General features: G+C 60.1%; 51 protein-coding genes (2 of these 51 cut by a window edge). 33 read left to right on the top strand and 18 right to left on the bottom strand.

Annotation, left to right across the window (positions count from 1 at the left end; translation table 11 throughout):
- Nucleotides 1-536: the beginning of a response regulator transcription factor gene (locus tag ACQZ5K_RS05285; protein WP_448739789.1), read on the bottom strand. 1,816 nt of this gene lie to the left of the window's left edge; 536 of the gene's 2,352 nt are visible here — the first part of the coding sequence; its start codon is at nt 534-536; its stop codon lies off the left edge, out of view.
- 135 nt (nt 537-671) lie between these two features.
- Between ACQZ5K_RS05285 and ACQZ5K_RS05280 the strand changes: the two genes are divergently transcribed.
- From ACQZ5K_RS05280 to ACQZ5K_RS05190, 19 genes are all read left to right on the top strand, one after another.
- Entirely contained in the window at nt 672-1,700 is a 1,029-nt protein-coding gene (locus ACQZ5K_RS05280; RefSeq protein WP_448739788.1) for an ABC transporter permease, read from the top strand.
- The gene (locus ACQZ5K_RS05275; protein ID WP_020813268.1) at nt 1,700-2,581 is read left to right on the top strand and encodes an ABC transporter permease; all 882 of its coding nucleotides are present in this window, start codon (nt 1,700-1,702) and stop codon (nt 2,579-2,581) included. Before ACQZ5K_RS05280 ends, ACQZ5K_RS05275 begins: the two co-directional genes overlap by 1 nt.
- 4 nt (nt 2,582-2,585) lie before the next feature.
- Nucleotides 2,586-4,235, top strand: a complete 1,650-nt coding sequence (gene nikE, locus ACQZ5K_RS05270; protein WP_448739787.1) for a nickel ABC transporter ATP-binding protein NikE — start codon at nt 2,586-2,588, stop codon at nt 4,233-4,235.
- 14 nt (nt 4,236-4,249) lie between these two features.
- Nucleotides 4,250-5,806: a hydantoinase/oxoprolinase N-terminal domain-containing protein gene (locus tag ACQZ5K_RS05265; protein WP_448739786.1), complete on the top strand. Its 1,557-nt coding sequence runs from the start codon at nt 4,250-4,252 to the stop codon at nt 5,804-5,806.
- Complete coding sequence (locus ACQZ5K_RS05260; RefSeq protein ID WP_004438394.1) at nt 5,799-6,932, top strand: DUF917 domain-containing protein; 1,134 nt, start codon at nt 5,799-5,801, stop codon at nt 6,930-6,932. Before ACQZ5K_RS05265 ends, ACQZ5K_RS05260 begins: the two co-directional genes overlap by 8 nt.
- A 43-nt stretch (nt 6,933-6,975) precedes the next feature.
- Nucleotides 6,976-8,571, top strand: coding sequence for an ABC transporter substrate-binding protein (locus tag ACQZ5K_RS05255; protein WP_448739785.1), 1,596 nt, complete (start codon nt 6,976-6,978; stop codon nt 8,569-8,571).
- 116 nt (nt 8,572-8,687) lie between these two features.
- Complete coding sequence (locus ACQZ5K_RS05250; protein WP_448739784.1) at nt 8,688-9,764, top strand: DUF917 domain-containing protein; 1,077 nt, start codon at nt 8,688-8,690, stop codon at nt 9,762-9,764.
- On the top strand, nt 9,761-11,299 hold the full coding sequence (locus ACQZ5K_RS05245; RefSeq protein ID WP_448739783.1) for a hydantoinase/oxoprolinase N-terminal domain-containing protein: 1,539 nt from the start codon (nt 9,761-9,763) through the stop codon (nt 11,297-11,299). The genes ACQZ5K_RS05250 and ACQZ5K_RS05245 overlap by 4 nt, the downstream gene beginning before the upstream one ends.
- Nucleotides 11,300-11,343: 44 nt before the next feature.
- Entirely contained in the window at nt 11,344-12,288 is a 945-nt protein-coding gene (locus ACQZ5K_RS05240) for an isoaspartyl peptidase/L-asparaginase family protein (RefSeq protein ID WP_448739782.1), read from the top strand.
- A gap of 104 nt (nt 12,289-12,392) precedes the next feature.
- On the top strand, nt 12,393-13,298 hold the full coding sequence (locus ACQZ5K_RS05235; protein ID WP_004438405.1) for a LysR family transcriptional regulator: 906 nt from the start codon (nt 12,393-12,395) through the stop codon (nt 13,296-13,298).
- 179 nt (nt 13,299-13,477) lie between these two features.
- Entirely contained in the window at nt 13,478-14,422 is a 945-nt protein-coding gene (locus tag ACQZ5K_RS05230) for an ABC transporter permease (RefSeq protein WP_004438407.1), read from the top strand.
- A complete protein-coding gene (locus ACQZ5K_RS05225; protein WP_003524591.1) occupies nt 14,419-15,237 on the top strand; it encodes an ABC transporter permease in 819 nt (272 codons plus the stop codon). The genes ACQZ5K_RS05230 and ACQZ5K_RS05225 overlap by 4 nt, the downstream gene beginning before the upstream one ends.
- On the top strand, nt 15,234-16,868 hold the full coding sequence (locus ACQZ5K_RS05220) for an ABC transporter ATP-binding protein (RefSeq protein ID WP_448739781.1): 1,635 nt from the start codon (nt 15,234-15,236) through the stop codon (nt 16,866-16,868). Before ACQZ5K_RS05225 ends, ACQZ5K_RS05220 begins: the two co-directional genes overlap by 4 nt.
- Nucleotides 16,869-16,881: 13 nt before the next feature.
- A complete protein-coding gene (locus ACQZ5K_RS05215; protein WP_448739780.1) occupies nt 16,882-17,718 on the top strand; it encodes a serine hydrolase in 837 nt (278 codons plus the stop codon).
- Nucleotides 17,719-17,856: 138 nt separating this feature from the next.
- Nucleotides 17,857-19,401 carry an ABC transporter substrate-binding protein gene (locus ACQZ5K_RS05210; protein WP_448739779.1) on the top strand — a complete coding sequence of 515 codons (1,545 nt, stop codon included), beginning with the start codon at nt 17,857-17,859 and terminating at the stop codon, nt 19,399-19,401.
- A 128-nt stretch (nt 19,402-19,529) separates the two neighbouring features.
- Nucleotides 19,530-20,972, top strand: coding sequence for a M20 family metallopeptidase (locus ACQZ5K_RS05205; RefSeq protein ID WP_448739778.1), 1,443 nt, complete (start codon nt 19,530-19,532; stop codon nt 20,970-20,972).
- A 518-nt stretch (nt 20,973-21,490) separates the two neighbouring features.
- A complete protein-coding gene (locus ACQZ5K_RS05200; RefSeq protein ID WP_003524584.1) occupies nt 21,491-22,420 on the top strand; it encodes a sugar ABC transporter substrate-binding protein in 930 nt (309 codons plus the stop codon).
- Between the two features lie 240 nt (nt 22,421-22,660).
- On the top strand, nt 22,661-24,202 hold the full coding sequence (locus ACQZ5K_RS05195) for a sugar ABC transporter ATP-binding protein (RefSeq protein ID WP_080857299.1): 1,542 nt from the start codon (nt 22,661-22,663) through the stop codon (nt 24,200-24,202).
- Between the two features lie 32 nt (nt 24,203-24,234).
- Complete coding sequence (locus tag ACQZ5K_RS05190) at nt 24,235-25,266, top strand: ABC transporter permease (RefSeq protein ID WP_003524582.1); 1,032 nt, start codon at nt 24,235-24,237, stop codon at nt 25,264-25,266.
- 81 nt (nt 25,267-25,347) lie between these two features.
- On the opposite strand, the gene ACQZ5K_RS05185 is transcribed toward ACQZ5K_RS05190, so the two are convergent.
- A complete protein-coding gene (locus ACQZ5K_RS05185; RefSeq protein ID WP_137004745.1) occupies nt 25,348-26,103 on the bottom strand; it encodes a gamma-glutamyl-gamma-aminobutyrate hydrolase family protein in 756 nt (251 codons plus the stop codon).
- 304 nt (nt 26,104-26,407) lie between these two features.
- Between ACQZ5K_RS05185 and ACQZ5K_RS05180 the strand changes: the two genes are divergently transcribed.
- A complete protein-coding gene (locus tag ACQZ5K_RS05180; protein WP_137004744.1) occupies nt 26,408-27,505 on the top strand; it encodes a TRAP transporter substrate-binding protein in 1,098 nt (365 codons plus the stop codon).
- A 131-nt stretch (nt 27,506-27,636) separates the two neighbouring features.
- Here the strand turns inward: ACQZ5K_RS05180 and ACQZ5K_RS05175 are convergent, their stop codons facing one another.
- Together ACQZ5K_RS05175 and ACQZ5K_RS05170 are read right to left on the bottom strand one after the other, a co-directional pair.
- Nucleotides 27,637-29,493, bottom strand: a complete 1,857-nt coding sequence (locus ACQZ5K_RS05175) for a TRAP transporter large permease (RefSeq protein ID WP_137004743.1) — start codon at nt 29,491-29,493, stop codon at nt 27,637-27,639.
- Between the two features lies 1 nt (nt 29,494).
- Nucleotides 29,495-30,001 (bottom strand): TRAP transporter small permease subunit, encoded by a 507-nt coding sequence (locus tag ACQZ5K_RS05170; protein WP_137005902.1) that lies wholly within the window; start codon nt 29,999-30,001, stop codon nt 29,495-29,497.
- 476 nt (nt 30,002-30,477) lie between these two features.
- Here ACQZ5K_RS05170 and ACQZ5K_RS05165 point away from each other — a divergent pair, with 476 nt between their 5' ends.
- Nucleotides 30,478-30,702, top strand: a complete 225-nt coding sequence (locus tag ACQZ5K_RS05165) for an aa3-type cytochrome c oxidase subunit IV (protein ID WP_003524572.1) — start codon at nt 30,478-30,480, stop codon at nt 30,700-30,702.
- Between the two features lie 69 nt (nt 30,703-30,771).
- Entirely contained in the window at nt 30,772-31,305 is a 534-nt protein-coding gene (locus ACQZ5K_RS05160; protein ID WP_175422133.1) for a hypothetical protein, read from the top strand.
- 16 nt (nt 31,306-31,321) lie between these two features.
- Here ACQZ5K_RS05160 and ACQZ5K_RS05155 read toward each other — a convergent pair whose 3' ends face one another.
- The gene (locus ACQZ5K_RS05155) at nt 31,322-32,575 is read right to left on the bottom strand and encodes an NAD(P)/FAD-dependent oxidoreductase (protein ID WP_448739777.1); all 1,254 of its coding nucleotides are present in this window, start codon (nt 32,573-32,575) and stop codon (nt 31,322-31,324) included.
- Nucleotides 32,576-32,893: 318 nt separating this feature from the next.
- Between ACQZ5K_RS05155 and ACQZ5K_RS05150 the strand changes: the two genes are divergently transcribed.
- A complete protein-coding gene (locus ACQZ5K_RS05150; RefSeq protein WP_448739776.1) occupies nt 32,894-34,630 on the top strand; it encodes a methyl-accepting chemotaxis protein in 1,737 nt (578 codons plus the stop codon).
- An 83-nt stretch (nt 34,631-34,713) separates the two neighbouring features.
- Here the strand turns inward: ACQZ5K_RS05150 and ACQZ5K_RS05145 are convergent, their stop codons facing one another.
- The 7 genes from ACQZ5K_RS05145 to ACQZ5K_RS05115 all read right to left on the bottom strand — a co-directional run bounded on the left by ACQZ5K_RS05145 (nt 34,714) and on the right by ACQZ5K_RS05115 (nt 43,463).
- On the bottom strand, nt 34,714-36,030 hold the full coding sequence (locus ACQZ5K_RS05145; protein ID WP_425646347.1) for an LLM class flavin-dependent oxidoreductase: 1,317 nt from the start codon (nt 36,028-36,030) through the stop codon (nt 34,714-34,716).
- Between the two features lie 18 nt (nt 36,031-36,048).
- Nucleotides 36,049-37,395, bottom strand: a complete 1,347-nt coding sequence (locus ACQZ5K_RS05140) for an MmgE/PrpD family protein (RefSeq protein WP_448739775.1) — start codon at nt 37,393-37,395, stop codon at nt 36,049-36,051.
- Between the two features lie 4 nt (nt 37,396-37,399).
- Nucleotides 37,400-38,200, bottom strand: coding sequence for an amino acid ABC transporter ATP-binding protein (locus tag ACQZ5K_RS05135; protein WP_448739774.1), 801 nt, complete (start codon nt 38,198-38,200; stop codon nt 37,400-37,402).
- Between the two features lie 12 nt (nt 38,201-38,212).
- Nucleotides 38,213-38,995, bottom strand: a complete 783-nt coding sequence (locus ACQZ5K_RS05130; protein ID WP_448739773.1) for an amino acid ABC transporter permease — start codon at nt 38,993-38,995, stop codon at nt 38,213-38,215.
- Entirely contained in the window at nt 38,992-39,735 is a 744-nt protein-coding gene (locus ACQZ5K_RS05125; protein WP_137004736.1) for an amino acid ABC transporter permease, read from the bottom strand. The genes ACQZ5K_RS05130 and ACQZ5K_RS05125 overlap by 4 nt, the downstream gene beginning before the upstream one ends.
- Before the next feature lie 298 nt (nt 39,736-40,033).
- Nucleotides 40,034-40,870 (bottom strand): transporter substrate-binding domain-containing protein, encoded by an 837-nt coding sequence (locus ACQZ5K_RS05120; RefSeq protein WP_448739772.1) that lies wholly within the window; start codon nt 40,868-40,870, stop codon nt 40,034-40,036.
- 304 nt (nt 40,871-41,174) lie between these two features.
- On the bottom strand, nt 41,175-43,463 hold the full coding sequence (locus ACQZ5K_RS05115) for an NADP-dependent malic enzyme (protein ID WP_448739771.1): 2,289 nt from the start codon (nt 43,461-43,463) through the stop codon (nt 41,175-41,177).
- A 465-nt stretch (nt 43,464-43,928) separates the two neighbouring features.
- Between ACQZ5K_RS05115 and ACQZ5K_RS05110 the strand changes: the two genes are divergently transcribed.
- Entirely contained in the window at nt 43,929-45,359 is a 1,431-nt protein-coding gene (locus ACQZ5K_RS05110; RefSeq protein ID WP_448739770.1) for a mannose-1-phosphate guanylyltransferase/mannose-6-phosphate isomerase, read from the top strand.
- Between the two features lie 66 nt (nt 45,360-45,425).
- Here ACQZ5K_RS05110 and ACQZ5K_RS05105 read toward each other — a convergent pair whose 3' ends face one another.
- Nucleotides 45,426-46,148: a CPBP family intramembrane glutamic endopeptidase gene (locus tag ACQZ5K_RS05105; protein WP_448739769.1), complete on the bottom strand. Its 723-nt coding sequence runs from the start codon at nt 46,146-46,148 to the stop codon at nt 45,426-45,428.
- A gap of 221 nt (nt 46,149-46,369) precedes the next feature.
- Here ACQZ5K_RS05105 and ACQZ5K_RS05100 point away from each other — a divergent pair, with 221 nt between their 5' ends.
- The 6 genes from ACQZ5K_RS05100 (at nt 46,370) to ACQZ5K_RS05075 (ending at nt 52,658) form a co-directional block, all read left to right on the top strand.
- Nucleotides 46,370-47,602 carry an ABC transporter substrate-binding protein gene (locus tag ACQZ5K_RS05100; protein WP_003525113.1) on the top strand — a complete coding sequence of 411 codons (1,233 nt, stop codon included), beginning with the start codon at nt 46,370-46,372 and terminating at the stop codon, nt 47,600-47,602.
- Between the two features lie 143 nt (nt 47,603-47,745).
- Nucleotides 47,746-48,648 (top strand): carbohydrate ABC transporter permease, encoded by a 903-nt coding sequence (locus tag ACQZ5K_RS05095; RefSeq protein WP_448739768.1) that lies wholly within the window; start codon nt 47,746-47,748, stop codon nt 48,646-48,648.
- The gene (locus ACQZ5K_RS05090) at nt 48,641-49,582 is read left to right on the top strand and encodes a carbohydrate ABC transporter permease (RefSeq protein ID WP_400156498.1); all 942 of its coding nucleotides are present in this window, start codon (nt 48,641-48,643) and stop codon (nt 49,580-49,582) included. The genes ACQZ5K_RS05095 and ACQZ5K_RS05090 overlap by 8 nt, the downstream gene beginning before the upstream one ends.
- A gap of 5 nt (nt 49,583-49,587) precedes the next feature.
- A complete protein-coding gene (locus tag ACQZ5K_RS05085) occupies nt 49,588-50,676 on the top strand; it encodes an ABC transporter ATP-binding protein (protein WP_080820951.1) in 1,089 nt (362 codons plus the stop codon).
- A gap of 59 nt (nt 50,677-50,735) precedes the next feature.
- Nucleotides 50,736-51,500 carry a sugar phosphate isomerase/epimerase family protein gene (locus ACQZ5K_RS05080; protein ID WP_448739767.1) on the top strand — a complete coding sequence of 255 codons (765 nt, stop codon included), beginning with the start codon at nt 50,736-50,738 and terminating at the stop codon, nt 51,498-51,500.
- Nucleotides 51,501-51,524: 24 nt separating this feature from the next.
- Complete coding sequence (locus ACQZ5K_RS05075; protein WP_448739766.1) at nt 51,525-52,658, top strand: Gfo/Idh/MocA family protein; 1,134 nt, start codon at nt 51,525-51,527, stop codon at nt 52,656-52,658.
- A gap of 97 nt (nt 52,659-52,755) precedes the next feature.
- Here ACQZ5K_RS05075 and ACQZ5K_RS05070 read toward each other — a convergent pair whose 3' ends face one another.
- Together ACQZ5K_RS05070 and ACQZ5K_RS05065 are read right to left on the bottom strand one after the other, a co-directional pair.
- Nucleotides 52,756-52,926, bottom strand: a complete 171-nt coding sequence (locus ACQZ5K_RS05070; RefSeq protein WP_448739765.1) for a hypothetical protein — start codon at nt 52,924-52,926, stop codon at nt 52,756-52,758.
- A complete protein-coding gene (locus tag ACQZ5K_RS05065; RefSeq protein ID WP_425646356.1) occupies nt 52,919-53,056 on the bottom strand; it encodes a hypothetical protein in 138 nt (45 codons plus the stop codon). Before ACQZ5K_RS05065 ends, ACQZ5K_RS05070 begins: the two co-directional genes overlap by 8 nt.
- Nucleotides 53,057-53,280: 224 nt before the next feature.
- On the opposite strand from ACQZ5K_RS05065, the gene queC reads away from it, so the two are divergent.
- Genes queC through queE form a run of 3 tightly spaced genes read left to right on the top strand, consistent with a single transcriptional unit; the run spans nt 53,281 to nt 55,099 of the window.
- Nucleotides 53,281-53,991, top strand: a complete 711-nt coding sequence (gene queC / locus ACQZ5K_RS05060; protein ID WP_448739764.1) for a 7-cyano-7-deazaguanine synthase QueC — start codon at nt 53,281-53,283, stop codon at nt 53,989-53,991.
- Nucleotides 53,991-54,347: a 6-carboxytetrahydropterin synthase QueD gene (gene queD, locus ACQZ5K_RS05055; RefSeq protein ID WP_448739763.1), complete on the top strand. Its 357-nt coding sequence runs from the start codon at nt 53,991-53,993 to the stop codon at nt 54,345-54,347. The genes queC and queD overlap by 1 nt, the downstream gene beginning before the upstream one ends.
- On the top strand, nt 54,344-55,099 hold the full coding sequence (gene queE / locus ACQZ5K_RS05050; protein WP_448739762.1) for a 7-carboxy-7-deazaguanine synthase QueE: 756 nt from the start codon (nt 54,344-54,346) through the stop codon (nt 55,097-55,099). Before queD ends, queE begins: the two co-directional genes overlap by 4 nt.
- A gap of 195 nt (nt 55,100-55,294) precedes the next feature.
- Here the strand turns inward: queE and ACQZ5K_RS05045 are convergent, their stop codons facing one another.
- The 3 genes in view from ACQZ5K_RS05045 to ACQZ5K_RS05035 are tightly spaced (at most 57 nt apart) and all read right to left on the bottom strand, a layout consistent with a single transcriptional unit that may run on beyond the window.
- Nucleotides 55,295-56,344, bottom strand: coding sequence for a Gfo/Idh/MocA family protein (locus ACQZ5K_RS05045; protein WP_448739761.1), 1,050 nt, complete (start codon nt 56,342-56,344; stop codon nt 55,295-55,297).
- A gap of 6 nt (nt 56,345-56,350) precedes the next feature.
- A complete protein-coding gene (locus ACQZ5K_RS05040; RefSeq protein ID WP_046801358.1) occupies nt 56,351-57,136 on the bottom strand; it encodes a ThuA domain-containing protein in 786 nt (261 codons plus the stop codon).
- 57 nt (nt 57,137-57,193) lie between these two features.
- A protein-coding gene (locus tag ACQZ5K_RS05035) for an ABC transporter ATP-binding protein (protein WP_448739760.1) crosses the window boundary here: on the bottom strand, nt 57,194-57,671 show its 3' portion. The gene runs 551 nt beyond the window's last position; the window shows 478 of its 1,029 coding nt (coding positions 552-1,029); the start codon falls outside the window, past its right edge; it ends in the stop codon at nt 57,194-57,196.

Here is a 57,671-nt window from a genome sequence, read left to right as displayed (position 1 = left end):
CAGAACGAAAGCTCAACCGTCTGGGCGGGAGAAAGATGCGGCAGGTAGTTTTCCCGCAGATAGTCGACACACAGCGTTTCATTCGGAAAACGCGCCAGTGAGAGAAAAGCCGGCCAACCCGCATAGTCGTGGAGTGCGAGACGTTTCTGCTCAGGTGGCAGGTCTTTCACCTCGTCCTCACCAAGAAGCAGTTCATTCGGTCCGATGGTAAGCGAACCGCGATGCAGGATTTGCCGGGCCAGTCCGCTGATCCGCTGATCCGGCCGGCAGGCGATGACCACCAGACGCACCGCCTCCAGAATGGCGGCGGGCATGCGGGCTGCCCGCGCGAAAACCGGCACATCCCACAGGAGACAGCCATTCGTGGCCTCGTCACTTCGCGGCTGGTGCGTGCGGCACACCTCGCTTCCTAGCTCTTTTGCGAGCATTTCCAGCAACACGCTTTTTCCCGCACCCGCAGGTGCGCGCAGAAAGACCACGCCGGCGGTTTCGCTGGCAATGCGGCGGCAGAGGTGGGTGCGGGGAAGGAGCGTCATTCGCAAAGGGATAGGGGATTTAATCTTAAAAACCTATACTCATCTTTTAAAAAACTATACCTTTTCCAGATTGTTCAAACGGACATGTGGTGAAAACTTGTGCTCACGCAACCGAGCACAAGGAACGTTCCACCGATGCAGCAACATCCGCTGGTCGCGATTTTGAACAGGCTCGGCACCTTCGTGCTGGTCATGATCGCCCTGTCCATCATGATTTTCGTGCTGGCCCGCGTGGTGCCGGGCGATCCCGCCCGCATGGCGCTCGGCCCTGCGGCAACGCAGGAGCAGGTGGATGCGCTGCGCGGCGAGATGGGCCTCGATAAGCCGCTCGCCGTCCAATATCTCGACTATATCGGCAATGCCCTGCACGGCGATCTTGGTTTCTCGCTGGTGTCGCAACGCCCGGTGACTACCGATCTGGCGCAGACCGTTCCGGCTACCGTGGAGCTGGTACTTGTCTCGGTCATCTTCATGTTTGCCGTTGCCATCCCGCTCGGCGTCATCACGGCGCATTACCGCGACCGGCCGCTTGACCATATCGGCCGCATCCTCTCGCTCACCGGGGTCACGATCCCGAGCTTTCTTTTCGCCATCACGCTGCAATTGCTGGCCGCCCGGTTTCTCTCCGGCTGGCCGATCATCGGCAGGCTCGATCACGGGCTTGGCTGGCAGGGCGGTCCGACGGGCTTCATCCTCATTGACGGCATGCTGGCGGGACGTTTCGACGTCGTGCTCGATGCGCTGAAGCATCTCGCGCTGCCCGCCTTCGCACTTTCCATGGCCGGCATCGGCCAGATCACCCGCATCACGCGCTCCTCGATGATCGAGAACCAGCGCAAGGACCATGTGCTCACCCTGCAAAGCTTCGGCGTGCCGGAGCGGGTCATCATCTTCCGTTACCTGCTGAAGCTCTCTTCCATCGCGCCGCTGACGATCATGGGTCTCGAATTCGCGTCGCTGATCGGCAATGCCTTCGTGATCGAGATGGTCTTCGCCTGGGGCGGGTTCGCTTCTTACGGGCTGAACGCCATCCTGCAGAAAGACCTCAATGCCGTGACCGCCGTGGTGCTGGTGGCCGGCCTGTTCTTCATCGTTGCGAACCTGATCGTGGATGTCCTGATCTCGATCATCGACCCGCGCCTGCGCCGCAAGGAGGCTCGCTGATGGCTGATATGAAAATGCTCGAACCCACCGATCGGGGCTTAAGCGCCGGTTACATGATGTGGTATCGCTTCAGCCGCAATCCGGCGGCGGTCATCGGCTCGCTGATCCTGCTGTCGGTGCTGGTGCTGGCGGTCTTCGCGCCATGGCTCACGCCCTATCCCAAACATATCGGCGCGGTCGTCGATTTCCGCGCCCGCCATATGCCGCCGGATCTGGAGCACTGGTTCGGCACCGACAAGGCCGGGCGCGATATCTTTTCCCGCACCATCTTCGGGCTCCGCGTCTCTCTGCTTCTCGTCATCGGCGTGCTCGGTATTTCGGTTCCCGTCGGCACGGTGCTTGGCCTGATCGCCGGTTATTTCGGCGGATGGACCGAAAAACTCATCAGCGGCCTGACGAATGTGATGCTGGCCATGCCGCCGCTCGTCATGGCGCTGGCGGTCTCCAACCTTCTGGAGCCGACGCTGATGAACGCCATGATCGCGATCACCCTTCTGTGGTGGACCTGGCATGCACGGCTGATCTATTCGGTGTCGAAGTCCATTGCGTCCGAAGACTACATCGAGGCGGCGCGTCTTGCCGGCGCCGGGCCGTTGCACATCCTCTTTCGCGAAATCCTGCCCAATTGCGTATCGGTCATATCGGTCAAGACCACGCTCGATGCCGCCTTCGTCATTCTGTTCGGCGCGACGCTCAGCTTCCTCGGTTTCGGCGTCAAGCCGCCGACCCCTGATCTTGGATCGATGGTCGCCGACGGGCGCCAGTTCATGCCGGATTTCTGGTGGGAAGTGCTCTGCCCCGGCGCGGCCGTGCTTTACGTGACGCTGGGTTTCAATCTGCTGGGCGACGGCCTGCGCGACATGTTCGACGTGGAAAGCTAAGGCCATGACTGAACCGCTTCTCAAGGTCGGAAATCTCAACGTCACCTTCACCAATTACGGCCGCACCCGGCAGGTGCTGCGCGATGTCGCCTTCACGGTTGCCGCCGGTGAGCGTGTGGCGCTGATCGGCGAAACCGGATCGGGCAAATCGGTCACGGCCAAGGCGATTATCGGCACCCTGCCGAAGAATGCCGCGATCACCTCCGGCGCCATTATCATCGATGGCCGCGACGTGCTTGCCCTGCCGCGCAGAGAACGTGAGGCGCTGAAGGGAACGGCGTTTTCGCTGATCATGCAGGACCCGCTATCGTCCTTCAATCCGGTCTTCAAGATCGGCACCCATCTCGATGATGTCATGCGCTTTGCCGACAAACGCGATGGTATCAACTCGTCCAAGGCGGAGCGCCGCAACCGCATCGCAGCCGTTTTGCGCCGGGTGCAGCTTGCTGACACCGAGCGGGTGATGAACGCCTATCCGTCCGAACTTTCGGGCGGCATGCGCCAGCGCGTGTTGATCGGGCTTGCCCTGCTGCATCAGCCGAAGCTCCTGATCGCGGACGAACCGGGCACGGCACTTGATGTGACGACGCAGGATGAAATCCTCAATCTCATCAACCAGCTGGTCGCCGAAGAAAACATGGCGCTCTTGATGATCACCCACAATCTCGGTGTCGTGCGCAAGGTAGCGGATCGGGTCGTGGTCATGCACCACGGCGATATCGTCGAGACCGGACCCTGCGCGCAAATCCTCCATAGCCCCGCAGAGGATTACACGCGCTCGCTTCTGGATGCAGTGCCGCCGCTTTATGGCCCGCGCGTGACCGATCTGGCGCAGAGCACGCGTTCGCCCATCGTCACCATCAAAGGGCTGAACAAGATTTATGGTCGGCGCAACGGTTATCACGCCGTGCGGGATGTGAATCTGACGCTGAAGGAAGGCGAGGTATTCGGCCTGGCGGGTGAATCCGGCTCCGGCAAAACTTCCGTCGCCCGTATGATCATGGGCCTTTCACGCCCGACCTCCGGCAATCTTGTCATTGACGCTCCCGCGCCTGCGCGCGGCAAGCGATTGACGCAGATCGTCTATCAAAACCCGGGCACCTCGCTTAATCCGAAGCGCACGGTGAAACAGACGCTTGCCTTGCCGCTGAAATCCATCGGCATGGATGGGCAGGCGCGTGAAAACCGCATGCAGGAACTGATGGGGCTGGTGCGGCTGCCGCAATCCTATCTCGGCAAATATCCGCATGAGCTGTCCGGCGGCCAGAAGCAGCGTGTGGCGATTGCCCGGGCGTTGGCGGCCGAGCCGAAAATTCTCATCCTCGATGAGCCAACGGCCGCACTCGATGTGTCCGTGCAGAAGACGGTTATCGACCTTCTGCTGCAGCTGCGTGAGGAGCTTGGGCTGACCTATCTGATGATCTCGCACGACCTGTCGCTGATGCGCAATTTCTGTTCGCGCATCGCGATCATGCTGCGGGGCGAGATTGTCGAAGAGGGCGTGACGTCGGCGGTCTTCGCCGAACCGGCCCATCCCTATACCCGCGCCCTGATCGCGGCCATCCCCGTCGTCACTGACGAGGAAGAACGTCTCAAACCCACGGTGACCGAGGAGGAGCGCATGCGCTTCCTCGTTAAATCGACCGATTTATGAAAGAGGAGCCTGACGTGTATCGCGTTGGAATTGACGTCGGCGGCACGAATACAGATGCCGTTGTGTTGCAGGATAAAACCGTTCTGGCGGGGGTGAAGGCCTCCACGACAGAGGATGTGACGTCAGGCGTCATCGAAGCCCTTGAAAAGGTCATCGAGGCATCGGGCATAGACAGGGCGCGCATCGGTGCCGTGATGATCGGCACCACACATTTCACCAATGCGGTGATCGAGCGTCGGCATATGGACGAGGTTGCAGCCATCCGGCTCGGCCTGCCGTCCGGCGCCGGCCTGCCGCCCATGGTCGACTGGCCGGATGACCTCCGGGAAATCGTCGGCAATCACGGTTATCAGGTGCGCGGCGGTTATGAATTCGACGGCCGCGAAATTTCGCCGCTCGATGAGGACGAGATTGTCCGCATCGCCGCCGATATCCGCGCCAAGGGCCTGAAGGCCGCTGCCGTCACCTGCGTTTTCAGCGGCATCAACGAAGCGATGGAGCTGCGGGCGAAGGAAATCCTGCAGGAACGCTGCCCCGGTCTGCCGGTGGTGATGTCCAAGGATATTGGCCGTCACGGTCTGCTTGCACGGGAAAGTGCGGCGATCATGAATGCCAGCCTGCTGTCGCTTGCCGACCGCACGGTTGCGGCTTTCGGCGAGGCGCTGAAGGCTGCGGGCATCACCTGCCCTTTCTATATCACCCAGAACGACGGTACACTGATGGCCGCTGATGTGGTGCGCGGTTTCCCCGTGCTCACCTTTGCTTCCGGTCCGACGAACTCCATGCGCGGTGCGGCCTTCCTCACCGGTCTCAAGGATGCCGTCGTCGTGGATGTGGGCGGCACCACGTCGGACGTCGGCTCGCTTTCGCACGGCTTCCCGCGACAGGCCTCGACCACGGTGGATATTGGCGGCGTGCGGACCAATTTCCGCATGCCCGACGTCTTTTCCATCGGTCTCGGCGGCGGTTCCCTCGTGGTCAATGGCGACCATGGCCTGACTGTCGGGCCGAAATCCGTCGGTTACCGCGTTCGCCGCGAAGCGCTCTGCTTCGGTGGCTCGACCCTGACGGCGACCGATATCGCGGTTGCCTCAGGCAAGGCCGATGTTGGCGAGAAAAGGCTGGTCTCCAGCCTTGATAAAAAGCTCGTGGATGCTGCCGTCAACAAGATCAACGACATGCTTGAAGCCTGCGTGGAGCGCAGCCGCATCTCATCGTCACCGGTGCCGGTTATCGCCGTTGGCGGCGGTTCCATCCTGATGCCGGATCGCATCGGTGATCTTGAGGTTATCCGGCCTGAGAATTTCGCGGTGGCCAATGCCGTTGGCGCGGCCATTGCGCAGATCAGCGGTGAGACCGACCGGGTCTTCTCACTCGTCGATGGACGCACGCGCGAGAGCGCACTGGCTGAGGCAGAAGCGGAGGCCCGCGAAAAGGCGGTTGCCGCCGGCGCGATTGCCGCGACGCTCGAAGTGATCGAGCGCGAGGATATGCCGCTGGCTTACCTGCCCGGCAACGCCACCCGCATTCATGTGAAAGTTGTTGGAGAAATGGGAGCCAATCATGGCTGAGACACGCAAGCTGAAATATGACGAAGCGGCATTGCGGACGCTGACCCGTGAGGACCTGGACGCATTGGAAATCGGCGCCGGCATTCTCGGCACGGGCGGCGGCGGCAATCCGTATCTCGGCAAGCTTCTGGCGCTGGAGGCCATGAAGGCCGGCTACGAGATGAAGATTCTCGCAACCGACGCCATCGAGCCGGACGCGCTCTGCATGTCCATCGGCGGTATCGGCGCGCCTGTCGTCGGCGTCGAGCGCATTCGCGAAGGCCGTGAAGGCCTGCGTTGCCTGCGGGCGATGGAAGAGCTGATCCGCACGCCAGTTGACGCCATCGTCTGCGAGGAAATCGGCGGTTCCAATTCCATGAACCCGCTGGTGACGGCGGCGCTGGGCGGCCTGCCGATCCTCGATTGCGATGGCATGGGCCGGGCTTTCCCGGAAATGCAGATGACCACCTTCTCCATCTATGGCCATAGTTCCACGCCCTCGGTGATGTGCGATCTGCACGGTAATGCCGTCATCTTCAGCCATGCCGTTTCCGAGGTCTGGCACGAGCGTATGGCACGCGCTTGCGTCGTCTCGCAGGGCGGTGGCGCGATGCTGGCGACCGCGCCGATGCAGGCGCACTACGTGCACCAGTATGGCATTCCGAAAACCTACACCAAGGCCATTGCCATCGGTGAGGCGGTGATCCGTGCCCGCAAGCAGCAGGAAGACCCTATTGCTGCAGTCTGCGCGCTCGAAGGCGGGCGGCGCATCTTCAACGGCAAGATCACCGATCTGAAGCGCCATCTGCGCGGCGGTTTCGCGGTCGGCGATCTCACGCTGTCCGGTTTCGACGACTGCGCCGGCCAGACGGCGGGCGTCGCCATCCAGAACGAATTTCTGCTGTTTTCCCGTGACGGCAAGGTGGAAGTGACGGTGCCCGATCTGATCGTTCTGCTCGATGTCGACACGGGTTATCCGATCACCACCGAAGTGCTGCGCTACGGCCAGCGCGTGGCCGTCATCGCCATTCCCTGTCACGACCTGCTGCGCAGCGCCCGCGCGCTTGAGGTCGTCGGGCCGGCGGCCTTCGGCTATCCGGACATTCCTTTCTCACCGCTGCCCGTTCCGGTCAGCAAGGCTGCCTAACCATAAGCGGGCCCGATGACCCGCAATAAAGAGGAGAACGATAATGAAAATGCCTGTAGTTTCTTCCCGTCTCGCCGCGCTGGCACTCGGCACGGCGCTTGCGTTGCCGATTTTTTCTTCTGCAGTCCTTGCGGAAGACAAGGTGTCGGTCGCGGTCAACACCATGCAGATATTCAGCTCGCTCGACCCTGCGAAAGTGACTGACTATACCGGCTACATGGCCATCGTGAACATGTATGACGGTCTGACCACGGTAAACGCCAAGGGCGAAATCGTGCCGCATCTCGCGAAATCCTGGGAGATTTCCGAAGACGGCCTGACCTACACTTTCCACCTGCGCGACGATGCGAAATTCCAGGACGGTACGGCAGTGAAGGCTGCCGATCTTGCCTGGTCGATCCAGCGCCTGCTCGGCATCAACAAGGGCCCGTCGAACCTCATCGTCGGCGTGCTGAAGCCCGAAAACGTTACCGCGCCTGACGATGCCACGCTGGTCATGAAGATCGAGCGCCAGTTCTCGCCCTTCATGGCGGCAACGCCGCTGATGATGGCGATGAACAAAACGCTGATCGAAGCCAATGCCAAGCCCGAAGACAAATGGGGTGAGGCTTATGTCGGGGAACACTCCGCCGGTTCCGGCCCCTACAAGCTGGTCAGCTACAACCGTTCTGCCGACATGGTGATCGCCCGCAATGCCGATTATTTCCTCGGCTGGAACAAGGGCAAGCCGATCGATGAGGTGCGCTTCGTGCAGACCAGCGACGACGCCACCGTCAAGGCGCTGGCGGAAAAGGGCGAGCTCGGCCTTTCCTCGCACGGGCTTGGCAACGACACCTATGAATCTATCGGCCGGATGAAGGGTTACAAGCTGATCCAGACCCGCACCGCCGGCGGCTTCGTCATCAAGCTCAACACCAAGGTCTATCCGACCGACGACGTCCACGTCCGCCGCGCGATCGCTTATGCGACCGACTACAAGACGATCCAGGAAGTAATCTATCCGGGCTTCGATATGAAAGGCCCGCTTTCCGACGCGTTCAAGGACGCGCATGATGGCGATATCCAGCCCGGTGTCTACGATCTGGAAAAAGCCAAGGAAGAGCTGGCGAAGTCGAAATATGCCGGCCAGAAGATCACGCTCGTCAACAGCTACGTCGCGTCGCTCGCCTTCGAGGCGGAAGTGGCGCTGCTGTTGCAATCCAGCCTCGAGCAGATCGGCATCATGCTCGATATCAAGCCCGAGCCGTGGAACCGTATCGTCGAGCTTTCTTCCAAGCCCGAAACAACGCCGGCATCGACCCAGGTGAATATCTCGCCGACCTATCCGTCGCCGGATTCGATGTTCTACAACCAGTATCATTCCAAGGCATCCGGCACCTGGATGTCGATGGAATGGCTGCAGAACGCGGAAATCGACGGCTTGATCGACAAGGTTCGCTCCACCACTGATGTGAACGAGCAGAACGCCACCTACAAGGAACTGCAGACGAAGATCGTCGATCTTCAGCCTGACGTCTGGGCGGTTGCGCCGAACCGCCGTTATGCGGCGAACAAGTGCCTTCAGGGTTACGAATTCATTCCCATGCAGAGCTGGGACCTGAACTTCTCCAACTTCCATTGGGACTGCAAGGCCGAGTGATCTTTACCTCATGAAAACCGACCCCGCCCAGATGGCGGGGTTGGCAGACTTGGAACTTCAAAGGGAAGGAGCATCGCCTGCGGCCGGAAAGGCTGCGGCATGCCCGAGGATGACGCATGATCCAGGAATTTTCCGAAGACGATATCGAACCTCTGGCCACCGGCGCCTGGATTCTGGGAACGGGTGGCGGCGGCAACCCCTATATCTCGACGCTCAATCTGCGGCGTCTCTATGCCGAGGGGCGGCGGGTAAAGGTCATGGATCCCATGGCGCTTGCCGATGATGACATGGTTGCCGTCGTCTCCAAGATGGGGGCGCCGCTTGTCGGTCAGGAACGGCTGGGAGATCCCGTACATCTCGCCCGCGCTGTCGAGGTCATGGAGGATTATCTCGGCAAGCCATTCCGGGCGATCATGAGTGTGGAGATCGGCGGCTCCAACGCGCTCTCGTCTTTCCTCGCCGCCGCCGTGCTCGACCGGCCGGTCGTTAATGCCGACGCCATGGGACGGGCCTATCCCGAAGCACAGATGACTTCTTTCGCCATCGGCAACCTGCCGATGTTTCCGCTGTCGCTGGTCGATGTGCGCGACAATGAGGTGATCGTGACCCGCGCGGCCTCCTGGAAATGGATGGAGCGCATCTCGCGCAAGGTCTGCACCGAAGTGGGCTCCACCGCCGCCACCTGCAAGGCGCCGCGCACCGGCAAGGAAGTGAAGGAGTGGGGTATTCATTACACCGTCACCAAGGCGACCGAACTCGGGCGCGCGGTGATGGAGGCCCGTGCGCGCCATGACGATCCCGTTCAGGCGGTTCTCGACCACGAGGGCGGCAAGCAGCTGTTCCGCGGCAAGGTGGTGGACGTGGCTCGCGAGACCACGGGTGGTTTCCTGCGCGGCAGCACGACCATTGAAGGCATCGATGCCGACCGTGGTTCGCGCATGGAGCTCGCATTCCAGAATGAGTGGGCCGTTGCCTTCCGCGATGGCCAGCCAATCGCCATGACGCCGGACCTGCTTTGCCTTCTCGATACGGTTTCCGGTGGCGCCATCGGTACGGAATCGGTGCGTTACGGCCAGCGCGTGACGGTTGTCGCCCTGCCGGCACCAGAGCTTTTGACGACGCCTGCCGGCATCGCCGCCGTCGGCCCGCGCGCCTTCGGTTATGACATTGACTTCAGATCGGTATTCCCATGAAACGCATCGGTATTGACGTTGGCGGCACCAATACGGATGCCGTTCTGATCGATGGTGACACCATCGTCGCTTCCATCAAGGTCCCGACCACGCAGGATGTCCTGTCCGGCGTGAAGGCGGCGCTCGCCCATGTGTCTGGCCATGTCGGCGCGGCGGACCGGCCGATTGATGCGGTGATGATCGGCACCACCCATTTCACCAATGCGGTGGTGGAGCGCGCCCGGCTGGAGCGGGTTGCGGCGATCCGCATCGCCCTGCCGACCGGTTCTTCGCTGCCGCCGATGTGCGATTGGCCGAAGGATCTTCGCGAGGCCGTTGATCCGCTGATCTTTATGGTCCACGGCGGCCATGAATATGACGGCAGTCCGCTGGTGCCTATGGTTCCCGATGAAATTCGCGAAGCGGCGATGAAAATCCGCGATGCGGGTATCACTTCCATCGCCATTTCCGCGACCTTCTCACCGCTGACGACGGAATGCGAGGTAAGGGCGGCGGAAATCGTCCGTTCTGTGATCCCTGATGCACGCATCACGCTCTCCCATACGCTTGGCCGCATCGGGCTGCTCGAGCGAGAAAATGTCGCTCTCCTGAATGCAGCGCTGCAAACGCTCGGCAAGACCACGGTTCAGGCATTTTCGGATGCGCTGCGCGAAGCGGGCGTGAAGGCGCCGTTCTATCTGACCCAGAATGACGGCACCGTGGCGCTCGCGGATGTGGCCGCCGCCAACCCCGTGCACAGTTTCGCTTCCGGCCCGACCAATTCGATGCGCGGTGCGGCCTTCCTCACCGGGCTTTCCGATGCGATGGTGGTGGATGTCGGCGGCACCACCTCCGATATCGGCTGCCTTGTCGGCGGTTTTCCGCGCGAGGCGAACAATATTGTCCATATTGGCGGGGTACGCACGCTCTTCCGTATGCCCGACCTTCTGCCGATTGCGCTCGGCGGCGGCACCATCGTTGACCCTGAAACAGGCAAGATCGGTCCGCGCTCGGTCGGTTACCGCATCCTGACGGAAGCCCGGGTTTTCGGCGGCGAGACGCTGACAACATCGGATATCGCCGTTGCCGCCGGCCTGATCGAGATGGGTGACCGCGACCGTGTGAAAGACCTCGATCCGGCTTTCGTGCAGGCCTCGCTTCAACGCATCCGCGACATGGTGGCCGACAGTTTCGACCAGATGAAAACCTCGGCCGAAGACGTGCCGCTGGTTGCCGTCGGCGGCGGGGCGTTTTTGATTCCCGAGACGGTTCCGGGTGCGTCGGAAGTGCTGCGTGTGGAAAATGCCGGCGTTGCCAATGCGCTGGGCGCGGCGATGGCGCAGGTTTCCGGCGAGGTCGATCAGGTCTTTTCCGGACTGAGTCGGGACGAAGCCCTTGCGAAAGCCGAGACCGAGGCGCAGAACGCAGCGGTTGCTTCCGGAGCGGAGCGCGAAAGCCTCAAGACGCTTGAGGTGGAGGATATCCCGATCGCCTATCTGCCGGGCGGCGCTCGCAGGGTGCGCGTACGGGTCATCGGCGATATCGCCTTTCATTGATGGTAAGAGGCCCTGCCGGAGTGGGGCGACGAGGGAGTGAGCACATGACGAAGATCGCACTGGCCATCCACGGTGGTTGTGGCGTGATGCCGGAAGACAGCATGACGTCTGAGGAGTGGGCTGCTGCGCGCGACGATCTGGCGGCGGCACTGCGCGCCGGTTATGGCGTGCTCAAGGCTGGCGGAACCGCGCTTGAGGCGGTCGAGGCGGCGGTCGTGGTCATGGAGGACAGCCCGCATTTTAATGCCGGGCATGGTGCCGCACTCAACGAGAACGGCATTCACGAACTCGATGCGTCGATCATGGACGGTGCCACACTGGCGGCGGGCGCGATCAGCGCGTCCCGCGCCATTCGCAACCCGGTGAAGGCGGCGCGCGCGCTGATGGCGGATGAACGTGCCGTCTATCTGACAGGTGAGGCAGCGGACCGCTTCGCCAGGGAAAAGGAGCTCGCGACCGAGCCGCAATCCTACTTCACCACGCAAAAGCGCGTGGAGGCACTGGCGGCGATGAAGCGCCACGCCGCCACAGGCACGGAAGCGACGGAAAACGAGAAACACGGAACCGTGGGAGCGGTGGCGCTCGATGCGGCGGGCCATCTTGCCGCGGCCACCTCGACAGGTGGCTACACCAACAAGCCCGATGGCCGGGTGGGTGACAGCCCGGTGATCGGGGCAGGCACCTATGCACGGGATGGGGCCTGCGCGGTTTCCGGCACCGGCAAGGGCGAATTTTTCATCCGCTACGTCGTCGGTCACGAGATCGCATCCCGCGTCGCCTATCTCGGGCAGGATCTGGAGACTGCTGCTGGCAATCTCGTCCATAAGGATCTGGCGCCCTACGATATTGGCGCGGGTCTTGTGGCTATCGATGCCGAAGGGGGGATTGCAGCGCCCTACAATACCCCCGGCATGTTCCGCGGTTGGGTTACCCCCACGGGTGATGCTTGCGTGGCCACCCATGACACCCTGTATTCGGTAGAACTTTAGGCAGTTGCCGCGTGCGGGATAAAAAACCGGTGACATGAAGCGTTATCGGCGGCAAAACGTCAGAACCGAAACCGGCTTGTCTCTTCATCCATGGTGCTGGCCTCATGAACATCAAGCAGCTCGAAGTTCTTCGCACGCTTCTTTCCACCGGCTCGACCATCGCCACGGCCAAGGCAATGGGGCTTAGCCAATCCGGTATCAGCCGGCTTCTGGCGCAGCTTGAGGCCGACCTGTCTCTGACGCTGTTTGCCCGCGACAAAGGGCGGCTCATTCCGACACCGGAGGCGGTGCTGCTTGCGCGGGATGCGGAAAACGTGCTGCTTGCGGTCGACCGCATGTCCGGTCATGCGGAAGATTTGCGGAATGGTGCGGCCGGTCCGGAAATCGTGCGCATCGGGCTGCCGAGCAGTATGTGGGAAAATTTCGCGCCCGCCATGCTGATCGACTACGTCCGGGATTTTCCCGGCGTTCGCATCGAGACTTTTTTCGAGACGACGACCGCCATCAACAAGCTTGTCGGCGAGCGGGTGATTGATCTCGGTTTCCTGCGGATGGAAGGTGAGATCGGGCCGGGCATCGATGTCGAGCGTGTCGCGACCGGCAAGAGTGTGTGCGTGGTCCGGGAGGATCATCCGCTGGCAGCGCTTGACGAAATTACCGTGAAGGACCTGCGCAACATTCCGCTCATCCTGATCGGCCGCCAGCGGCCAAATCGCATGGCGCTCGATCAGGTGTTCAAAAAGGCTGGCGTCAAACCGATGGTGAAGATCGAGACTCACACCAACAGTTCCGCCTGCGCCTATGTGGCGCACGGATTGGGGGTAACGATCATCAGCAGTTTTTATGCCAACCTCTATCGGCACCTGCCCGTTGTCGCGCGGCCGTTCGTCCCGCAGGCGACGCAGGAGTTCGGTCTTGCCCGCGCCTCCGGGGCACCGCTCTCCATCGCTGCGCAGGCGCTGAGCGATGCCTTGAAGCGGGAAATCCAGCTCTCGCAAAAGATCGTCTGAAGCGGGATTTTTGGGCGGAAGATGTCCTTATCCTCATCAGGATGACCGCGGCGTCATTCTGCATAGATGTATGACGTTTATGCATAATATTGCGTGATATTTCTCAATCCGTCATAGTTGACAGCAACGAAACCGATAGAGGCGGGCTGTCATTACCTGCCATCAATCGTGGGGAACCGATGATAAGATTCATACTGAGCCGTCTTTTGATGGCGCTGCCGACGATCGCATTCGTGTCGATCACGGTCTTTGCGCTTATCCGCTTCATTCCGGGTGATCCGGCTGCCCTGATGCTGGGCGACATGGCGCAACCGGAACAGATCGAAGCTATGAGGACCGAACTCGGCCTCGACAAGTCCATGCCGCAACAGTTCGTCATCTGGGCCGGCAATGTGGTGCAGGGCGATTTCGGTCGCTCCATCGTCAATGACGAGCCGGTGCTGCCGCTGGTCGTCTCGCGCTTTCTCGTCAGCGCCGAGATCGTCGTGGTTGCGGTGCTGCTCGCCAGCCTGATTGCGGTTCCGGCAGGTGTGATCGCGGCCTGGAAACAGAACAGCCTGACCGATCTTGCGCTGGTGGGAACGGCAACCCTGCTCCTCTCCATCCCGACATTCTGGCTGGGCCTGCTGCTTCTTCTGTTCTTCGGCCTCAAGCTCGGCTGGCTGCCGGTACTGGGATATGTGTCGATCAGCGATAATCTTGTTGGTGGCATGCTTTATCTCGTCCTGCCCGTCATGACGCTTGTCATCCACGAAATGGGCGTTCTGATCCGCATGGCGCGCGCCTCGACACTGGAAGTTTTGCGACTGGATTACATTACCCATGCCCGTGCCAAGGGCCTTTCGGAAAGCGCCGTGCTTTGGCGGCATGCCTTCAAGAACGCCTTCGGCCCGACCTGGACGATGATCGGCCTCATCCTCGGCAATCTCCTTGGCGGCATCGCCGTCATCGAGACGGTGTTCACCATTCCCGGCCTCGGACGGCTGATGGTCGACAGTATTTTTGCCCGTGACTATCCGGTCATACAGGGCTGCCTGCTGTTCGTCTCGCTGTCTTATGTGCTGGTCAACCTGTTCGTCGACCTTCTTTATCCCCTCTTCGATCCGCGTGTGGTTGCCGAATGAAAAAGTTCACACTTAACGGGCTTATCGGCGGCTTTCTCATCGCCCTCCTGCTCATCACCGCCGCAACCGGTCTGTTCTGGACGCCCTATGACCCGATGAAGCTTGGTTTTGCCTCGCGTCTGGCCGGTCCAAGCGCCAGCCATCTCCTCGGCACCGACGAATTCGGGCGTGATGTTTTGAGCCGCCTGATGGTCGGCGCACGTGCCAGCGTCTGGATCGGTTTCCTGACGGTCAGCTTCGCGACAATCTTCGGTACGCTGATCGGCCTTGTCAGCGGTTATGCGCGGGGCTGGGTGGATGGCGTCATCATGGCCATTAACAATGCGCTCTTGGCCTTTCCGGGCATTCTGCTGGCGCTCGGCCTGCTCGCGGTGTTCGGCGCAAACCAGTATGGCATCATCTTCGCACTCGGCATCGCCTATACGCCATCCATGGCCCGCGTGGTGCGCGGTGCCGTGCTTTCTCTGCGTGAGCGTGAATTCATCGAGGCGTCGCTGGTGATGGGCAATGGTGAAATCTACACCATGTTCCGCCACATCCTGCCCAATTGCATCGCGCCGATCACGGTTCTTGCCACTTCCATGTTTGGCTGGGCCATTCTGTCGGAAAGCGCGCTCTCCTTCCTTGGCCTTGGTGTGCCGCCGCCGGCCCCCACCTGGGGCAACATGCTGGCCGCCGGCCGACCCTTCATCCAGCAGGCCGTGTGGCTGGGTCTTTTCCCCGGTCTCTGTATCGCGCTGACGCTGCTTGGCATCAATCTTCTGGGCGATGCCCTTCGCGACAGGCTTGACCCGCGCATGAGAGGTCTCAAATGACTGTTAATACACTTCTCACCGTTCGCGGCCTTTCGCTCGAAGTCGCCAGAACCGGCCACCGGGTGGTCAAGGATGTCTCCTTCGATATTGCCGCGGGCGAAATCTTCGGCATCGTCGGCGAAAGCGGGTCGGGCAAGACGCTCGCCACCCGCGCGCTCATCTCGCTTCTGCCGCCGGCCATCGCCGTCACCGGCGGGTCGATCATCTACAAGGGGCAGGATGTCATGGCCCTGCCGGTGAAGGATCTTCGGCGTCTGCGCGGCGCGGAGATCGGCGTGGTGTTTCAGGAGCCGATGACCTCCCTCAACCCATCGATGACGATTGGCCGGCAGCTGGAAGAGGGGCTGATCCTTCACACGAAGTTGTCGCCCGAAGAGCGCCGCGAGAAAATTCTCGACATGCTGCGCCGGGTCGGCATCCGCGATCCCGAAGGTGCGCTGACGGCCTATCCGCACGAGTTTTCCGGCGGCATGCGCCAGCGCATCATGCTGGCCTCGGTCATGCTGCTGAAACCAGCCCTGCTGATCGCCGACGAACCGACGACGGCGCTTGACGCGGTCATCCAGCGTGATGTCATGGAACTGATGGTGGAACTGACGCGGGCGGAAGGCACTGCCGTTCTCCTCATCAGTCACGATCTGCCGATGGTGGCACGTTATACCAGCCGCATCGTGGTGATGGAAAAAGGCACGATCGTCGAACAGGGCCGCACCGAGGACCTGCTGGACGCGCCGCAGCACCCCTATACGAAAAAGCTGCTTTCCTCCCTGCCATTCCGTGGCGAGCCGCGCAGTATCGACACCTCCAGGGCGCCAATGGTTTCGGCCCGCGATATCGTTGTGGATTATGCCGGTCGCAAATCGCTGCTGAAAAAAGCCAAACCGAAGCGGGCGCTGCATGGTGTCAGCATCGATATTCATGAGGGCGAGGTCGTGGCGCTCGTCGGCGGTTCCGGTTCCGGCAAAACGACGCTTGGCCGCACCATTGCCGGGCTTGTGCAGGAAAGCGAAGGGCATATCCGCTTTCAGGGCCGCGAGCGCAACGAGGACTGGAAGGACTATCGCCTGAATTGCCAGATGGTGTTTCAGGATCCCTATTCCTCGCTTGATCCGCGCATGACCATTCAGGCGCTGGTGGAGGAGGCATTGCGCCTCGTGCCCGACCTCGATCAGGCCGCCAAGCGCAAGCGGGCGCTGGAGACGCTGGAGGAGGTGGGGCTCGGCGCTGACTACGCCGCCCGTTATCCGCATGAGCTTTCCGGCGGCCAGCGCCAGCGCGTGGCGATTGCCCGCGCCATTGCCCGCCGTCCGCGGTTCCTGATCGCCGACGAACCGGTCTCGGCGCTCGACGTGACAGTGCGGGCGCAGGTGCTCGATCTCTTTTCCGGTTTGCAGAAACGTTACGGTTTTTCCTGCCTGTTCATCAGCCACGATCTCGGCGTGGTGGAGCAGGTGGCCGACCGTGTCGTCGTCATGCAGGACGGTCGCATCATCGAAGAGGGTGACCGCGACACGATTTTCGACAGTCCGAGGGAGGCCTATACGCGCCGGCTGCTCTCGGCCATTCCCGCCCTCGACCAGAATGAAAAGGGCGGCGTGACACTGAAATGGCGTCTGGAAGATGAAATTTAACAGGAAGATGACAATGACTGTGGCTGCCCAATTAAATGCGATCTGTGATGCACAGCCTTTCGTGACGCGCTTCATGGTGCGCAATCTCCTGACCGGTGAAGAGATCGGCCGGGGAGAAAACGAGGAGACGCCATCGGGCAGCACTCGCAAGACGTCGATCATGATGGCCGTGCTCAAGGCCGCCAGCGAAGGGCGGATCGATCTCGACCAGCCCGTCACCTATGAAAAACGGCTGGTGGAAGAGGTCGCGAGCGGCATGTTCCGTTATATGACGCCGGGTATCGTCATTTCGCTACGCGATGCCGTCGCCGGCATGATGGTGCTGAGCGACAATGTCTGCACCAAGATGGTGCTGGAGAGGCTGACGCTGGAAGAGGTCGACGGCTATTGCAAGTCGCTCGGCATGGCCAATACCCACCACCGTTTCCTCATCCCGCCGCTGGCGCTGGCGGCCGACCATCCGTTAAAGACAGTTACGACCACCTCGGCGGCGGATCAGGTGCTTCTGCTGCAGACCATTCTCGATGCGCAGTCCTCGCCCGAAGCGCAGGCAAAGCTCGGTTGCAGCCCGCAATTGTGCGAGTGGGCGATGCAGACGCTGAAAAACCAGATTTTGCGGTATGGAATTCGCTCCCGCCTGCCTTTCGAGGCCGTCGTGGCCAGCAAGAGTGGCCGCGGCAAGCGCGGCCGCATGGATGCCGGCATCGTCTACAGAAACGGCGCGCCGTCCTTCATCATCACCACCTATACCGATGAGGTGCCGCAAACCATGCCTGACGGCACGCCGGGATACACCATCGCGCTTGAGACGATCGGCCGGCTGGCACAGGCCTGCTGGGACGGGTTTTAACCGAGCACTTCCAGTAAAAGTGCGTAGCGGTTTTACATCCGGAAAATGCGTAAAAACAAAGAGATAGAGCACATCTAAAACTTCAATTTAAACGGACGTGCTCTAGTCACACTCAACGACAACAAAGAGGGTAGAACAGTGAAAAAACTTCTTCTCGCAGGCGTTGCCCTGCTGGTAACGGCCAACATCGCGGCGGCCCGCGACATCACCATCGCGCAAAGCTCGGATCTGCGCAGCAACAATCCCGGCGTGAACCGCGACGGCAATACGGATGGGGTTATCCTGCACATCGTCGAAGGCCTCGTCGGTTATAACAATGCCGGAGAGGTGAAGCCGCTTCTGGCCGAAACTGTCGAGGTTGCGGCTGACGGCCTGACCTATACGTTCAAGCTGCGCAAGGACGTGAAGTTCCACAATGGCAAGCCGCTCACCGCAGAGGATGTTGTCTGGAACTGGACGCGCTATCTGAAGCCGGAAACGAAATGGACGTGCCTCAACGATTTCGCGGAAGGTGGGGCAGCGCACGTCACCGGCGTCAAGGCAACGGACGCTTCCACTGTCGAGATCACGCTTGAAAAACCCTCCGCCGTTTTCCTCGGCCTGATGTCGCGGCCGGAATGCGGTTATACTGGCATGATCTCGCCGGAATCGGTTGCTGCCGATGGCAGCTTCGCCAAGCCGATCGGCACCGGGCCGTTCCAGTGGGACGAGTGGAAGAAAGGAGAATATATCCGCCTCGCCAAATTTGCCGATTATGTTTCGCCGGCAAATGACGGCAAGCCTGATGGCATGGTCGGCTCCAAGCGGCCGCTGGCCGACGGCATCAAGTTCATGGTCATTCCGGATGCTTCGACGGTGAAGGCGGGTCTCGAAGCCGGCGTGCTCGACACGGCCGAGATTTCCCCTGATCTCATTCCGGAATTCAAGACCAATGACAAGATGCAGCTCATCGTTGCCCGCAACAACGGCAAGAACCTGTTCTACATCCAGACCCGCGACAAGGTTCTGAGCAATCCCGGGGTGCGTCGGGCCATGGCGATGGCGCTCGATCTCGATGAGCTGGTCGCCGCCGCATCGAATGGCACGGGTGAAGCCAACGGCTCGATGGTCTCGCAGGACTCGGTCTATTTCGACGAGACCCAGAAAAAGCGTCCGGCCTATGACATCGAGGCCGCGAAGAAGGGACTGGAGGCCGCCGGTTACAAGGGCGAGCCGATCTCCATCATCGCCAACAAGCGTGGCAACGTGCCGAGTTTCCCGGCCGCCGTCATGGCGCAGGCCATGATGCAGCAGGCGGGTCTCAACGTGCAGATCGAGGTGCTGGATTACGCCACGCAGGTCGATCGCCGTCGCTCCGGCAATTATCAGGTGATCTCGCAGTCGGTCGCCCCGCGTCTCGACCCGGCGCTGATGTATGCCTTCTATGTCGGCAACAAGGACAAGAACGCCTCGCTGATGTGGGATGATCCGAAGGCGATCGAGCTGATGAAGGCGGCCTATGTCGAGGCCGACCAGACGAAGCGCCAGAAGATTTTCGACGAGTTCCATGAGCTGATGCTGAAGGAAATGCCGGGCATCTTCCTCTACGACATGGTCGATGTCTGGGGCGCCACGAAGAAGCTCAAGGGCCAGCCGGTCTGGCAGTCGAACGCCCGCCTCTGGGAAGTCTCGGTCGACAACTGATCCACTCTTGCCCGCGCCGGAGGCGGACCCCGGCGCGGGCTTTCCATTATAGGGTGCAAGGATTTGGCGGTGCATCCGCCGAAGCGCTTGCGCGTGCCCGTAAAGGGCGAAAAATGCGAGGACAAGCCATGAACCGTGATGCCGTGATGTCGATTGCCGCCGAAGTCGAGGCCATGAAGCCCGACTTCACCACCTTGAGCGACAGCATCTGGGATTTTGCCGAGCTTAAATTTGAAGAACGGCAATCCGCTGCCGTTCTCGCCGCCGCGCTTGAGGAAAACGGCTTTGCGGTTCGCCGCGGCGTGGCAGGCATGGAAACGGCCTTCATCGGCGAATTCGGCAGCGGCAAGCCGGTCATTGCCTTCCTCGGCGAATTCGATGCGCTGGCCGGCATGAGCCAGGTGGCCGATGTGGCTGAGGTGCAGCCGCATGAGGTGGGCGCCACCGGCCATGGCTGCGGCCACAACCTGCTTGGCGTCGGCTCATTGATGGCCGCTATTGCGCTCGCCCGGCATCTGAAAGCCAATAATCTACACGGCACCGTACGCTATTACGGTTGCCCCGGCGAGGAGGGCGGTTCCGGCAAGACCTTCATGGTGCGCGCCGGCCTGTTCGACGATGTCGATGCGGCATTGACGTGGCACCCCGCGCCCTTCAACGGCGTGCGCTCCACCAACAATCTGGCCGTGCTGGAATATTTTTACCGTTTCAAGGGTGTCGCGGCTCATGCCTCTAACGCTGCCCATCTGGGCCGCTCGGCGCTTGATGCCGTCGAACTCATGAATGTCGGCGTCAATTTCCTGCGCGAACACATGCCGCAGGATTGCCGGGTGCATTATGCGATCACCGATACCGGCGGCAAGGCGGCGAATGTGGTGCAGGCGAAGGCCGAAGTGCTTTACCTGATCCGCGCCCCGGAAATGCGCCAGGCGCTCGATCTTGCGGCACGGGTGGACAAGGTGGCGCGCGGCGCGGCGATGATGACCGAGACCGAGGTTGAGATCGTCTTCGATACCGCCTCCACCAACCTTCTGCCCAACATCACGCTGGAAACGGCGATGCATGAAAACATGATGGCGCTCGGCCCCATCGCCTTCGACGAAGCGGATATTGTTTTCGCAAAGAGCATTCAGGATACTTTCACCGACGAGGCGATCAAAAGCAGCATTCGGCTCTACCAGATAAAGGGCGATGTTTTTTCCAACCGGAAGATCGACGGTTCGACACCCCTGCATCTCGGCCTGCGCGATTTCGAGGGTCAGTCGCATTTTCGGGCGGGTTCCACCGATGTCGGTGATGTCAGCTGGGTGACGCCAACCGCACAATGCTGGACGCCCGCCTGGGCAATCGGCACCAATCCGCATACCTGGCAGGTGGTTGCGCAGGGCAAAAGCCCTGCCGCTCACAAGGCCATGGCCCATGCCGCCAAAACACTCGCATCGACCGGCTTTGCGCTGATGACCTCGCCGGAACTGCTCGCCAATGCTAAAAGGGAATGGCAGGAAAAGACCGAGGGCAGCAAATATGTCTGCCCGATTCCCGCCGATGTCATGCCTGGTTCGCATCGATAGAACGTGGTGTACCAACACGCCCATTCTGCTGAACCCGTTCCCTTCTCGCGTATTTTCGCCGGTGGAATGGTGCCTCACATGGGCGCGTTAAGCGAAAAGATGAGACCCGCCGGTGGCTTTGCCAATGGCGGGGTCTGCGGGTCCGGCATTGAGAACGGACTTTCCGCCATATTCTTCGTGATCCTCGGTTTCGACCCCGAGGATCCATGATTTCAACGGCTTATCGATCCTCGCCCGACGAGTGGGAGTAACGTTGAAAAAGCTTAGGCGCAGTTCCCGGCAATCCGCCACGGAACTCCTTCCTCCTGAAATTCTGCCTCATCACCGCCTTGTGTGCCGCTTCCCCGCCTTGCCGTGAAGAAAGCATTGACGTTCGGATCAAAAATGGAATAAATATATCGAACAGACAGAAAATCGGTTTCATTATTCCGTTTTCTGGTTGTGAGGAGGTAGCGGCGGGCTCTCGGGCTCGCCTCCGGCTGGGAGAGGTGGCGCCGGACACCGAGGAGGAGAAAACAATGAAGAAATTTATCATCGGCGCAGCCATGTCTGTGCTTCTGGGCACGGCGGCGCATGCGGAGACCGTAGGTGTCTCGATGGCGCTGTTCGACGACAACTTCCTGACCGTGCTGCGCAACGGCATGCAGGATTATTCCAAGGAACTGAAGGGCGTGACCCTGCAGGTCGAGGACGCCCAGAACGACGTTGCCAAGCAGCAGAGCCAGATTCAGAATTTCATCGCGTCCAAGGTCGACGCGATCATCGTCAACCCGGTTGATACGGATGCGACGGCGGCCATGTCGAAGCTCGCCGCTGACGCCAAGATTCCGCTGGTTTACGTCAACCGCCAGCCGGTGAACGTCGATAGCCTGCCGGACGGCCAGGCATTCGTCGCCTCCGACGAGACGGTGGCCGGCACGCTTGAAGCGAAAGAAGTTTGCCGCCTTCTCGGTGGCAAGGGCAATGCGGTCATCATGATGGGTGAGCTTTCCAACCAGGCGGCACGCATGCGCACGCAGTCTGCCAAGGACGTTCTGAAGACCGACGAATGCAAGGGCATTTCGGTTGTTGAAGAGCAGACCGCGAACTGGCAGCGCACGCAGGGTTCCGACCTCGTCACCAACTGGCTTTCCAGCGGTATCGAATTCAATGCAGTCATCGCCAACAACGATGAGATGGCGATTGGCGCGATCCAGGCCCTGAAAGCCGCAGGCAAGGACATGAAGAGCTATGTCGTCGCCGGCGTTGACGCCACGCAGGACGCCCTTGCCGCGATGCAGGCGGGCGATCTGGATGTGACGGTGTTCCAGGATGCGGCAGGGCAGGGCAAGGGCGCTCTCGATGCCGCGCTGAAGCTCGTCAAGGGCGACAAGGTGGAGAAGAAGGTCTACATTCCTTTCCAGCTCGTCACGCCTGAAAACGTCAAGGACTACGTGGCCAAGAACTAACGGCCGCCTTCCGGCATCTGCGCCCGTTCAGATTGATATTGGAGGCAGATGCCGGTTTCCGACGGCGCCGAAAACAAGCTTCGGTGCGCGAGCGGATTACGATTGAATTTCAGTGAATTCAAAGTGTTGCAGCGCCTTTCATGTCGTGATCGACATGGCGCTGCAAGCCTCCCCGGAGGCAAGGGTGCGCCATCTGGCAAAGCCTGTTTCCGGTCATTTTTGTCTATTGTGGAGGATGAGATGGTCGTCAGTCCATCGACAATGGCCGCCGTGCGCGCCAGCGGAGCCGTGCCGAATGCGGAGTATCTTCTCGCGGCGGAAGGCATACGCAAGGAATTTCCCGGCGTCGTGGCGCTTGATGATGTGCAGTTCAAGCTGAAGCGCGGCACCGTGCATGCGCTGATGGGCGAGAATGGCGCCGGAAAATCGACGCTGATGAAAATCCTGGCCGGCATCTACCAGCCGGACAGTGGCGAAATTCGCCTGAAAGGCGCCGACATACGTCTCGATTCCCCGCTCGATGCGCTGGAAAACGGCATTGCCATGATCCATCAGGAACTGAACCTGATGGCCTATATGACGGTGGCGGAAAACATCTGGATACGCCGCGAGCCGAAAAACCGGCTGGGCCTCATCGACCATGGCGAAATGTATCGCCGTACCGAAACGCTGCTGGAAAGGCTCGGCATCGATCTTGATCCGGAAACCCGCGTCGGCGAGCTTTCGGTGGCAAGTCGCCAGATGGTCGAGATCGCCAAGGCGGTTTCCTATGATTCCGACGTTCTCATCATGGACGAGCCGACATCCGCACTGACGGAGCGCGAGGTCGAGCATCTCTTCCGCATCATCCGCGATCTCCGGGAACGCGGTATCGGTATCGTCTACATCACCCACAAGATGAACGAGCTGTTCGAGATCGCCGATGAATTTTCGGTTTTCCGCGACGGCAAATATATCGGCACCCACGCCTCGACCGATGTAACGCGTGACGACATCATCCGCATGATGGTGGGCCGTGAAATAACCCAGATGTTCCCGAAGGAAGAGGTTCCGATCGGCGACGTGGTGCTTTCGGTCAAGAATCTCACGCTCGACGGCGTTTTCCACGACGTTTCCTTCGAGGTGCGCGCCGGTGAAATTCTTGGCGTTGCCGGCCTTGTCGGATCGGGCCGCTCCAATGTGGCGGAAACGGTGTTCGGTGTAACGCCCGCATCCTCGGGTACGATTGCAATCGACGGCAAGCCGGTATCGATCGACAGCCCGACGAAGGCCATCAGTCACCGCATGGCGTTTCTGACGGAGGATCGCAAGGATACGGGATGCCTGCTGATCCTTAATATTCTGGAGAACATGCAGATCGCCGTCCTGCAGGACAAATATGTCGCCAACGGCTTCGTGCAGGAAAATGCGCTGTCGGATGCCTGCGAGGAGATGTGTCGCAAGCTCCGGGTCAAGACGCCGCATCTTTACGAGCGCATCGAGAACCTGTCGGGCGGCAACCAGCAAAAAGTGCTGATCGGCCGCTGGATGCTGACCAAGCCGCGTATTCTCATTCTGGATGAGCCGACACGCGGCATCGATGTCGGGGCCAAGGCGGAAATTCACAAGCTTGTTTGCGAGATGGCGCGCCAGGGCGTCGCCGTCATCATGATTTCCTCCGAAATGCCGGAGGTTCTGGGTATGAGCGACCGTGTCATGGTCATGCATGAAGGTCGGGTGACGGGCTTCCTTGATAGAAGTGAAGCCACGCAGGTTAAAGTGATGGATCTCGCATCGCGGTGAGGCGCGCCGGGATTTCTCGAGGAGGAATGACTATGAATACGAACGCCGCCGCCAACACAGAGTTGGACGCAAAATCCGGACGCAAGCCGCACCGCCGCATCCCGCCGGAGGCCAATATCTTTTTCGTGCTGATCGGCATCGCGCTGGTTTATGAAATTCTCGGCTGGATTTTCATCGGCCAGAGCTTCCTGATGAACCAGCAGCGCCTGACGATCATGATCCTGCAGGTTTCGGTGATCGGCATCATCGCGGTCGGTGTCACGCAGGTCATTATCACCGGGGGTATCGATCTCTCTTCCGGTTCCGTCGTCGGCCTGACGGCGATGCTGTCCGCCAGCGTGGCGCAATCGTCCACATGGCCGCGGGCGCTTTATCCGGGATTGACCGATCTGCCCTTCTTCATACCGCTCGCCGTCGGCATATTGGCTGGCGCCCTTGCGGGCTTCATCAACGGGCAACTCATCGCCCGCACCAAAATTCCGCCCTTCATCGCAACGCTTGGCATGATGGTGACGGCGCGTGGCCTTTCCAAGTGGTATACGAAGGGTCAGCCGATCTCCGGTCTGACGGACGGTTTCAACTTCATCGGCACGGGCATCTGGCCGGTCGTGGTGTTCCTCGTCGTCGCCGTCATCTTCCACGTGGCGCTGCGTTACACCCGCTACGGCAAGTTCACCTATGCCATCGGCGCCAACCAGCAGGCGGCACGCGTGTCCGGTATCAATATCGAGGCGCATCTGATCAAGGTCTATGCCATTGCTGGCCTGCTCGCCGGTCTCGCCGGTGTCGTCACCGCCGCCCGCGCCCAGACGGCGCAGGCCGGCATGGGCGTGATGTATGAACTCGACGCCATCGCCGCAGCCGTTATCGGCGGCACGTCGCTTGCCGGCGGTGCCGGCCGCATCACCGGAACGGTGATCGGCACCATCATCCTCGGCGTCATGACGTCGGGCTTCACCTTCCTCCGGGTGGACGCCTATTACCAGGAAATCGTCAAGGGCCTGATCATCGTGGCCGCGGTCGTTGCCGACGTCTACCGACAGAAGAAACGCGCAAAGCGCTAAATCCTCCTCCCAGACTTGGGGCAGGCCTTCAGGCTTGCCCCTTTTTTGTGCTCCTGTGAGCCGAGGGGGATCGGCTAAGGTTCATGCCTTGCTGTTCCGATAGTTGTGGACGGCCTTGCCGAAGGCTTCGAACAAAGCGCGCGACGGCGCGTCGGTCTCAGCCCAATATTCCGGATGCCATTGCACGCCGACGGCAAATCCCTTGGCGTCGATGACTGAAACGGCCTCGATGGTGCCGTCCGCGGCTGTCGCCTCCACCTGCAGGCGTGGCGCGGTCTCGGCGATTGCCTGCCGGTGCAGCGAATTGATCTGGATTTCGCCCGACATTCCAAGATGCTGTGCGATGCAGGAGCCTTCGCGCACATGCACCGGCTGGCGGATGGCGAAGGCCACGTCGCGGTCGTCATGTTCCGGCTTGCGGTGGTCCCATATGCCAGGCTGCTCCTGAATTTCGGAGGCAAGCGTACCGCCCAGCGCGACGTTCAGCTCCTGAATGCCGCGGCAGATGGCCAGCATCGGGATGCCACGTTCGATGGCGCGGCGGATGAGCGGCAGGCTGGTGGCGTCGCGGGCCTGATCGAACGGGCCGTCGCTTTCCTGCGCCTCTTTTCCGTAAAGGGAAGGATGCACATTGGTGGCGGAGCCGGACACGAGCAGGCCGTCCACCCGGTCGAGAATAGCGTCGACCTCGTTTCCGTCCTCGAAGGCCGGGACAATGAAGGACATGACGCCAGCCACCTTCAGCGCGGCGGAAACATACTGGTTCTGCGCGGCGTGCCAGTCGGCACCGGTGAAATGCCGGATGTCGGCGGGAACGGCGATAATGGGTTTTGGCATGGTGGCTCCGGGACGAATCTTCGAAATTTGTGCGACTGCCGGCTGACCAAGTCAAGCACGCGTTTTGCGTTATGAGGATCCTTTATGCGCCTAAAGTATAAGGCGATGCCGGGATATTTCAGTTGAAAATAAAATACGAAGCAGAGTTTCCAAAAATTCCCGAAAAGGCCGGTTTTTCCGCGATTAATTCTTGTTGCGGGTGCTTGTCAGCCGGGCCGTAACCGTGCTTACTTTGCTGCGATGCCTGAACAGCAACGAGGGGAATTCAAAGCTGCGGGCAGCGTTCATATCTGGGAGGATATAGATGGATCGCCGTTCCTTTATGAAAAAAGGTGCGCTTGCGGGAGCTGCCACGGCAGCGCTGGCCGCGCCCGCCATTGCACAGCAGAATACCAAGATCAACTGGCGCCTGACGTCGTCGTTTCCGAAATCGCTCGACACGATCTACGGCGGCGCGGAAGATATTGCCAAGCATGTTGCAGCCGCAACCGACGGCAACTTCACCATTCAAACCTTCGCCGCCGGCGAAATCGTGCCCGGCCTGCAGGCGGCCGATGCCGTATCGTCCGGCACGGTGGAAATGTGCCACACCTGCTCCTATTATTACGTCGGCAAGGACCCGACCTTCGCCATCGGCACGGCGATACCTTTCGGCCTCAATGCCCGCCTGACCAATTCATGGTTCTATGAAGGCAACGGCAACAAGCTGCTCAACGAGTTTTACGCCAAGCACAATCTCTACGGCATGATTTCGGGCAATACCGGTGCGCAGATGGGCGGCTGGTTCCGTAAGGAAATCAACACCGTCGACGATTTCAAGGGCGTGAAGATGCGCATCGCCGGTCTGGCCGGCAAGGTGGTGGAAAAGCTCGGCGTGGTGCCGCAGCAGATCGCCGGCGGCGATATCTATCCGGCGCTGGAAAAAGGCACCATCGACGCGGCGGAATGGGTCGGTCCTTATGACGACCACAAGCTCGGTTTCTACAAGGTGGCCAAATATTATTATTACCCGGCCTTCTGGGAAGGCGGTCCGGTCATCCATTCCTTCGTCAATCTGGAAAAATGGAACAATCTGCCGAAGAATTATCAAGCGGCGTTGCAGGATGCCTGCGCTTTCGCCAACACCAGCATGATGGCGAAATACGATGCCAAGAACCCGACCGCCGTGCGACAGCTAGTGGCCGAGGGAGCTGTGCTGCGGCCGTTCAGCCAGGAAATTCTTGAGGCGTGCTACAAGGCGGCGCTGGAGGTTTACGCCGGCATCTCGGCAACCAACCCTGATTTCAAGAAGATTTATGAGGATCAGGTGGCCTTCAAGCGCGAGGGTTATCTCTGGATGCAGCTTGCGGAATATACATTCGACACGTTCATGATGATTCAGCAGCGCAACGGAAAGCTGTGATTTTTCGGTAAAAGGCGGACCGGGCAAAAAGCCCCGGAGATTTCGGTCTCCGGGGCTTTTTGTGTCTCAGCTGTAATGGCTTCAAGGGGCGCGGCTTCGGATGACCTCCCGATTGATGCCGCGCCGCGCCGTTACGGTCCGATCTTCGGCGGTTGGCTGAGATCGGGCTGGGTGTTTTGCGCAGGTTGCTGGGGTTGCGGTCCACCCAGGTTGAGGGGCGGCAGGCCGAGGGAGGACGGTGATGCTGGCGCACCACTTTCCTGACCCGACGGTGCCGTCGCGGGGCCGCCGAGATTGAGCGGCGGCAGCCCCATTGACGGCTGCTGCGGAGACCCGCCGAGAGGTGGCAGGGACAGGCCGCTGCCTCCCGGGCCGCCGGGTATTTCGATCTTGACGCTGTTGGGATCGACGCTGGTATGGCCGCTCTTGTAAGTCATCACCAGGCCGGGGAACGCGATCACGACAAGGATCATCACGAACTGGATGACGATGTAGGGGAAGACGCCTTTGTAGATTTCCGTCGTTTTTACGCCCGGCATTCTTTTGCCCGTGACCTTGTCCACCCAAGCGGCGTTCGGGGCGATGGAGCGCAGGAAGAACAGGGAGAAACCGAAGGGCGGTGTTAGGAACGAGGTTTGCAGGTTGATGCCGAGAATGATGCCGAACCAGACGAGATCGATGCCGAGTTTGTCTGCCACCGGCGCCAGCAAAGGCACCATGATAAAGGCGATTTCGAAGAAATCGAGAAAACAGCCCAGAATGAAAATGATGATCGTGACTACGATCAGGAAGCCGTATTCGCCCCCCGGTAGGGCAAGCAGTAACTCCTCGATCCAGACATTGCCGTTGATACCATAGAAGGTAAGGCCGAAGACGCGGGCGCCGATGAGGATCATCATGACGAAGGCAGAAAGCTTTGTCGTCGCATCCAGCGCATTCTTGATCGTCGCAAGCGAAAGCCTGCCTTTGGCAAGTGCCAGGATCAGCGCACCGGTCGCACCCATTGCGCCGCCTTCGGTTGGCGTTGCGATGCCGAGGAAGATGGTGCCGAGCACAAGGAAGATGAGCGCCAGCGGCGGCACCAGAACGATAATCACCTGTTCGGCGAGACGGGAGATGACCTTCCTGCTCGCGACGCTGTTAAAAAGCGCGACCAGATATACCGTGAAGACGGCGAAGGCGAGAGCGGTCACCAGTTGCCATTCCGGACTGGCCATGCCGGCGAAAAGGACGTACAGGCCCACGAAATAGAGTGCTATCGAAATGGCGATCATCACGAAAAGCGAGGTCACGCCGTTGCCGAGCGTGCGTGCTTCTTTTGGAAGCGCAGGAACGAGCGACGGTTTGAAAATGGAGATCGCGAAAATATAGGCGGAATAGCTCGCGATGATCAAAAGAGCGGGATAAAGAGCGCCGACATACATGTCGCCGACGGAACGGCCGAGCTGGTCCGCCATGACGATCAAGACGAGGGATGGCGGAACAATCTGTGCAAGAGTGCCCGAGGCGGCAATTGTACCCGCGACGAGGGGGCGATTATAACCGTATCGCATCATGATCGGCAGCGAGATGAGCCCCATGGCCATCACGGATGCCGCAACAACGCCGGTGGTGGCCCCCAGCAGCGCGCCGACGAGAATGACCGCATAGGCCAGGCCACCGCGGATCGGGCCGAATAATTGTCCTATTGTATCGAGAAGATCTTCCGCCATGCGGGATCGCTCAAGGATGATGCCCATGAACGTAAAAAACGGGATCGACAGCAGGGTATCATTGTACATGATTCCGTAGATCCGTTCGGGATGAGATTGCAGCAACGGCCAGAAGAGGCGAATTTCGGGGGAAATCCATGAAAGTTCCACGCCAAGCACAAAATAGATGAGGCCGCCGGCGGCGAGCGTGAAGGCGACCGGATAGCCCAGAAGCAGCAGGAGCATCACGCTGCTGAACATCACCAGCGGCAGGTTATGCGCAATCAGATCTATCATGTCAGTTCCCTGCCGTTCCGTTGTTTTCCGTATCGATTTCCGAAAGCACCGTTTCACGCGGATCGGCAATATATCCGGCAATCACCGCATAACGCTTGATGATCTCCGAAAATGCCTGAACCAGAAGCAGGGAAAAGCCCAGAAGGACGACAAGCTTGGCAGGCCAGATGATCAGGCCGCCGGCATTGGAAGACATTTCTCCGGAATTGAAGGAGTTCCAGAACCAAGGCCAGGCGAGATAGGACATCAGGCCGGCGAAGGGCACCAGGAAAACAATGTGAAGGACGAAGTCAACGATGTCACGTGTGCGCTTGGACCATGTGGACGACAATATGTCGATCCTGACATGCTCGTTCTTCAGGAGCGCGTAAGCGGCCGCCAGCATGAAAACAGTGCCATAGAGATACCATTGCACTTCAAGCCATGCATTTGACGATATGTCGAACATCTTGCGCACCACGGCATTAGTGGCGCTGATCAGCACCGCTCCTAGCAATAACCAGGACACAGATTGACCGATAACCGTGGTGACCGTGTCGACGGCCCGGCTTATTCCCAATAAAAACTTCACTTTCCCCTCCTCAGGACCAGATACAAGGTCCGGACCCCAGCTTTTTATCGGCGTTTTATTTGCCTTGTTGTCTGGCAAGTCCAATTTTTTCTTGTTTGCAGGTGCTTATTGAACAGCATTTAAAAAAGCAACTCCGAACGGTCGTCGTTCCTCCGGGAATCCCGTACGGATGGCACCTGCGACTATTCATCGTGCACTTATTTTGTGTTGCGCGCTACAGCGCGCTCTTTTTTGCGGCCATTAATTTACTTTTCCCGCATTGTCGGAAGAGAACGTGCAGGTGACAATCCATTGCACTTCGCCACGACTTCATGTTACCTCTGGCTACGGAGAATCCGGCATGGGCCCGTGGTCGTCCACGGGCAGATTTTCCCGCACAACGGCATGACGGATGGAGCACAAGGGGAAGCGGAATGAGCGAACACCACACGGGTCCTGTCGAAGTCGGCGCCGAGATGAACTATGCCGAGCACGAGAAGACCTATAACGGTTTTCTGGCCTTGACGAAGTACGGCACCATGATGCTGTGCGTGCTTATGCTGGCCATGGTCGCGGGTTTCTTCACCACCGCCGGCTTCCTTGGTGGTCTGGTCGTCTTCGTCGTGCTGTCGGCTGCGGGTTTCTTCTTGCTGCGCTGAACGATCCCGTTCATGAGCGGCTCCCGTTGCGGGGACCGGGCGATGCCGGATAACCGGAAAGGCCAAGCCATGAAGCGTCTGGTATATTGTCTGTTTCTGCTGGTGGCGATAGCGCATCCCGCTTTGCCACGCGATCTCTCACCTGCCGAGCAGGATAGCCTTCGCGCGCAGATAGAGCGATTTCAGACAGCTTTGAGCGCGCAGGATTTCGATGTCGTCGGCAAGACGGTGCCGCCGAAAGTCTTTGAATTCATCGCAGGCGAAGCGGGTATTACCGTGGAGCAATTGCGCGGCGCTTTGACCGCGCAGATGCAGATGGCGCTCGCGGCGGTCAAGATAACCGAGTTCACCATGGATACGCAGGCGATCAGCCTTGCGCAAACCGCTGATGGAACGCCCTATGCGCTCATTCCGACCAGGACGGTGATGGAAACCGGCGGCCAGACGATCGAGGCGAAATCCCACACGCTGGCGCTGATGGACGGTGCGGACTGGTATTTGCTGCGGGTGAGCGACCAGCAGCAGGTCACGATCCTGCGCAAGGTCTATCCGTCTTTCGCCGAGGTGGTGTTTCCCGACGATTCCATGCAGCCGGTGAAATAGCGCCGTCTTCCCGAACTCAGGAAAAACGTCCCGGCCGGAAAGGATCGACCGAGATTTCCGTCTCCTCACCGCTGGCCAGTTGCGTCACCAGACGGGCGGTTGCTGCCGATTGTGTCAGCCCCAGATGGCCATGGCCGAAGGCATAGATGACGGACGGCGTGGCGCGTGCCGTGCCGATGACGGGAAGACAGTCCGGCATGGACGGGCGGAACCCCATCCATTGTTTTCCACCTTCCAGTTTGAGCCCGGGCAGGAAACGTCCTGCTTTCTTCAGCATGGCTTCCGCACGGCGGAAATTCGGCTTCAATTCCAGCCCGCCGAATTCGACCGCGCCGCCAATGCGGATGCCCGTCGATAGCGGGGTGACGACGAAGCCATGGTCGTTGAAATAAAGCTGGCGTGTGAGGTTGAAAGCCTCGGGGGAAAGCGTGGTGTTGTAACCACGTTCGGTTTCCAGCGGTACGATGTTGCCAAGCGTCGCGGCAAGTTTTCTCGACCAGGCGCCGCAGGCGATTACCACTTTGTCGGCATCGATCTTGTCGCCATTTTCCAGCGTCACGATCGTACTTTCGCCGACGGCGTCGATGCGTTCGGCCTCGCCCTTGCGCAGGCTGGCGCCGCGGGCGATTACCAGATCGAAAATGGCGCGGGTGAAATCGTAAGGGTCGGAGACCTGCAGGCCATCCGGCGAAAACATGGCATGGCGGAACTGCGGCGCAAGACCCGGCTGCAGTTCCTCGATTTCGGGGCGGCCGACGCGCTGAAAGGTGAAACCGGCGCTTTCCTTTTCGTCCCAGTCCCTGCGGGCAGCATTGAGACTTGCCTCGCTGTCATAAAGATCGAGCGTGCCGGTTTTCGAAACGAGATGCGAAAGTTCCGGCATCGCAGCGACATGGGCCATTTCCATGGCAGCCAGCCGGTTGATGTCGGTGAGTGACTTCAGCCCATGGCGAAAATTACGCTCGGCGCTCGCGCGCCAGAAACGCCACAGCCAGGGTGCGATCTTTGCCGCATAGGTGGGCGGCACACTGAGCGGGCCGAGCGGATCGAACAGCCAGCGCGGCGCTTTTTTCATGATGCCGGGAGCCGGAATGGGGATGATTTCAGCGAAGGCCAGAATGCCGGCATTGCCGGAACTCGCGCCCCGGGCAACCTCGCCGCGCTCCAACAGCACCACCTCGCGTCCGGCATTCTGCAGATAAAGCGCCGCCATGGAACCGATAATGCCGGTGCCGATCACCAGCACATCGCATTTCAGGGTTTTGGTCATCGGCGCTCCTGCAACACAAATCTTTCAACCCCGCATAACAATGAATGCCGCCCCGATGAAAGGCCGTATCGTGTTGCCGGCGCAGAAATATCAGCACTGTGGCAAATAAGCGGTCCGAAATAGACAAGGCGAATATATTCGCGATGAAGCATACCGGCAGTCGATTGAGGCTCCGGATCAATAGTTATAATTCATTATTAATCGCTATTTAACGGTGTCCGGCTAGTTTCGCGTGCAGGCGGGCCAACCGTTTTTCATCTCTATATTTCTAGGGTGGAACAGCTCTGCATATGGATTACTGTTTGGGGGTTCAAAAAGATGTCTCACTTTTCCAAATTCGGTCTGGACGCTTCCGCCGTGCTTGATGCGCTGAGCCGCTCACAGGCCATCATCGAGTTCGATCTGACCGGCAAGATTTTGAAAGCGAACGATAATTTCTGCAAGGCCGTCGGCTATCAGCAATCCGAAATCGTTGGGCGTACCCACAGCATGTTCCTGTCTCCCGAAGATGCGGCCTCGCCCGAATACAAGAGCTTCTGGACGAAGCTGTCGCGTGGCGAATACGATCAGGGCCAGTATCGACGTCGGGCCAAGAATGGCGACGAAATCTGGATCGAAGCTTCCTACAATCCGGTGTTCCGTTTCGGTAAGCCCTACAAGGTGGTCAAGATTGCAACCGACATCACCTCGATCAAGCGCAAGAGCGCCGAGGATGGCGGGAAACTGGCGGCGCTCTCCCGCGCGCAGGCCATGATCGAATTTACGCCCGAGGGGAAAATCCTCAGCGCCAACGAAAATTTCCTCGCGACGCTCGGTTACACGGCGGAAGATATCATCGGCAAACATCATTCGATGTTCTGCGAGCCGGCCTATGCCCAGTCTGAGGACTATCGGGATTTCTGGAAGGAACTCGGAAAGGGCCACTTCTCGACGGGGCAGTTCATGCGCCTTGGCAAGGATGGCAAACGCGTCTTCATTCAGGCCTCCTACAATCCGATCATCGATGACCGGGGCCGCGTCTTCAAGGTGGTGAAATTCGCTTTCGATGTGACGGACCGGATGCATGCGGTCGAGGAACTTGGTGCTGCGCTCGAGCGGCTTTCTCAATGCAACATCCGTATTACGCTGGACAAACCCTTCGTCGGCGAGTTCGAGCGGCTGCGTTGCGATTTCAATAAATCCATTGCTGAATTCCAGAAGACGCTGGAAAACGTTCTCGGCCAGACCGGAGACCTGACCCGTAGCAGCCAGGAAGTCAGCGAAGCCTCCGTCAATCTCGCCGAACGTTCGCGTGAGCAGGCGGTGGCGCTCGAGGAGACTTCGGCAGCACTCGAAGAAATCACCGCGACGGTCCGTTCGTCGACAGAAAACATGAAAGAGACGCGCAAGCTCGTTCAGAGCGCGCGGACATCCACCGTGGCCTCCACCGAGGTCGTGGAGCGGACAGTCGATGCCATGCAGCGTATCGAGACCGCCTCGCGGGAAATCAGCCAGATCATCGGTGTGATCGACGAAATCGCCTTCCAGACGAACCTGCTGGCGCTGAATGCCGGCGTGGAAGCCGCGCGTGCGGGCGAAGCGGGCAAGGGTTTTGCCGTCGTGGCGCAGGAAGTGCGGGAGCTGGCGCAGCGTTCCGCCAATGCCGCGAAGGAAATCAAGGCGCTGATCAACAATTCCGGGACGGAGGTTCTGGAAGGCGTCAGGCTGGTGGGCGAAACCGGCGAAGCGCTGAAGCAGATCGACGCGCTGGTCAGGCACATTGACGGCAATGTCGACATGATCGCCAAAGCGGCGGACGAGCAGGCCGTCGGCATCAGCGAGATCAACAAGGCGGTCAACCGGCTCGACCGGATGACGCAGGAGAATGCGGCGATGAGCGCCCGTACCACGGTGATCAGCACGACGCTGGCGCAGGGTGCGGATGCGCTGGCGCAGCTTGTCAGCCTGTTCAAGCTGAACCGCCGTACGGTGCAGCGGGAAGACGGATCGTCCACCCGCTCGGATACTCCGAATACGGCCCGGCGCGACCAGACGTCGGCACGGGCGGCCGCGTAAAGGAGCGGGCTCAGGCCCGCTTCAGCTTGAGAATGAGATTCGGTGGATGCGGATGCCTCTGAACGGGCATCCGCATTGCTTTTTTACCGCAGCGCCGGTCGTTCGATACCGAGGTGGTCGCGCAGCGTTGAGCCTTCGTAGTCCTTGCGGAACAGGCCGCGCTCCTGCAGGAGCGGAACGACCTCCCGGTTGAATTCCTCCAGCCCGCCGGGAAAGAAGGGCGGCATGACGTTGAAGCCATCGGCCGCGCCGTTTTCGAACCATTCCTGCATCCGGTCCGCCACATCCTTGGCCGTGCCCATGACGATGTGGTGGCCGCGGCCGGCGGCGACGCGCAGCGCCAGCTCCCGGATCGTCAGCTTTTCGCGGCGCGCCAGTTCGGTCAGAAGTTCGGCGCGGCTGCGCAGCTGGTCGGAAATCGGCAGGTCCGGCAGCGGGCCGTCGAGATCGTAATCAGCGAGGCTGTGGCCGATGCGTTCTTCAAGCAGCGGCATTGCACTCTTAATATCGGTCCAGCGATTCAGTTCCTTCAGCTTTTCGCCGGCCTCTTCGAAGCTCCTGCCGATGATCGGCATGAAGCCGGGCATCACGGCGACGCTGGCCGGGTCGCGGCCGAATTTTTCCACGCGGGCTTTAAGGCTCGTATAGAAGGCCTGCGCTTCGGAAATCGCCTGCTGGGCGGTGAAGACGATATCGGCGGTGCGGGCGGCGAGATCCTGCCCCGGACCGGAAGAGCCGGCCTGGATGAGAACCGGGTGGCCCTGCGGCGAACGCGGAATATTAAGCGGTCCCTTGACCGTGAAATATTTGCCCTCGTGGTTGAGGATATGGACCTTTTCCGGATCGACATAGCGGCCCGCCTGCTTGTCCTTGACGAAGGCATCGTCATCCCAGCTGTCCCAAAGGCCGCGAACGACATTCACATATTCTTCCGCCACCGCATAACGTTCGTCATGCTCGGGATGATCCTTGGAGAAATTCGCCGCCGTGCGGGCATAGGATGTGGTGACGATGTTCCACGCCGCGCGGCCGTGGCTCAGATGATCAATGGAAGCGAAGGCGCGGGCGGTGTGGTAGGGCTCGCCATAGGTGGTGGAGGCGGTGGCGGCCAGCCCGATCTTGTCGGTGACCATGGCAAGGGCTGCCAGCAGGGTCAGCGGTTCGAAACGGGCGATCATCGAGGGGTGGGCATCGACGCCGCTGGTCAAGCCATCGGCGAGGAATACCATGTCGAACTTCGCCGCTTCGGCCATTTTCGTCACGCGGGTAAGCAGATCGAAATTTTCGCTGCCGGCCTCCGCATCGGGGTGACGCCAGCCGGAAACGTGGTGCCCGGCGCCCTGCAGGAAAAGGCCGAGATGCATCTGTCTTTTGCGTGTCGTGGTGGTCATGGGGATCATGCCTTCATGTCGGTCGAGTTATATTTGCGATACCAGAAGCGTTTCGAGCTTCCTGAGGTCGGCTGCGGTTTTCATGGACCGCACCAGTGCCGGAATGCCGGCGAACTTCTCATTGCCGCCGGTCGCGTCGGCAAATTTTTCGGTCGGGTCATCGATGCCAGGAAGGCCGTCGACACGGCGCGACAGCATCGTATCGTCCTTCTTCGTCACATCGATGACCACGAACCGGGTGGTCGGATCGGGCGAGAGGCGGCGGGCGGTCTCGTCATGCCGGCGCGAGACTTTGGCGGAAAGGGCAAGCAGGTCGGCGCGCGTCTGGCGCTCATCGAAATGGCCGATGCCGAGCGCCCCATCCGCAAGCGCTGCGGCAAAGACATATTCGGCGCTGAAGCGCGCATCGATGCCGGTCGTGGGCGTGGCCGGTCCAACGAGGGCGGCATCGCCGCCGGGCGGGAAGGTGATGGTGACCGCCTCGACCTCATCCGGTGTCAGACCACTGCTATTGCGCAGCGCCAGCGCGCCGACGGCAACGGGGTGGCTGGCGGTGCAGCAGGGAAAGGCCTTGAGGGTGAGGCCGGGCGAGACGATCTGCCAGGGTGCGCCCCAGCCGGAGAGAACACGTTTCGGCTGCTCGGCGCCGAAGGCGAAAGCGGAATAAAAACCGATGGGGTTTTCCAGAAAATCCGGCGCGCCCTGAAAGCCCGATCGCGCCAGCCGCGCGGCGGTAAGGCCGGCGCGCGTGGCGAGCCCGGCATGCAGCGGCTTGGCGTCATAGCCGAATTGCAGGCGAAGCCCTGCCGATTGCGTGGCGGCGAGGCCGAGCGCCACGGCCGTAGTCTGCGGATCGAATTTCAGGAGATGGGCAATCGCTGCCGCGGCACCGATCGGGCCGAGCGTGGCGGTGGCGTGGAAGCCGTTTTCGTAATGCTTGGTGCCGAGCGAGAGGCCGAGACGCGCCATGGTCTCCAGCCCAACGATATGGGCGGCGATAAAGGCATCGGCCGTGGAGCCTTCCTCAACCGCGACAGCCAGCAAAGCGGGAACGATGGCGACGGTCGGGTGGCCGCGCACGCTGCCGTGGACATCGTCATAATCAAGCACATGCCCGGCGTGACCGTTGATGAGGGCGGCGGTGAAGGCATCCGTGCGCAGATCGTGGCCGATAATGCCCGCCGCGCCTGAGGTGCCGGGTGTAAAGCTGTCGATCAGGATTTTCGTGCTTCTGTCGGCAGCGCCGCCCAGCACGCAGGCGAAAAAATCGATCAGCGCCGTGCGGGCGATGGCCACCGCATCCTCATCACGCAGGGGATCGGAGGCGGCAATCGCTTCGGCGAGATGAAGGGTGAGTTTTTCGTCGGCGGTCATAGCATCAAATCCCTTCGCCGTCATTGACCCGCGCCACCTGTCCGCCGAGACCCTTGACGAAGGCGTTGATGCGCGGATTGGTCGACTTGTAGAAGATGTGTTCCGGCGTGCCCTGATCGACGATCAGGCCGTTTTCGGTGAAGACGATATTGTCGCTGATTTCTTCGGCAAAACGCATTTCGTGCGTGACGAGAATGCTGGTCATGCCGTCATTGACGAGATCGCGGATGACCGCGAGCACTTCGCCCACGGTTTCGGGGTCGAGCGCGGAGGTGACCTCATCGAACAACACCAGTTCCGGCCGCATGGCGAGCGCGCGGGCAATCGCCACGCGCTGCTGCTGGCCGCCGGAAAGCTGGCCGGGATAGGCATCGACCTTCTGGGAAAGACGCACTTTTTCCAGCAATTCGCGGGCATGGCGCTCGGCTTCAGCCTTCGGCGTGCCGAGGATTTTGACGGGCGCGATGGTGATGTTTTCCATCACCGTCAGATGCGGAAAGAGGTTGAACTGCTGGAACACGATGCCGATGCGCTTGCGCAGCGCGATGCGTTCGGCCTCGGTTTTCAGCAGGTCCACTCGCGTGCCGCCGACGGTGATTTTGCCCGATTGCGGAATGAGCAGGCCGTTGATGCAGCGCAGGATGGTGGACTTGCCGGAGCCGGAAGGGCCGATGATGGAGACGGCGTCGCCCTTGTTCACCGTAAGATCGATGCCCTTCAGGACCTGATTGTCACCGAAGGACAGGTGTATGCCTTCCAGTTCGACCAGAGCTTTTGCGGCGGTTTGTGGTGCGGGTGCGGACATGGCTTGTTCCAATCAGCGGGAAGCGAAGCGCCGCTCGAGGCGCTGCGTGAAACGGGAGACGGGATAGCAGAACAGGAAGAACGCCATCAGAACGGTGAGGTAGACCACAACGGTGAAATCGTTGCGCTGTACGGCGGTGCTGGCGTCTGTCGCGGCGTGCAGAAGTTCATGCACGCCGACCAGTGAGGCGAGCGCCGTACCCATGGTGATCGACGCATAGAGGTTCATCCATGGCGGCAGCGAGCGCTTCACGCATTGCGGCAGGATGATCCAGCGCAGTGTCTGGTTGCGCGAAAAACCCAGCCCCTGCGCCGCTTCCCATTGCGCCGTCGGAATGGACTGGATGGCGCCGCGGGTGATTTCGGCGATATGGGCGCTGGCCGGAATGGCGAGACCGACGACGGCCTTGATCCAGTCCGGGAAGGGAATGTAGTTTCCGAAGGCGACGATCTCGAAGGGGAAGATGTAGGTCGCGGCAAAGATCAGCACCAGATGCGGGGCGTTGCGGAAGATCTGCACATAGGTGAGCGCCGGCGCACGCACGAGGCTATAGGGTGCGAGCTCCATGATGCCGAGCAGGACGCCGATGAAGGTGCCGATGGCGATCGCAAGGATACTGATCAGCACATTCATGGCAAAACCCTTGGCCAGATAGGGCAGCCATTGCAGCAGCACCTGACCGAGCGACGGATCGAGGATCAGCCACAGCACGACGGCAATCAGCACGCCGAGCAGCAGAATGGTGCCGAAGGGCGGCTTCTTTACCGCCTGTGTTGGAGAAACCACCGCGCTCATTGACCGAACCCCGGAACCGCGAGACGCCGTTCAAGCCACAGACCGGCCCTTGCGACGATAAAATTGATGACGCTGAAGAAGATCAGGATGACGATCATCAACTCGACCACATTGTCGCGCTGCGTCCAGATCAGGATCGAAGCATAGGTGATTTCACCCACCGCAATTGCCGAGCCGACCGTGGTGAGCTTCACCAGATTGACGAGGTTGTTGATGATGGAGGGCAGCGCCGTGCGGATCGCCAGCGGGAACTCCACATAGCGTAAAATCTCGAAGGAGCTGAAACCGATCGCACGCGCCGCCTCGATGGTGGTGGCCGGCACCGCCTCGATGCCGCCGCGCAACGCTTCCGCATGGAAAGCGGCAATGTGCAGGCCGGTGATGGCGACGACCCAGAAAAAGGGTGTCAGCGGATTGTTCTGCGCGCCGCCGAGAGCGTTGGAAATCAGCATGTTGAGCACGAGGAAGCCACACATCAGCTGCACCAGCGTCGGCGTGTTGCGCGTCAGTTCCACATAGGCGCGCACGGGGCCGGCAAGCCAGACCTTGCCCGATGTCAGCATGGCCGCGAAAATGAAGCCGAAGACGAGGCTGAGCGGCAAAGTGACGGCGACGAGGATCAACGTCATCTTCATGCCGTCGAGCCAGATCTGAACCTCGTAACCGCTGTTCAGAAAGTCATAGTTGAGGCCGAGATACGCGGCCAGTTCTATGAAGCGCGCTGTAAATCCATCCTGCATCGGAAATCCATGCTGTTGTCGCGGGTGCGCCGCCCTGCAGGCGGCCCCAGAATGACCTGTCTTGCTTTAAAGCAGAAAAGAACGGCGGGCGAAACCGACCGTTCCTGATAGTCAGGGGAAATCGCCATGATAGCAGCCGCCCTTGCGTCATGCCGATCCCCGGAACAAGCCAAGGGATGATCCGGCATCCAGCCACGGTGCGTCTGCGCCGTGAAGGTGTCTCTTGTGAACAAGGACTTGACCGCGCTGGACCCCGGATCCTGTCCGGGGTGACGGAGTGAGCGAGTTGCCCGGTCCCTTATTGCGCCGAAAGCTTCTTCTGCTGCTCTTCCATATAGCCGATGCTCGGCAGACGGTTGGCCTTGGCGAATTCGAGCATCTTGCCGGAGGCGTGCAGTTCCTTGACGATCTTGTCGAGAGCGGCCTGCGTGCCGCTTTCGCCCTTGCGCAGCCAGATCACGGAATCCGACGGGATGAGGTCGGTGGGGATGAGGATGCCGTAATCCTTCCACTCATCGGCGCGGTCCTGAAGCATCAGGCTCAGCGTGCCGTTGACGTGAACGGAGACGTCGCAATTGCCGCCCTTGAGCGCGAGCAGCGATTCCGGCTGGCTTGGCAGCGCCTTTACCTGCGCGCCATATTGCTCGATCAGCGGCTGGGTGTAGTTGGAGCCTTGCGAAACGCAGGCGATCTTGCCCTTCAGGTCCGACCAGTCCTTGATGCCACTGTCCTTGCGGCCGATGGCAGCGCCGCCCTGGCGGTCATAGGGGGTCGGGACGTAATCGAGCGTTTTGGCGCGCTCTTCCGTATACTGCATGTTGGCGATGAGAATATCGACCTTGCCCTGCTGCAGGAACTGCACGCGGTTCGGCGGGGTCACGGTTTCGGTGACCAGCTCGACACCGAGGCCGGCGGCCAGCGCCTTGGCGACGTCGATGTTGAGACCCTTCTGCTCCTGCGTCTTCGGATCGATAAAGCCGAAAGGCGCGCCGGAAAGGATAACACCGACAGTGAGCTTGCCGCGACCCTTGATCCGGTCAAGCGTTGCATCCGCGTGAGCGGCGGTGGCCATCGAAGCGATGACGACGGTTCCGGCAATGAGTTTTGCGGCAAATTTGGAGAAAGAGAGGGCCATGGGTATTTCCTTTTGATTGTAGGTGGAAACTACATGAGGCACCCGCCAAGAGCGAGAATTGGCATTGCGTGAAAAATAGTATGAATAAAATCCGGTTCCAATAAATCTTTTGGAGGGAAAAATTATCCTAATAATTTTGAATTGTAGAATCTTGTTCTTTTCCTCCGTTGCTGTGTGCCGGTCTGTCAGGAGCGGGAGAGTTGTCCGGATGTCGCTGAGGACCGGATGGCCACATGCGGAGCGAGCGCATCCGGCTTGTCTCTTCTCCCCGGCGGGGAGAAGAAAAAAGCCGCACGCCCTGTTCTTATCGTCCGGCATTATAGGCCGCGATTGCCGCCATGTTGACGATATCGCTGTCCTTCGCGCCCATCGAGGTGATCTGTACCGATTTATCGAGACCGACAAGAAGCGGGCCGATGACGGTCGCACCGCCCAGTTCCTGCAGCATCTTGGTGGAGATGGAGGCAGAATGGATGGCGGGCATGACCAGCACATTAGCGGGGCCGGAAAGGCGCGCGAAGGGATACTGGCTCTGCATTCGGTGATGGTTCAGCGCCACATCCGCCGACATTTCGCCGTCCACCTCGAAATTGACGTTGCGCCTGTCGAGAATTTTCACCGCCTCCCGCACCTTGTCGGAGCGTTCGCCGGTCGGCTGGCCGAAAGTAGAGTAGGCGAGCATCGCGACGCGGGGTTCATAACCGAAACGGCGGGCGAGGCCGGCTGCTTCTTCGGCGATATCGGCAAGATCCTCCGCATTCGGCATATCATGCACGGCGGTATCGGCAACGAAGACGGTGCGGTTGCGCGAGACGACCAGCGAAACGCCGATGACGCGATGGCCAGGCTTGGTGTTGATGCAGCGGCGGATATCCTCCAGCGCCGTCGAATAGTTGCGGGTAACGCCGGTGACCACGGCGTCCGCATCGCCCATAGCCACCATGCAGGCGGCGAAATGGTTGCGGTCGTTGTGGACCAGACGCTGCACGTCGCGCAGCAGGAAACCGCCGCGCTGCAGACGCGCATAGAGATAATCGACATAGGCATCGACGCGGCTGGAAAGGCGGGCGTTGGTGATCTCGATATTGGCACGGTCGAGATCGATGCCGGCGCGTTCCGCATTGGCCTTGATGATATCGTCACGGCCGAGCAGGATGGCGGTGCCGAGGCCCTGCGCGGTGAAGGAAATCGCCGCACGCATGACCTGTTCTTCTTCGGCTTCCGCAAAAACGACTCGCTTCGGCGAGCGGCGCACCCGCTCGTAAAGGCGCTGCGTGGTGGAAGCCATCGGGTCGCGGCGGGCGGAAAGCTCGCGGGCGTAAGCGTCGAGATCGGGCAGCTCCCGGCGGGCGACGCCGGTTCCGATGGCAGCTTTCGCCACGGCCACCGGAATGGCCGAGATCAGGCGCGGATCGAAGGGAACCGGAATGATATATTGCGATCCGAAGCGCGGGCGGTTGCCCTGATAGGCGGCGGCTACATCATCAGGCACGTCTTCGCGGGCAAGATCGGCGAGCGCCTGTGCCGCCGCGATCTTCATCGCGTCGTTGATCTGGCTGGCGCGGACATCGAGCGCGCCGCGGAAGATATAGGGGAAACCGAGGACGTTGTTGACCTGGTTCGGGTAGTCCGAACGCCCGGTCGCCATGATGGCGTCGTCGCGGATGCGCGACACTTCTTCCGGCGTAATTTCCGGGTCCGGATTGGCCATGGCGAAGATGATCGGCTTCGGCGCCATGGAGCGGATCATCTCTTCGCTGAAAGCGCCCTTCTGCGACAGGCCGAATACCACGTCAGCGCCCTTCATGGCTTCCGCCAGCGTGCGGTTGTTGGTTTTCACCGCGTGCGCGGATTTCCACTGGTTCATGCCTTCGGTACGGCCCTGATAGATCACGCCCTTGGTATCGCATAGCGTGATGTTTTCAGGGTTGAACCCCATGGCCTTGATGAGGTCCATGCAGGCGATTGCCGCAGCACCCGCGCCGTTGCAGACGAGCTTCGTGGTCTTGAAGTCGCGGCCCGTCAGTTCGATGGCGTTGATGAGACCGGCGGCGGCGATGATGGCGGTGCCGTGCTGGTCGTCATGGAAGACGGGAATGTCCATCAGCTCGCGCAGGCGGCTTTCGATGATGAAACATTCCGGCGCCTTGATGTCTTCCAGATTGATGCCGCCGAAAGAGGGGCCGAGGTGACGCACGCAGTTGATGAACTCATCGGCGTCTTCGGTATCGACCTCGAGATCGATGGAGTCGACATCGGCGAACCGCTTGAAGAGAACGGACTTACCCTCCATGACCGGCTTGGAGGCGAGCGCGCCGAGATTGCCGAGACCGAGGATGGCCGTGCCGTTGGAGATGACCGCAACCATGTTGCCGCGCGTGGTATAGTCGTAAGCGGTCGCCGGATTTTCGGCGATGGCTTTCACCGGCACGGCCACGCCAGGCGAATAGGCGAGCGACAGGTCCCGCTGCGTTGCCATCGGTTTGGTCGGGGTGATTTCCAGTTTCCCCGGTCGGCCCTCCGCGTGGAAATCCAGAGCTTCCTGATCCGTAACCGATGTTCTGGTGCTGGCGGGTTTCGTCGTGTCGGACATGGGCTGAGCGTGCTTTCGTGTCGATAACAGTGTAAAAATATCCGCCGTTGTTATTGTATTTTTCGCGCGCCTGCCAAGCCTTGAATGTTGTTCAGTGCAGCAAATTTAAGCGTGATGAAATTTGCGGCCGATTTAATCGATTAATTCCCGTTGTTCGTGTCAAAGGCTTTGCCGATAGGATTGGCGGGCCCGGCTTATCACTCCGAAAAATGAAGCGCAGGGCTTTGTCCCGGGGGGGGGTCTTTGCTCTCGGTCACTTTGAGCGGCCATTCCGTACGGAACCTCGCACTTCCCCTTGCGTTAGGAAAACGGGCCTGCCGGCAAATGCCCCGCCGTTCACCAAGCTTTCACAAGGCGAATTTATGAGCTTGCGCTTATCCGCCCGTGAACCGATGATGGCGGTATTTCGAAATATGTATATTGTCCGGCGCGCCGGGAAATTTTTAGAGTTGGAAAGGTTTTGTTGTGAAGGAACACTCTCGAAAGATCACGCCGGTTCTTCTGGCCGGCGGTGCTGGTTCGCGGCTTTGGCCGGTATCGCGCGATCAGTTGCCCAAGCAGTTTCAGCCGCTGGTCGGCAATCTTTCGACCTATCAGCAGACGCTGCAGCGGGTGGGTGACAAGAGCCTTTATGCCGAGCCGCTGGTGATCACCAATGAGGATTTCCGTTTCTTCGCCCGCCGTCAGGCCGAAGAGATCGATCTGCCGGCAACGGTGGTGCTGGAGCCCGCCCGCCGCGACAGCGCCGCCGCCATGGCCGCCGCCGCCGTGCTGGCCGAGCGCCGCGAGCCCGGATGCCTGGTGCTGGCGCTTGCCGCCGACCATGTGGTGCTCGATGCCGACAAGTTTTCAGAGGCCGTGAAACTCGGCGCAAAAGCTGCCGATCAGGGCAATATCGTCGTCTTCGGCCTGGTGCCGACCGAACCGCGCACCTCCTACGGTTATATCAAGCCGGGTGAGGCGATCGATGGCGAAAAAGACCTCAGCACCGTCGATGCCTTCGTGGAAAAGCCGGATATGAAGACGGCGATCTCCTATCTGGAAAAAGGTTATCTCTGGAATTCCGGCAACTTCCTGTTCCGCTCCGATGTGATGATCGCCGAACTGAAGGCCTTCGCCCCGGAGATTCTTGCAGCGGTGACGCAGGCGGTCGAGCAATATGAAAGCGACCTCGGCTTCGTGCGCCTGCACCAAGCCAGCTTCGAGGCCTCGCCGAAGAACTCCATCGACTATGCCGTGATCGAGAAGACCAAACGCATGGCGGTGGTGCACGGTCATTTCCGCTGGTCGGATATCGGCAGTTGGGATGCGATCTGGGAAATTGCCGACAAGCGCGGCAACGACAATGCGCTGGAAGGCAACGGCGTCTTCATCGATTCCGAAGGTTGCCTCATCCATTCGACGCAATTGCTGACGACGGTGGTTGGCGCCAAAGACATGGTGGTGGTGGCCACCAAGGATGCGGTTCTGGTGGTGCCGAAAAACCGGGTGCAGGATGTGAAGGGTCTGGTGGAGACGCTGAAGGACGGCGAACATGCGCCGCAGACGCAGACCCACAAGCGCGTCTATCGCCCCTGGGGTTATATCGAGCACATGTATGTGGACGAGCGTTACCGGGTGGGCCATATCACTGTCGATCCCGGCCACCGCATCTCGTTCCAGAAACATTATCACCGCTCGGAGCACTGGATCGTCGTCAAGGGCACGGCGACGGTGACGATCGGCGAAGAAACGAAGTTGCTGACGGAGAACCAGTCGGTTTATATCCCGATCGGCCAGCCGCACCGGCTTGCCAATGAGGGGCAGATCCCGCTCGAACTGGTCGAAATCCAGACCGGAGCCTATATCGGCGAGGATGATGTCATCCGCATCGAGGACGATTATAAAAGGCAATAGAATTGCCGCCAGCGCCGAAGGTGTAGGGAAGGTGAGGCGGATAGTTGTCCGGCTCGCCTTTTCGGCTCAGGCGGTCAGCGCGTTCACGCAATGGGCAAGGGCATGGGAAAGCATCGCCGCCTCCAGCCCACGACGCCAGAACAGCCATCCGAACGGCAGGCCGGGAATGAAATTGGTGAGCAGGACTGCAAGGGTCAGCGCCGCTTGCGGCCGAGCGACAACCGCAAACAGAAACGGCAGATGACCGGCGGCGAAGAGTGCCGCCGCCATAAGGATGGCGGCCCACAAAATCACCGGTCGAATCTGTCCCCTTCCGGTCATGCGCCAGAGCGCCCAAGCGAAAAACGACATCAGGCCCCATCGGGTCAATAGCTCTTCCGTGGTCCCGCCATAGAGAATCCGGGTCGCCAGCGGGACGTTAAAAGCGGTCATTCTTGCCACGGTGGCCGCATCCGCGACCGATGGCAGGATCACCGATGAATAGGCGATCATCAGCAGGCCGACGGCAATGCCCACCGCCAGCGCGGGCGGCACCTGTGTTCGCAGCACCGCGCGCTGGTTGTCGCCCGTCAGCCAGCTATCGACCAAGGGCGCGCCAAGCCCGAATTTTGCGGCCAGAGCCTGACCGGTTGCTACCGCCGCAATGGTCAGTATTGCCGGCTCGATGAGGATCAGCAGGCGCATTCCGAATGAAACTTGCTGTCCCGGTACAAGCTGCTCAAATGTCGCCAATAAAAGCGATGCGACGCCGGTTAATCCGATGACCAAAAGAATATGCCAGCGCTTCATGGTCTCTTCGCCTGTTTTACTCACCACGAAGTTTTGTAAGCGACTGGCATTGCGTGTGCATTACGCAGCGCAATCCCCTGTGCCGCATACCTATCCGGCGCATTTTCCAATCGTTCGAAATGCCTCCTGAGGGCGCTGTGAGATTCGTATTTTAGGCGGTTGCCTAATCAAAAATCTTCGCATACGTTCCAACTGCAACGTTTCAGTGAGGGAGGAGACTCATGCGAATGCGTGTTATTTCTGCGGCTTTTCTGGCCAGCGTCATGATTCCGGCGGGTATCGCCGGGGCCACCGATCTTGAGGTGACCCATTGGTGGACATCGGGCGGCGAAGCCGCAGCGGTCGCCGAACTGGCCAAGGCTTTCGACGCAACCGGCAACAAATGGGTGGATGGCGCGATTGCCGGTTCGGGCGGCACGGCCCGTCCGATCATGATCAGCCGTATCACCGGCGGCGACCCGATGGGCGCGACCCAGTTCAACCACGGCCGTCAGGCGGAAGAGCTGGTGCAGGCGGGCCTGATGCGCGACCTGTCCGATGTTGCCGCAAAGGGCAACTGGAAGGACGTCATCAAGCCGGCAAGCCTGCTCGACAGCTGCACCATCGACGGCAAGATTTACTGCGCGCCGGTCAACATCCATTCCTGGCAATGGCTGTGGCTTTCCAATGAAGCCTTCAAGAAGGCGGGCGTCGAAGTTCCGAAGAACTGGACGGAATTTGTCGCCGCCGCGCCGGCGCTGAAAAAGGCCGGCATCCAGCCGCTCGCACTTGGCGGTCAGGCATGGCAGGCCAACGGCCTGTTCGACACGCTGACGCTTTCGATCGGCGGCAAGGACCTTTATCAGAAGGTCTATGGCGACAAGGATGCCGAGGCGGCAGCCGGGCCCGAGATGGCGAAGATTTTCGCGGCTGCCGTCGAGGCGCGCGACATGGCCAAGGGCACCAATGTTCAGGACTGGAACCAGGCCACCAACATGGTCATCACCGGCAAGGCCGGCGGCCAGATCATGGGTGACTGGGCGCAGGGTGAATTCCAACTGGCCAACCAGAAAGCCGGCACGGATTATTCCTGCCTCCCCGGACTTGGCCTCAGTGAATATCTCACCACGGGTGGCGACGCCTTTTATTTCCCTGTTTTGAAGGACGAGGCGAAAACCAAGGCGCAGGACGTTCTCGCCGCAACCATCGTCGATCCAAAAACACAGGTGGCCTTTAACCTGAAGAAAGGCTCGCTGCCGATCCGCGGCGACGTCGATCTGAATGCGGCCAATGACTGCATGAAAAAGGGTCTGGCAATTCTGGCCAAGGGCAACGCGCTGACCAGCACCGACCAGCTGATTTCCGCCGATACGCAGAAACAGAAGGAAGACCTGATGGCGGAATTCTTCGCGGGCTCGATGTCGGCGGAAGACGGGCAGAAGCGCTTCGCGGACATTATCGGTTCGGCGGACTGATTGTGATCTCTCCGGGTGGGAAAGCGGTTCGCCGCTTTCCTTTCCAGCGTCCTGCCTGTGCAACAATCACCAGCACGGGCAGGGGTTTCATGCGGTGAGGCTTTTGCCTGATCGTTGACTGTAACGTTACAGGAGGAGGTAACATGGCAGGTCAAGCGCGCTCGGGGCGCCCCCACCAGCTTTTCCGCAATCTCAATTCCAAGATTGCCTCCATTCCCATGATACTGACCGCCATGGTGATCTTCCTCGGCGGAACGATCTGGACGGTGGTTTATTCCTTCACCAATTCCAAGCTTCTGCCGCGGGCGAGCTTCATCGGTTTCGATCAATATGAGCGTTTGTGGGCAGCACCACGCTGGATCGTGTCCATTCAGAATCTGGCGATCTACGGTTTGCTGTCGCTGATCTTCAGCCTCGTCATAGGCTTCGTGCTGGCGGCGCTGATGGATCAGAAAATTCGTTTCGAAAACACCTTCCGCACCATTTTCCTCTATCCTTTCGCCCTGTCCTTCATCGTCACCGGCCTTGTCTGGCAATGGCTGCTGAACCCGGAATTCGGCATCCAGTCCGTGGTTCGCTCGATGGGCTGGGAAAGTTTCACCTTCGATCCGCTCTATAATTCCCAGATTGTCATCTACGGCATCCTGATCGCGGCACTCTGGCAGGGCACGGGGCTCGTCATGTGCCTGATGCTGGCGGGCCTTCGCGGTATCGATGAGGACATCTGGAAGGCGGCGCGCGTCGACGGCATTCCGATGTGGAAGACCTATATTCTCATCATCATTCCCATGATGCGGCCGGTCTTCATCACCACGCTGGTCATCATCGCCAGCGGCATCGTCAAGGTTTACGATCTGGTGGTGGCGCAGACGAGCGGCGGGCCGGGCATCGCGTCCGAAGTGCCGGCGAAATATGTCTATGACTACATGTTCCAGGCGCAGAATCTGGGGCAGGGCTTCGCCGCCTCGACAATGATGCTCCTGACGGTCGCGATCATCATCATTCCATGGGCCTACCTCGAATTCGGAGGCAAGAAGCGTGGCTAATATCAGCACATTGAACACGGTTGTCGCCGCCAGCGATGCGGTTGCCCCGGACCTTTCCGGCCCGCGCGGCAAGAGGCCGAGGAAAACCTTTTCCCGCCGCAACATCATTCTTTACGGCACGCTCATCGTGGCTGCGGCCTATTACCTGCTTCCGCTTTACGTGATGGTCGTCACCTCTCTGAAAGGAATGCCGGAAATCCGGCTCGGCAACATCTTTGCGCCGCCGGTGGAAATCACTTTCGAGCCTTGGGTGAAGGCCTGGGCCAATGCCTGCACGGGCCTGAACTGCGACGGGCTTTCACGCGGCTTCTGGAATTCGGTGCGCATCCTCGTGCCTTCGGTGGTGATCTCGATCATCGTCGCCTCTGTCAGCGGCTATGCCATGGCGAACTGGAAGTTCAAGGGATCGGAACTGTTCTTCTCGATCCTCATCATCGGCGCCTTCATTCCCTATCAGGTGATGATCTATCCGATTGTCATCGTGCTGCGCGAACTTGGCATATACGGTACGTTAACCGGTCTCGTCATTGTGCATACCATCTTCGGCATGCCGATCCTGACGCTGCTGTTCCGCAACTACTTTGCCTCGCTGCCTGAAGAACTGTTCAAGGCGGCCCGCATTGATGGCGCCAATTTCTGGCAGATCTATTTCCGCATCATGCTGCCCATGTCGCTGCCGATCTTCGTCGTGGCGATGATCCTGCAGGTGACCGGCATCTGGAACGACTTCCTGTTCGGCGTGGTGTTCACGCGGCCGGAATATTACCCGATGACGGTGCAGCTCAATAATATCGTCAACTCCGTGCAGGGCGTGAAGGAATATAACGTCAATATGGCCGCAACCCTTCTGACGGGTGCGGTGCCGCTGATCGTCTATTTCGTCTCCGGCAGGCTTTTCGTCCGCGGCATTGCCGCAGGCGCAGTAAAAGGTTGAGCTATATGAACAAAAGCGTTTCCATCCGCGATCTTTCCCTGTCCTTCGGCGCCGTCACCGTGCTGAAAGACCTCAATCTCGATATTTATGACGGCGAATTCCTCGTGCTGCTCGGTTCTTCCGGCTGCGGAAAGTCGACCCTTCTCAATTGTATCGCCGGCCTTCTGGAGCCGACCGACGGACAGATCTTCATCAAGGACCGCAACGTCACCTGGGAAGAGCCGAAGGATCGCGGCATTGGCATGGTGTTCCAGTCCTATGCGCTTTATCCGCAGATGACGGTGGAGAAGAACCTGTCCTTCGGCCTGCAGGTCGCCAAGGTGCCGAAAGAGGAAATCGACCGCCGTGTCAAAAGGGCGGCCGGCATCCTCCAGATCGAGCCGCTGCTGAAACGCAAGCCCGCCGAGCTTTCCGGCGGCCAGCGCCAGCGTGTGGCCATCGGTCGGGCGCTGGTGCGGGATGTGGATGTTTTCCTGTTCGACGAGCCGCTCTCCAACCTCGACGCCAAGCTGCGCTCGGAACTGCGCGTCGAAATCAAGCGGCTGCACCAGTCGCTGAAGAACACCATGATCTATGTGACGCATGACCAGATCGAGGCGCTGACGCTGGCGGACCGCATCGCCATTATGAAAAGCGGCGTCATCCAGCAACTTGCCGATCCCGTCACCATCTACAACAAGCCGCGAAACCTCTTCGTCGCCGGTTTCATCGGCTCGCCCTCGATGAATTTCCTGCGCGGCGAGCTGATCGAAAAGGACGGCAAGGTGGTCTTCACCACCAATGGCGTGACTTTCGCGCTGGATGGTTATCATTCGGAGACGCCGCTCGCCGCCGGCCGCGCCGTGGTTCTGGGCGTTCGCCCCGAACATGTGCGCGTCGATGCCGATATCGTCGGCGGTGAAGTGCACGAGGCGATTGTCGATATCGAGGAGCCGATGGGTGCGGACAATCTGATCTGGCTGAAACATGCCGGGCATACCATGTCCGTGCGCGTGGGCGGCCACAGACGGTTTTCGCCGGGCACCAAGGTGCGCCTCGGCCTCGACATGACGATGGCCTCACTGTTCGACGCGCAAAGCGAGGACCGGCTCTAGAACAGCTTCGATTTACCCCCCCACACAATCCCAAGACCCAGATCTCTATGGAGGAGACAATGACAGAACTCGGTTTCCAGCTTTACAGCGCCCGTAATTTCCAGCCTTTTTCCAACATTCTGAAGAAGCTTTCGGCGGCGGGTTATAAACATGTCGAAGGTTATGGCGCGATGTACGCTTCGCTGGATGACGCCGGTTTGAAGGGCCTGCGCGCCGAACTCGACGCCAATGGCCTTGCCATGCCGACCGGCCATTTCGGCCTCGACCTTCTGGAAGGCGATCCGAAAAAGGCGCTCAATATTGCGAAGGTTCTGGGCGTGGAGGCGATCTATTGCCCTTATCTGATGCCTGACCAGCGCCCGACAGATGCCGCAGGCTGGTTCGCTTTCGGCAAGCGTCTGCAGGAAGCCGGCAAGCCCTTCGTGGATGCCGGGCTGGTTTTCGGTTGGCATAACCATGATTTCGAGTTCAAGACACTTGCCGATGGCTCGACGCCGCAGGAGCAGATTTTTGCCGGTGGCCCGGATTTGAAATGGGAGGCGGATATCGCCTGGATCATTCGCGGCAATGCCGATCCGCTCGCCTGGATCGAGAGCTACGGCAAGCGCATTACTGCGGTACATGTGAAGGATATCGCACCAGCAGGCGAGAATGCGGATGAGGATGGCTGGGCCGATGTCGGCCATGGTACAGTGGACTGGAAGGGCCTTATCGCGGCGCTGAAGGCGAAATCGGCCACCAAACATCTCGTGGTCGAGCACGACAATCCGAAGGATATTGACCGGCTGATCACCCGTTCGATCGCATCTTTCAAAACCTACTAAGTTTCAATTTTCGGAGTTTCCATCATGGCCAGGGATCTTGGCGTCGGCATCATCGGATGCGGCAATATCTCGTCTGCTTATTTCTCGCTGGCACCGCTCTTCAAGGGCATCAAGGTGCTTGCCTGCGCCGACCTCAACCGCAATGCTGCGGAGTTGAGGGCGGAAGAATTCGGTGTTGTCGCGCAGTCCATCGAGGAACTGCTCGCCAACAAGGATATCGACGTGGTGGTGAACCTCACCATTCCCGCCGCACATTTTCCGGTGTCGAAAGCCGCCCTCGAGGCGGGCAAGCACGTCTATTCGGAAAAGCCGCTGGTGCTTTCGCTGGAGGAAGGCGAGGAGCTGCGGCGCATCGCCCGCGAAAAGAAGCTGTCCGTCGGCTGCGCGCCGGATACTTTCCTCGGCGGCGCGCATCAGCTTGCCCGGCAATATATCGATGACGGCAAGGTCGGGCGCATCACGTCAGGCACCTGCCATGTGATGAGCCCCGGCATGGAGATGTGGCACCCCAATCCGGGCTTCTTCTTCCTGAAGGGCGGCGGGCCGATCCTCGATCTCGGTCCCTATTACGTCGCCAATCTCATCAACCTCATCGGCCCGGTGAAGCGCGTCGGTGCGCTGACCTCGATGGCGAACCCCACTCGTACGGTGACCAGCCAGCCGTTGAACGGCGAAATCATCCCGGTCGAAACGCCGACCAATATCCATGCCCTGCTGGAATTCGTGAACGGCGCGACGATCACGCTTTCGGCGAGCTGGGATGTCTGGTCGCATCGCCATGCCAATATGGAGCTTTACGGCACGGAAGGCTCGATCTACGTGCCGGATCCGAACTTCTTCGGCGGCGTGGTGGAGGTGAGCGGTCGCGACAAGAATATCCAGCCGCTGGAAGACTGGGCGCATCCTTTCGGCATCGCCAATCAGGAAAGCCCCAATGGCCCGCGCGCCAATTACCGCACGGCGGGCCTTGCCGATATGGCGATTGCGCTTTTGGAAGGCCGCGATGCCCGCTGCTCGCTCGACCGTTCATTGCACGGCATCGATGTGATGACCTCGATCCTGAAGTCAGGCGAAGAGGGGCGCTTCATCGAGATGAGGACGACCTGCACCCAGCCGGCGGCACTCGGCATCGAGGAGGCGCAGGCGTTATTGCGCTGAACCTGTCGCGTTAAAAAAAAGGCCCGGCGCACTGCCAGTTCGCCGGGCCTTTTCCGCTCCGCCATGTTGTGGCGAGCGTCGCGTGTTCATCAGATTTTCATAGGCCGACAAAAAGACCCAGCCAGCGCGCAACGGTCCTGACCATCCAGATCAGGAACACGAAAGGGGCTATGCCAACAGCCGCGACGAGCGCCACCGAGGCGACAACGAGCGCCGTGGTGAGATTGCGCCTGAACCGATGCCGTTTGGTGTCGAGAGCCTTATCCATGGCGAATGGCGGCAACCAGCCCGCGAATGGTGAGCGTGACATAAAGCATGCCCGCCATCGCCATCAGCAGGCCGGTGCCGAGAGAGCTGAGGTTGCTCAGCGAAAACAGAAATGTATCAGCCGCCACCATTGGCAAGACCCTTCAAGAACAGCAGATTTCGCATCGTTCTAGATCGTGCCGGTTTCCCGCATATGTCCCGATTGTTTCGTCTTGTTGCTGCTGCGGGGCATTTTCGTGATCGCGTGGCTTTGCGCGATTTCCGCAAGGCCCTTCACAAGCCCGTCGGTTTGGTTTAAAGCCGCTCCCCGTAATCCGGTCGCAGCCCACCCGGTCAAAACAAGGGATCCCAAATTATGAAAACCATCGTCATCTGCTCCGGCGGATTGGACTCCGTTTCGCTTGCGCATAAAATCGCGGCGGAACACGACCTTCTCGCTCTCGTCTCCTTCGATTATGGCCAGCGCCACAGGAAGGAGCTGGAATACGCCGCCGATTGCGCAAGGCGTCTCGGCGTGCCGCATCATGTCATCGATATCAGAACCATTGGCGCCCATCTCACCGGTTCGGCGCTGACTGACGACGTGGAGGTGCCGGACGGGCACTATGCGGAAGAGACCATGCGTTCCACCGTGGTGCCGAACCGCAATGCCATCATGCTCACCATCGCTTTCGGGCTGGCCGCCGCGCAGCAGGCGGATGCTGTGGCGATTGCCGTGCATGGCGGCGATCACTTCATCTACCCCGATTGCCGGCCGGGCTTTATCGACAGTTTCAACGCCATGCAGGCGCATGCGCTTGAAGGTTATGCCAACGTCAAGCTCTTTGCCCCCTATGTCACCGTTTCCAAGGCGGCGATTGTGACCGATGGTGCGAAATACGGCACGCCCTTTGGCGAAACATGGTCCTGTTACAAGGGCGGCCTGCGCCACTGCGGCCGCTGCGGCACCTGCGTGGAACGGCGCGAGGCCTTTCATCTGGCCGGTGTCACCGATCCGACCGACTATGAGGACCCGGATTTCTGGGTGGCGGCCACCCATGCCTATGCGGCGCAGGAGGTGCGCTGATGTTCCGCATCACCAAGGAATTTCACTTCTCCGCCTCGCACCAGCTGAAAAGCCTGCCGTCCGATCACCAGTGCAATCGCCTGCACGGGCATAATTACATTGTCGAGATCGAGTTGGCAGGCGAAGCGCTGAACGAGCACGGTTTCGTGCGCGACTATCATGAGCTTGCGCCGCTGAAGCGTTATATCGACGATCATTTCGACCATCGCCACCTGAACGACGTTCTCGGCCATGACCGGGTGACGGCGGAATGTCTGGCGAAGCATTTTTACGACTGGTGCAGGGATCGCCTGCCGGAAACCAGCGCCGTGCGGGTGAGCGAAACCGCCAAGACCTGGGCGGAATACCGGCCATGACGGCGGCTGCACAAAAGATTGCAGCGAAGGAAACCACGATCCGCATCAGCGAAATCTTCGGTCCGACCATTCAGGGCGAAGGCGTGTTGATCGGTCTGCCGACCGTCTTCGTGCGTACCGGCGGCTGCGACTATCGTTGTTCCTGGTGCGATACGCTGCATGCCGTTGACAGCGAGTATCGCGATACATGGAAGCCGATGCCGGTCGAGGCGATCTGGCAGGAGGTGCGGCGGCTTTCCGGCGGCGTGCCGCTGACGGTCTCGCTTTCAGGCGGCAATCCGGCCATTCAACCGTTCGGAGCCTTGATCGCGAAGGGGCAGGGCGAGGGGTATCGTTTCGCGCTGGAAACGCAGGGCAGCATCGCGAAAGACTGGTTTGCCGATCTCGACCATCTGGTGCTGAGCCCCAAGCCGCCATCGAGCGGCATGGAAACGGACTGGCAAGCCTTCGAAGACTGTCTTGCCGCCGCCGGCGACGGACCGCAGGTGGCGCTGAAGATCGTGGTGTTCGACGATGTGGATTATGCCTACGCCAAGGCGGCATCCGCGCGTTTCCCGCATTTGCCCGTCTATCTCCAGCCCGGCAACCACACCCCGCCGCCGCCGGATGACGACGATGCGCGTGTGGATATCGACGGGGTGATGGACCGGATGTTGTGGCTGGTGGACAAGGTCAGCGAAGACCGCTGGTTTACGGCGCGGGTGCTGCCGCAGCTGCATGTGCTGTTGTGGGGGAACAAGCGCGGGGTTTGAGGGAGTTATAAGGTCCCTCCGTCATGCCGAACCTGATCCGGCATCCAGCCAAGGCGCGTCTGCGCCGTGAAAAGAGTTTTTTGCGATCAACGACTTGATCGCGCTGGACCCCGGATCAAGTCCTCGCTGACGGAGAGCGAGGAGCGCCTTTTGCAGCAATCCATGCGGCGGCTTGTGCCGCCGCACTTTCGCAAATCAAGCCGAAACAGCCACCTCGCGCCTCTCCCGATCCGCGATGATCGACAGATCTAGCACCTTCTGCAGATTGGCCGCATGACGGAAGTCCGGGTCGGCGACGCCACCTTCCATGACGGCCCTGGCGAATTTTTCGTAATTCGTCGGCACGGGGTCCACATCGATCGTCTTCCAGGTCGCCTTTTCCACATCTTCACCGATGCAGGCACGCAGGCTGGAATAGTCGGGCGTGTGGATGACTTCCAGCGCACCCTTGTCGCCATGGATGCGCAGGCGGAGCTCGTTCAAGTGCCCCGTCGCCCAGCGGCTGGCATGGATGACGCCCATGGCGCCGTTTTCCAGTTCGGCGGTCATGGTGAAGCTGTCATTGGCGTCGAGGTCGTAGACGCCAATTTTATTGCCTTCATATTTGTCGAAGGTCTTCAGCCGCGTGAAGATGCGTTCCACATCGCTGCCCGCGCCATAGGAGGCGAAGTCGAGAATGTGGATACCGACATCGCCCAGCACGCCGTTCGAGCCATGCTTGGTGGAAAGCCGCCACAGCCACTTGCTCTCCGTCATCCAGTCGCCCCAGGCCTTGGAAACCAGCCAGCTCTGGAGATAGGAGGCTTCCAGATGCCGCACCTTGCCGATCTTGCCTGCCAGCACCATCTCACGTGCCGCCTGCAAGGGGGCGACGTTGCGATAGGTTAGGTTGACCATGGCGACGAGGCCGGCTTTTTCGGCGGCATCGGCCATTTCGGCGGCCTTGGCGTAGTTTTCCGCCAGCGGCTTTTCGCAGAAGACATGCTTGCCGGCCGCCAGCAGTTTCAGGCTGGTGGGGTGGTGGATGGCGTCCGGCGTGACATTCGCCGCCGCATCGAATTCACCCCAGGCAATGGCGTCATCCAGCGAGGTGAAGGAGAGCGGGATGTTGTGGCGGAGCGCAAAGCCGCGCACCACCACATCGTCCACATCCACCGCCGCGACCAGTTCGACGCCGGGGATTTGCGAGAAATAGGTGGCATGGTTGTTGGCCATGCCGCCGGTTCCGAGAATGAGAAGTCTCATGGCTTTTTACCTGTAACCTGCTTCGCCTGCCTTGTGCAGCTTGGGGCCGCGTTCTTCGATCGGCTCCAACGCCTTGTCGACGGGAACATTGGGGGCATCGTGAATGCTCTTCAGTGCGCCAACCGGATTATAGGCCCATTTCACCGAGTTGCTGATGACCTTCTGGACATTGGCATCGTGATAGGTGGGGTAGGTCTCGTGGCCGGGGCGGAAATAGAAGATATTGCCGGCGCCGCGACGCCAGGTGAGGCCGGAACGGAAGACTTCGCCGCCCTGGAACCAGGAGATGAACACGGTTTCCAGCGGCTCCGGCACGGAGAACTGCTCGCCGTACATTTCCTCGTTTTCCAGCTCGAAATGCTCAGGCAGACCGGCGGCAATCGGGTGGCGCGGATTGATCGTCCACAGACGCTCGCGTTCACCCGCCTCACGCCATTTCAGCGCGCAGGGCGTGCCCATCAGCCGCTTGAACGGCTTGGAGAAGTGGCCGGAATGCAGAACGATGAGGCCCATGCCTTCCCAGACGCGTTTGGCAACACGCTCGACGATCTCGTCCTGCACCGCGCCATGGTCCTTGTGGCCCCACCAGACCAGCACGTCGGTCTTGTCGAGGCGCTCCTGCGAAAGCCCGTGTTCCGGCTCCTGCAGCGTGGCGGTGGTGGCGTTGATCTCGGGGTTCTGGTTCAGTGCATCGGCGATGGTGTTGTGCATGCCGTTTGGATAGATAGAACGCACCGTCTCATTGATGTGTTCGTGGATATTTTCGCCCCATACAACGGTGTTGATGGTCATTGTCATGCTCCTCGGTGAAAGCCGAGACCTTGGGTGATCCCGGTGAAAGTTGAAATTTCAGGCAGCGCCCCGGGCGGGGTTGCGGGCAAGTGCCCGGCCTTCGGCGTCAAAACGATGGATCTGCGCGGCATCCGCCACGAGGGCGATACGCTCGCCCGCTTTGCGGTCGGTCACGCCTTCTTCGCGAACGACGACGGGTTCACCGGCGCCGATCTCGACATAGATGTAGCTGTCCGACCCGAGCATTTCCGAATGCACGATCTCGCCGCTCCAGCCGCTGCCGTCGGTGGTGATGGTGATGTGCTCCGGGCGGATGCCAATGGTTTTCGCGCCTTCCGTCTCGGCATATTTGCCTGACAGGAAGTTCATCTTCGGCGAGCCGATGAAGCCGGCGACGAAGGTGTTGACTGGGCTTTCGTAAAGCTCCAGCGGTGTGCCGATCTGCTCGACCCGACCGTCACGCAGCACGCAGATGCGGTCGGCAAGCGTCATTGCCTCCACCTGGTCGTGGGTGACGTAGATCATCGTCGTGTCA

Source organism: Agrobacterium sp. 22-226-1 (assembly GCF_053522345.1).
This window is presented reverse-complemented; position numbering and strand designations above follow the sequence as displayed.

Excerpts from the sequence above, each read along its gene's own strand:
- ACQZ5K_RS05070 (WP_448739765.1), bottom strand. The coding sequence starts at position 52,926 with ATGGATAAGGCTCTCGACACCAAACGGCATCGGTTCAGGCGCAATCTC.
- ACQZ5K_RS05205 (WP_448739778.1), top strand. The coding sequence starts at position 19,530 with ATGAACCGTGATGCCGTGATGTCGATTGCCGCCGAAGTCGAGGCCATG.
- ACQZ5K_RS05200 (WP_003524584.1), top strand. The coding sequence starts at position 21,491 with ATGAAGAAATTTATCATCGGCGCAGCCATGTCTGTGCTTCTGGGCACG.
- ACQZ5K_RS05240 (WP_448739782.1), top strand. The coding sequence starts at position 11,344 with ATGACGAAGATCGCACTGGCCATCCACGGTGGTTGTGGCGTGATGCCG.
- ACQZ5K_RS05095 (WP_448739768.1), top strand. The coding sequence starts at position 47,746 with ATGGCAGGTCAAGCGCGCTCGGGGCGCCCCCACCAGCTTTTCCGCAAT.
- ACQZ5K_RS05180 (WP_137004744.1), top strand. The coding sequence starts at position 26,408 with ATGGATCGCCGTTCCTTTATGAAAAAAGGTGCGCTTGCGGGAGCTGCC.
- ACQZ5K_RS05130 (WP_448739773.1), bottom strand. The coding sequence starts at position 38,995 with ATGAGCGCGGTGGTTTCTCCAACACAGGCGGTAAAGAAGCCGCCCTTC.
- ACQZ5K_RS05075 (WP_448739766.1), top strand. The coding sequence starts at position 51,525 with ATGGCCAGGGATCTTGGCGTCGGCATCATCGGATGCGGCAATATCTCG.
- queD (WP_448739763.1), top strand. The coding sequence starts at position 53,991 with ATGTTCCGCATCACCAAGGAATTTCACTTCTCCGCCTCGCACCAGCTG.
- ACQZ5K_RS05280 (WP_448739788.1), top strand. The coding sequence starts at position 672 with ATGCAGCAACATCCGCTGGTCGCGATTTTGAACAGGCTCGGCACCTTC.
- ACQZ5K_RS05135 (WP_448739774.1), bottom strand. The coding sequence starts at position 38,200 with ATGTCCGCACCCGCACCACAAACCGCCGCAAAAGCTCTGGTCGAACTG.
- ACQZ5K_RS05220 (WP_448739781.1), top strand. The coding sequence starts at position 15,234 with ATGACTGTTAATACACTTCTCACCGTTCGCGGCCTTTCGCTCGAAGTC.
- ACQZ5K_RS05040 (WP_046801358.1), bottom strand. The coding sequence starts at position 57,136 with ATGACCATCAACACCGTTGTATGGGGCGAAAATATCCACGAACACATC.
- ACQZ5K_RS05230 (WP_004438407.1), top strand. The coding sequence starts at position 13,478 with ATGATAAGATTCATACTGAGCCGTCTTTTGATGGCGCTGCCGACGATC.
- ACQZ5K_RS05120 (WP_448739772.1), bottom strand. The coding sequence starts at position 40,870 with ATGGCCCTCTCTTTCTCCAAATTTGCCGCAAAACTCATTGCCGGAACC.
- ACQZ5K_RS05155 (WP_448739777.1), bottom strand. The coding sequence starts at position 32,575 with ATGACCAAAACCCTGAAATGCGATGTGCTGGTGATCGGCACCGGCATT.
- ACQZ5K_RS05125 (WP_137004736.1), bottom strand. The coding sequence starts at position 39,735 with ATGCAGGATGGATTTACAGCGCGCTTCATAGAACTGGCCGCGTATCTC.
- ACQZ5K_RS05190 (WP_003524582.1), top strand. The coding sequence starts at position 24,235 with ATGAATACGAACGCCGCCGCCAACACAGAGTTGGACGCAAAATCCGGA.
- ACQZ5K_RS05260 (WP_004438394.1), top strand. The coding sequence starts at position 5,799 with ATGGCTGAGACACGCAAGCTGAAATATGACGAAGCGGCATTGCGGACG.
- ACQZ5K_RS05080 (WP_448739767.1), top strand. The coding sequence starts at position 50,736 with ATGACAGAACTCGGTTTCCAGCTTTACAGCGCCCGTAATTTCCAGCCT.
- ACQZ5K_RS05255 (WP_448739785.1), top strand. The coding sequence starts at position 6,976 with ATGAAAATGCCTGTAGTTTCTTCCCGTCTCGCCGCGCTGGCACTCGGC.
- queC (WP_448739764.1), top strand. The coding sequence starts at position 53,281 with ATGAAAACCATCGTCATCTGCTCCGGCGGATTGGACTCCGTTTCGCTT.
- ACQZ5K_RS05160 (WP_175422133.1), top strand. The coding sequence starts at position 30,772 with ATGAAGCGTCTGGTATATTGTCTGTTTCTGCTGGTGGCGATAGCGCAT.
- ACQZ5K_RS05275 (WP_020813268.1), top strand. The coding sequence starts at position 1,700 with ATGGCTGATATGAAAATGCTCGAACCCACCGATCGGGGCTTAAGCGCC.
- ACQZ5K_RS05175 (WP_137004743.1), bottom strand. The coding sequence starts at position 29,493 with ATGATAGATCTGATTGCGCATAACCTGCCGCTGGTGATGTTCAGCAGC.
- ACQZ5K_RS05235 (WP_004438405.1), top strand. The coding sequence starts at position 12,393 with ATGAACATCAAGCAGCTCGAAGTTCTTCGCACGCTTCTTTCCACCGGC.
- ACQZ5K_RS05140 (WP_448739775.1), bottom strand. The coding sequence starts at position 37,395 with ATGACCGCCGACGAAAAACTCACCCTTCATCTCGCCGAAGCGATTGCC.
- ACQZ5K_RS05100 (WP_003525113.1), top strand. The coding sequence starts at position 46,370 with ATGCGAATGCGTGTTATTTCTGCGGCTTTTCTGGCCAGCGTCATGATT.
- ACQZ5K_RS05085 (WP_080820951.1), top strand. The coding sequence starts at position 49,588 with ATGAACAAAAGCGTTTCCATCCGCGATCTTTCCCTGTCCTTCGGCGCC.
- ACQZ5K_RS05115 (WP_448739771.1), bottom strand. The coding sequence starts at position 43,463 with ATGTCCGACACGACGAAACCCGCCAGCACCAGAACATCGGTTACGGAT.
- ACQZ5K_RS05150 (WP_448739776.1), top strand. The coding sequence starts at position 32,894 with ATGTCTCACTTTTCCAAATTCGGTCTGGACGCTTCCGCCGTGCTTGAT.
- ACQZ5K_RS05045 (WP_448739761.1), bottom strand. The coding sequence starts at position 56,344 with ATGAGACTTCTCATTCTCGGAACCGGCGGCATGGCCAACAACCATGCC.
- ACQZ5K_RS05225 (WP_003524591.1), top strand. The coding sequence starts at position 14,419 with ATGAAAAAGTTCACACTTAACGGGCTTATCGGCGGCTTTCTCATCGCC.
- ACQZ5K_RS05250 (WP_448739784.1), top strand. The coding sequence starts at position 8,688 with ATGATCCAGGAATTTTCCGAAGACGATATCGAACCTCTGGCCACCGGC.
- ACQZ5K_RS05185 (WP_137004745.1), bottom strand. The coding sequence starts at position 26,103 with ATGCCAAAACCCATTATCGCCGTTCCCGCCGACATCCGGCATTTCACC.
- ACQZ5K_RS05215 (WP_448739780.1), top strand. The coding sequence starts at position 16,882 with ATGACTGTGGCTGCCCAATTAAATGCGATCTGTGATGCACAGCCTTTC.
- ACQZ5K_RS05245 (WP_448739783.1), top strand. The coding sequence starts at position 9,761 with ATGAAACGCATCGGTATTGACGTTGGCGGCACCAATACGGATGCCGTT.
- ACQZ5K_RS05165 (WP_003524572.1), top strand. The coding sequence starts at position 30,478 with ATGAGCGAACACCACACGGGTCCTGTCGAAGTCGGCGCCGAGATGAAC.
- nikE (WP_448739787.1), top strand. The coding sequence starts at position 2,586 with ATGACTGAACCGCTTCTCAAGGTCGGAAATCTCAACGTCACCTTCACC.
- ACQZ5K_RS05195 (WP_080857299.1), top strand. The coding sequence starts at position 22,661 with ATGGTCGTCAGTCCATCGACAATGGCCGCCGTGCGCGCCAGCGGAGCC.
- ACQZ5K_RS05065 (WP_425646356.1), bottom strand. The coding sequence starts at position 53,056 with ATGGTGGCGGCTGATACATTTCTGTTTTCGCTGAGCAACCTCAGCTCT.
- ACQZ5K_RS05105 (WP_448739769.1), bottom strand. The coding sequence starts at position 46,148 with ATGAAGCGCTGGCATATTCTTTTGGTCATCGGATTAACCGGCGTCGCA.
- queE (WP_448739762.1), top strand. The coding sequence starts at position 54,344 with ATGACGGCGGCTGCACAAAAGATTGCAGCGAAGGAAACCACGATCCGC.
- ACQZ5K_RS05145 (WP_425646347.1), bottom strand. The coding sequence starts at position 36,030 with ATGATCCCCATGACCACCACGACACGCAAAAGACAGATGCATCTCGGC.